Source organism: Streptomyces sp. NPDC059787 (genome assembly GCF_042732315.1).
Classification (GTDB): Bacteria; Actinomycetota; Actinomycetes; order Streptomycetales; family Streptomycetaceae; genus Streptomyces; species Streptomyces atrovirens.
The window spans coordinates 1-55749 of the sequence record NZ_JBHWHX010000043.1; the positions used below are offsets into that span (position 1 = coordinate 1).

Annotated in this window: 53 protein-coding genes and 6 pseudogenes (1 of these 59 only partly in view); 33 read left to right on the forward strand and 26 right to left on the reverse strand. The window is 71.2% G+C overall.

Going from position 1 to position 55749, the window contains the following annotated elements; all coding sequences use genetic code 11:
* Positions 1-107 (forward strand): hypothetical protein (locus ACFV5H_RS30160; protein WP_385198167.1); only part of this gene is annotated, 107 nt, incomplete at its 5' end.
* Between the two features lie 381 nt (positions 108-488).
* Here the strand turns inward: ACFV5H_RS30160 and ACFV5H_RS30165 are convergent.
* Both ACFV5H_RS30165 and ACFV5H_RS30170 read right to left on the reverse strand, forming a co-directional pair.
* Positions 489-1400, reverse strand: a complete 912-nt coding sequence (locus tag ACFV5H_RS30165; protein WP_385198119.1) for a hypothetical protein — start codon at positions 1398-1400, stop codon at positions 489-491.
* Complete coding sequence (locus tag ACFV5H_RS30170; protein WP_385058940.1) at positions 1397-2434, reverse strand: SPFH domain-containing protein; 1038 nt, start codon at positions 2432-2434, stop codon at positions 1397-1399. The genes ACFV5H_RS30165 and ACFV5H_RS30170 overlap by 4 nt, the downstream gene beginning before the upstream one ends.
* Before the next feature lie 250 nt (positions 2435-2684).
* On the opposite strand from ACFV5H_RS30170, the pseudogene ACFV5H_RS30175 reads away from it, so the two are divergent.
* Positions 2685-2789: pseudogene (locus ACFV5H_RS30175) on the forward strand (IS5/IS1182 family transposase); the annotation flags it as partial.
* A 106-nt stretch (positions 2790-2895) separates the two neighbouring features.
* The gene (locus ACFV5H_RS30180; RefSeq protein WP_385198170.1) at positions 2896-3411 is read left to right on the forward strand and encodes a hypothetical protein; all 516 of its coding nucleotides are present in this window, start codon (positions 2896-2898) and stop codon (positions 3409-3411) included.
* Positions 3412-3627: 216 nt separating this feature from the next.
* On the opposite strand, the gene ACFV5H_RS30185 is transcribed toward ACFV5H_RS30180, so the two are convergent.
* Both ACFV5H_RS30185 and ACFV5H_RS30190 read right to left on the reverse strand, forming a co-directional pair.
* A complete protein-coding gene (locus ACFV5H_RS30185) occupies positions 3628-5796 on the reverse strand; it encodes an MMPL family transporter (RefSeq protein WP_385198120.1) in 2169 nt (722 codons plus the stop codon).
* Between the two features lie 25 nt (positions 5797-5821).
* Positions 5822-6370 carry a TetR/AcrR family transcriptional regulator gene (locus tag ACFV5H_RS30190; RefSeq protein WP_385198122.1) on the reverse strand — a complete coding sequence of 183 codons (549 nt, stop codon included), beginning with the start codon at positions 6368-6370 and terminating at the stop codon, positions 5822-5824.
* A 631-nt stretch (positions 6371-7001) separates the two neighbouring features.
* Between ACFV5H_RS30190 and ACFV5H_RS30195 the strand changes: the two genes are divergently transcribed.
* Positions 7002-9173, forward strand: a complete 2172-nt coding sequence (locus tag ACFV5H_RS30195) for a TerD family protein (RefSeq protein ID WP_385198123.1) — start codon at positions 7002-7004, stop codon at positions 9171-9173.
* 353 nt (positions 9174-9526) lie between these two features.
* On the opposite strand, the gene ACFV5H_RS30200 is transcribed toward ACFV5H_RS30195, so the two are convergent.
* Both ACFV5H_RS30200 and ACFV5H_RS30205 read right to left on the reverse strand, forming a co-directional pair.
* Complete coding sequence (locus ACFV5H_RS30200) at positions 9527-10201, reverse strand: peptidoglycan DD-metalloendopeptidase family protein (RefSeq protein WP_385198124.1); 675 nt, start codon at positions 10199-10201, stop codon at positions 9527-9529.
* 27 nt (positions 10202-10228) lie between these two features.
* Positions 10229-10567 carry a transglycosylase SLT domain-containing protein gene (locus ACFV5H_RS30205; RefSeq protein WP_385198126.1) on the reverse strand — a complete coding sequence of 113 codons (339 nt, stop codon included), beginning with the start codon at positions 10565-10567 and terminating at the stop codon, positions 10229-10231.
* A 583-nt stretch (positions 10568-11150) separates the two neighbouring features.
* On the opposite strand from ACFV5H_RS30205, the pseudogene ACFV5H_RS30210 reads away from it, so the two are divergent.
* A pseudogene (locus ACFV5H_RS30210) lies at positions 11151-11627 on the forward strand (transposase); the annotation flags it as partial.
* A gap of 181 nt (positions 11628-11808) precedes the next feature.
* On the opposite strand, the gene ACFV5H_RS30215 reads toward ACFV5H_RS30210, so the two are convergent.
* Positions 11809-12300, reverse strand: a complete 492-nt coding sequence (locus tag ACFV5H_RS30215) for a hypothetical protein (protein WP_385198128.1) — start codon at positions 12298-12300, stop codon at positions 11809-11811.
* A 1155-nt stretch (positions 12301-13455) separates the two neighbouring features.
* On the opposite strand from ACFV5H_RS30215, the gene ACFV5H_RS30220 reads away from it, so the two are divergent.
* A complete protein-coding gene (locus tag ACFV5H_RS30220) occupies positions 13456-14193 on the forward strand; it encodes a flavodoxin family protein (RefSeq protein ID WP_385198130.1) in 738 nt (245 codons plus the stop codon).
* A gap of 109 nt (positions 14194-14302) precedes the next feature.
* On the forward strand, positions 14303-14863 hold the full coding sequence (locus ACFV5H_RS30225) for a DM13 domain-containing protein (RefSeq protein ID WP_385059741.1): 561 nt from the start codon (positions 14303-14305) through the stop codon (positions 14861-14863).
* Between the two features lie 435 nt (positions 14864-15298).
* Here ACFV5H_RS30225 and ACFV5H_RS30230 read toward each other — a convergent pair whose 3' ends face one another.
* Positions 15299-15673 (reverse strand): STAS domain-containing protein, encoded by a 375-nt coding sequence (locus tag ACFV5H_RS30230; RefSeq protein ID WP_385059578.1) that lies wholly within the window; start codon positions 15671-15673, stop codon positions 15299-15301.
* 177 nt (positions 15674-15850) lie between these two features.
* Here ACFV5H_RS30230 and ACFV5H_RS30235 point away from each other — a divergent pair, with 177 nt between their 5' ends.
* The gene (locus tag ACFV5H_RS30235; protein ID WP_385059582.1) at positions 15851-16330 is read left to right on the forward strand and encodes an ATP-binding protein; all 480 of its coding nucleotides are present in this window, start codon (positions 15851-15853) and stop codon (positions 16328-16330) included.
* Between the two features lie 343 nt (positions 16331-16673).
* A complete protein-coding gene (locus ACFV5H_RS30240) occupies positions 16674-17033 on the forward strand; it encodes a hypothetical protein (RefSeq protein ID WP_385059585.1) in 360 nt (119 codons plus the stop codon).
* A gap of 417 nt (positions 17034-17450) precedes the next feature.
* Here the strand turns inward: ACFV5H_RS30240 and ACFV5H_RS30245 are convergent.
* Positions 17451-17594: pseudogene (locus ACFV5H_RS30245) on the reverse strand (XRE family transcriptional regulator); the annotation flags it as partial.
* 60 nt (positions 17595-17654) lie between these two features.
* On the opposite strand from ACFV5H_RS30245, the gene ACFV5H_RS30250 reads away from it, so the two are divergent.
* Both ACFV5H_RS30250 and ACFV5H_RS30255 read left to right on the forward strand, forming a co-directional pair.
* Positions 17655-17852, forward strand: coding sequence for a hypothetical protein (locus ACFV5H_RS30250; protein WP_385198131.1), 198 nt, complete (start codon positions 17655-17657; stop codon positions 17850-17852).
* Between the two features lie 404 nt (positions 17853-18256).
* Entirely contained in the window at positions 18257-19516 is a 1260-nt protein-coding gene (locus ACFV5H_RS30255; protein ID WP_385198132.1) for an esterase/lipase family protein, read from the forward strand.
* Between the two features lie 338 nt (positions 19517-19854).
* Here the strand turns inward: ACFV5H_RS30255 and ACFV5H_RS30260 are convergent, their stop codons facing one another.
* The 4 genes and pseudogenes from ACFV5H_RS30260 to ACFV5H_RS30275 all read right to left on the reverse strand — a co-directional run bounded on the left by ACFV5H_RS30260 (position 19855) and on the right by ACFV5H_RS30275 (position 24335).
* A complete protein-coding gene (locus ACFV5H_RS30260) occupies positions 19855-20964 on the reverse strand; it encodes an SUMF1/EgtB/PvdO family nonheme iron enzyme (RefSeq protein WP_385059241.1) in 1110 nt (369 codons plus the stop codon).
* 118 nt (positions 20965-21082) lie between these two features.
* Positions 21083-22144 (reverse strand): ABC transporter permease, encoded by a 1062-nt coding sequence (locus ACFV5H_RS30265; RefSeq protein ID WP_385059244.1) that lies wholly within the window; start codon positions 22142-22144, stop codon positions 21083-21085.
* A 290-nt stretch (positions 22145-22434) separates the two neighbouring features.
* Positions 22435-22906, reverse strand: a pseudogene (locus ACFV5H_RS30270) (hypothetical protein).
* Between the two features lie 76 nt (positions 22907-22982).
* A complete protein-coding gene (locus ACFV5H_RS30275; protein ID WP_385059246.1) occupies positions 22983-24335 on the reverse strand; it encodes an FAD-dependent oxidoreductase in 1353 nt (450 codons plus the stop codon).
* A gap of 188 nt (positions 24336-24523) precedes the next feature.
* On the opposite strand from ACFV5H_RS30275, the gene ACFV5H_RS30280 reads away from it, so the two are divergent.
* The 7 genes from ACFV5H_RS30280 to ACFV5H_RS30310 all read left to right on the forward strand — a co-directional run bounded on the left by ACFV5H_RS30280 (position 24524) and on the right by ACFV5H_RS30310 (position 30257).
* The gene (locus ACFV5H_RS30280; protein ID WP_385198168.1) at positions 24524-24991 is read left to right on the forward strand and encodes a heme-binding protein; all 468 of its coding nucleotides are present in this window, start codon (positions 24524-24526) and stop codon (positions 24989-24991) included.
* A gap of 688 nt (positions 24992-25679) precedes the next feature.
* Positions 25680-25982, forward strand: a complete 303-nt coding sequence (locus ACFV5H_RS30285) for an urease subunit gamma (RefSeq protein ID WP_385059630.1) — start codon at positions 25680-25682, stop codon at positions 25980-25982.
* 16 nt (positions 25983-25998) lie between these two features.
* Entirely contained in the window at positions 25999-26310 is a 312-nt protein-coding gene (locus tag ACFV5H_RS30290) for an urease subunit beta (protein ID WP_385059633.1), read from the forward strand.
* Positions 26303-28024, forward strand: coding sequence for an urease subunit alpha (locus tag ACFV5H_RS30295; RefSeq protein WP_385198134.1), 1722 nt, complete (start codon positions 26303-26305; stop codon positions 28022-28024). Before ACFV5H_RS30290 ends, ACFV5H_RS30295 begins: the two co-directional genes overlap by 8 nt.
* A complete protein-coding gene (locus tag ACFV5H_RS30300) occupies positions 28024-28698 on the forward strand; it encodes an urease accessory protein UreF (protein ID WP_385198136.1) in 675 nt (224 codons plus the stop codon). Before ACFV5H_RS30295 ends, ACFV5H_RS30300 begins: the two co-directional genes overlap by 1 nt.
* Positions 28699-28806: 108 nt before the next feature.
* Entirely contained in the window at positions 28807-29490 is a 684-nt protein-coding gene (gene ureG, locus ACFV5H_RS30305; RefSeq protein ID WP_385198138.1) for an urease accessory protein UreG, read from the forward strand.
* A complete protein-coding gene (locus ACFV5H_RS30310; protein ID WP_385198140.1) occupies positions 29478-30257 on the forward strand; it encodes an urease accessory protein UreD in 780 nt (259 codons plus the stop codon). The genes ureG and ACFV5H_RS30310 overlap by 13 nt, the downstream gene beginning before the upstream one ends.
* A gap of 498 nt (positions 30258-30755) precedes the next feature.
* Here the strand turns inward: ACFV5H_RS30310 and ACFV5H_RS30315 are convergent, their stop codons facing one another.
* Entirely contained in the window at positions 30756-32378 is a 1623-nt protein-coding gene (locus ACFV5H_RS30315; protein ID WP_385198141.1) for a glycosyltransferase, read from the reverse strand.
* A gap of 784 nt (positions 32379-33162) precedes the next feature.
* Here ACFV5H_RS30315 and ACFV5H_RS30320 point away from each other — a divergent pair.
* From ACFV5H_RS30320 to ACFV5H_RS30330, 3 genes and pseudogenes are all read left to right on the forward strand, one after another.
* On the forward strand, positions 33163-34023 hold the full coding sequence (locus ACFV5H_RS30320; protein WP_385198143.1) for a family 16 glycosylhydrolase: 861 nt from the start codon (positions 33163-33165) through the stop codon (positions 34021-34023).
* 319 nt (positions 34024-34342) lie between these two features.
* The gene (locus ACFV5H_RS30325; RefSeq protein ID WP_385198144.1) at positions 34343-34858 is read left to right on the forward strand and encodes a GNAT family N-acetyltransferase; all 516 of its coding nucleotides are present in this window, start codon (positions 34343-34345) and stop codon (positions 34856-34858) included.
* A 53-nt stretch (positions 34859-34911) separates the two neighbouring features.
* A pseudogene (locus ACFV5H_RS30330) lies at positions 34912-35141 on the forward strand (IS30 family transposase); the annotation flags it as partial.
* Positions 35142-35424: 283 nt separating this feature from the next.
* Here ACFV5H_RS30330 and ACFV5H_RS30335 read toward each other — a convergent pair.
* Positions 35425-36816, reverse strand: coding sequence for a Mucin-2 (locus ACFV5H_RS30335; RefSeq protein ID WP_385198145.1), 1392 nt, complete (start codon positions 36814-36816; stop codon positions 35425-35427).
* 502 nt (positions 36817-37318) lie between these two features.
* Between ACFV5H_RS30335 and ACFV5H_RS30340 the strand changes: the two are divergent.
* From ACFV5H_RS30340 to ACFV5H_RS30350, 3 genes and pseudogenes are all read left to right on the forward strand, one after another.
* A pseudogene (locus tag ACFV5H_RS30340) lies at positions 37319-37910 on the forward strand (hypothetical protein); the annotation flags it as partial.
* 22 nt (positions 37911-37932) lie between these two features.
* Entirely contained in the window at positions 37933-38337 is a 405-nt protein-coding gene (locus tag ACFV5H_RS30345; protein WP_385198171.1) for a hypothetical protein, read from the forward strand.
* A 138-nt stretch (positions 38338-38475) separates the two neighbouring features.
* Entirely contained in the window at positions 38476-39345 is an 870-nt protein-coding gene (locus tag ACFV5H_RS30350; protein WP_385059303.1) for an SDR family oxidoreductase, read from the forward strand.
* 199 nt (positions 39346-39544) lie between these two features.
* On the opposite strand, the gene ACFV5H_RS30355 is transcribed toward ACFV5H_RS30350, so the two are convergent.
* Together ACFV5H_RS30355 and ACFV5H_RS30360 are read right to left on the reverse strand one after the other, a co-directional pair.
* Positions 39545-39760: a hypothetical protein gene (locus ACFV5H_RS30355; protein WP_385198146.1), complete on the reverse strand. Its 216-nt coding sequence runs from the start codon at positions 39758-39760 to the stop codon at positions 39545-39547.
* 130 nt (positions 39761-39890) lie between these two features.
* The gene (locus tag ACFV5H_RS30360; RefSeq protein WP_385198147.1) at positions 39891-40700 is read right to left on the reverse strand and encodes a hypothetical protein; all 810 of its coding nucleotides are present in this window, start codon (positions 40698-40700) and stop codon (positions 39891-39893) included.
* A 114-nt stretch (positions 40701-40814) separates the two neighbouring features.
* Between ACFV5H_RS30360 and ACFV5H_RS30365 the strand changes: the two genes are divergently transcribed.
* The gene (locus ACFV5H_RS30365) at positions 40815-40958 is read left to right on the forward strand and encodes a hypothetical protein (RefSeq protein ID WP_385198148.1); all 144 of its coding nucleotides are present in this window, start codon (positions 40815-40817) and stop codon (positions 40956-40958) included.
* 206 nt (positions 40959-41164) lie between these two features.
* Here the strand turns inward: ACFV5H_RS30365 and ACFV5H_RS30370 are convergent, their stop codons facing one another.
* Positions 41165-41719 carry an NIPSNAP family protein gene (locus ACFV5H_RS30370; RefSeq protein WP_385059292.1) on the reverse strand — a complete coding sequence of 185 codons (555 nt, stop codon included), beginning with the start codon at positions 41717-41719 and terminating at the stop codon, positions 41165-41167.
* On the reverse strand, positions 41716-42183 hold the full coding sequence (locus tag ACFV5H_RS30375) for a hypothetical protein (RefSeq protein ID WP_385059290.1): 468 nt from the start codon (positions 42181-42183) through the stop codon (positions 41716-41718). The genes ACFV5H_RS30370 and ACFV5H_RS30375 overlap by 4 nt, the downstream gene beginning before the upstream one ends.
* A 56-nt stretch (positions 42184-42239) precedes the next feature.
* Here ACFV5H_RS30375 and ACFV5H_RS30380 point away from each other — a divergent pair, with 56 nt between their 5' ends.
* Positions 42240-43244, forward strand: coding sequence for a helix-turn-helix transcriptional regulator (locus ACFV5H_RS30380; protein ID WP_385198150.1), 1005 nt, complete (start codon positions 42240-42242; stop codon positions 43242-43244).
* A 570-nt stretch (positions 43245-43814) separates the two neighbouring features.
* Here the strand turns inward: ACFV5H_RS30380 and ACFV5H_RS30385 are convergent.
* Positions 43815-44561, reverse strand: a complete 747-nt coding sequence (locus ACFV5H_RS30385; RefSeq protein WP_385059653.1) for a hypothetical protein — start codon at positions 44559-44561, stop codon at positions 43815-43817.
* 472 nt (positions 44562-45033) lie between these two features.
* Here ACFV5H_RS30385 and ACFV5H_RS30390 point away from each other — a divergent pair, with 472 nt between their 5' ends.
* Genes ACFV5H_RS30390 through ACFV5H_RS30400 form a run of 3 tightly spaced genes read left to right on the forward strand, consistent with a single transcriptional unit; the run spans position 45034 to position 46143 of the window.
* Positions 45034-45495, forward strand: a complete 462-nt coding sequence (locus tag ACFV5H_RS30390; RefSeq protein WP_385198151.1) for a hypothetical protein — start codon at positions 45034-45036, stop codon at positions 45493-45495.
* Positions 45407-45784 (forward strand): winged helix-turn-helix domain-containing protein, encoded by a 378-nt coding sequence (locus ACFV5H_RS30395; protein ID WP_385059399.1) that lies wholly within the window; start codon positions 45407-45409, stop codon positions 45782-45784. Before ACFV5H_RS30390 ends, ACFV5H_RS30395 begins: the two co-directional genes overlap by 89 nt.
* Complete coding sequence (locus tag ACFV5H_RS30400) at positions 45781-46143, forward strand: hypothetical protein (protein WP_385059402.1); 363 nt, start codon at positions 45781-45783, stop codon at positions 46141-46143. Before ACFV5H_RS30395 ends, ACFV5H_RS30400 begins: the two co-directional genes overlap by 4 nt.
* Positions 46144-46187: 44 nt before the next feature.
* Here ACFV5H_RS30400 and ACFV5H_RS30405 read toward each other — a convergent pair whose 3' ends face one another.
* The 3 genes from ACFV5H_RS30405 to ACFV5H_RS30415 are packed head-to-tail and all read right to left on the reverse strand — an operon-like array spanning position 46188 to position 48261.
* Complete coding sequence (locus ACFV5H_RS30405; RefSeq protein WP_385059404.1) at positions 46188-46364, reverse strand: hypothetical protein; 177 nt, start codon at positions 46362-46364, stop codon at positions 46188-46190.
* A 29-nt stretch (positions 46365-46393) separates the two neighbouring features.
* Positions 46394-47059 carry a response regulator gene (locus ACFV5H_RS30410; protein WP_385198152.1) on the reverse strand — a complete coding sequence of 222 codons (666 nt, stop codon included), beginning with the start codon at positions 47057-47059 and terminating at the stop codon, positions 46394-46396.
* Positions 47056-48261 carry a sensor histidine kinase gene (locus ACFV5H_RS30415; RefSeq protein ID WP_385198154.1) on the reverse strand — a complete coding sequence of 402 codons (1206 nt, stop codon included), beginning with the start codon at positions 48259-48261 and terminating at the stop codon, positions 47056-47058. The genes ACFV5H_RS30410 and ACFV5H_RS30415 overlap by 4 nt, the downstream gene beginning before the upstream one ends.
* Positions 48262-48394: 133 nt before the next feature.
* Between ACFV5H_RS30415 and ACFV5H_RS30420 the strand changes: the two genes are divergently transcribed.
* The 3 genes from ACFV5H_RS30420 (at position 48395) to ACFV5H_RS30430 (ending at position 53516) form a co-directional block, all read left to right on the forward strand.
* Positions 48395-49306 carry an ATP-binding cassette domain-containing protein gene (locus tag ACFV5H_RS30420; RefSeq protein ID WP_385198156.1) on the forward strand — a complete coding sequence of 304 codons (912 nt, stop codon included), beginning with the start codon at positions 48395-48397 and terminating at the stop codon, positions 49304-49306.
* Positions 49303-50175: an ABC transporter permease gene (locus ACFV5H_RS30425; protein WP_385198157.1), complete on the forward strand. Its 873-nt coding sequence runs from the start codon at positions 49303-49305 to the stop codon at positions 50173-50175. The genes ACFV5H_RS30420 and ACFV5H_RS30425 overlap by 4 nt, the downstream gene beginning before the upstream one ends.
* A gap of 575 nt (positions 50176-50750) precedes the next feature.
* Complete coding sequence (locus tag ACFV5H_RS30430) at positions 50751-53516, forward strand: SpoIIE family protein phosphatase (RefSeq protein ID WP_385198159.1); 2766 nt, start codon at positions 50751-50753, stop codon at positions 53514-53516.
* Between the two features lie 51 nt (positions 53517-53567).
* On the opposite strand, the gene ACFV5H_RS30435 is transcribed toward ACFV5H_RS30430, so the two are convergent.
* Positions 53568-54446 carry an ABC transporter substrate-binding protein gene (locus ACFV5H_RS30435; RefSeq protein WP_385059545.1) on the reverse strand — a complete coding sequence of 293 codons (879 nt, stop codon included), beginning with the start codon at positions 54444-54446 and terminating at the stop codon, positions 53568-53570.
* A gap of 207 nt (positions 54447-54653) precedes the next feature.
* Here ACFV5H_RS30435 and ACFV5H_RS30440 point away from each other — a divergent pair, with 207 nt between their 5' ends.
* On the forward strand, positions 54654-55232 hold the full coding sequence (locus tag ACFV5H_RS30440; protein WP_385059542.1) for a Dps family protein: 579 nt from the start codon (positions 54654-54656) through the stop codon (positions 55230-55232).
* Between the two features lie 43 nt (positions 55233-55275).
* On the opposite strand, the gene ACFV5H_RS30445 is transcribed toward ACFV5H_RS30440, so the two are convergent.
* Both ACFV5H_RS30445 and ACFV5H_RS30450 read right to left on the reverse strand, forming a co-directional pair.
* The gene (locus ACFV5H_RS30445) at positions 55276-55533 is read right to left on the reverse strand and encodes an HU family DNA-binding protein (protein WP_385198160.1); all 258 of its coding nucleotides are present in this window, start codon (positions 55531-55533) and stop codon (positions 55276-55278) included.
* 137 nt (positions 55534-55670) lie between these two features.
* A protein-coding gene (locus ACFV5H_RS30450) for a PP2C family protein-serine/threonine phosphatase (RefSeq protein WP_385198162.1) crosses the window boundary here: on the reverse strand, positions 55671-55749 show its 3' portion. 974 nt of this gene lie beyond the right edge of the window; the window shows 79 of its 1053 coding nt (coding positions 975-1053); the start codon falls outside the window, past its right edge; the stop codon is at positions 55671-55673.

Here is a 55749-nt window from a genome sequence, read left to right on the forward strand (position 1 = left end):
GGGCCCTCGGCTTCACCGGCGCGTTCGTCGGCCTGTGGGCCTGGGACCTCACCGGGGGCGGCCTGCCCGCCGACTTCGACGAGGCGACCTGGCGCACACTTCGTTAGCACCCCGAAGCGCCGTCATCGCCTCCAGGGGGGAGCGGCCGTCGGGGGAGCGGCCGTCCGGGCCCTCCCCTCGGGGCCGGTCCTGCCCGCGGTCACGGCGTCGACCGGGTGTCTGCGTGGCCGCGGCGGCATGGACCGTGGCGTGCCGGCTGAAGTCCTCGGGAACGGTGCCGCCCTCCCGGTGCCGCGCCTCGAACGCGGCGCCACCCGGCCCGCGTCCACGGAGAGCAGGGTCCTGAACCCGTCCCACCCGCACGCGACGATGCCGAACGGCCTCTCGAGTCCGACCACGGTTCCGTCGGGCAGGCCGTGGTCCGGCCGGTGGCGCTCGGCCCCCTCGGGGCGGTTCCTCTCGCGTACCCGGCGTTCCGCCTCGTCGGGTCACCGCTGCCCCGGAACGTGCGCCACCAGCCGCAGCCGCTGCTCGCACCTGCCCACCCGTACCGTCTGCCCCCATGTCAGCTCCAGGGCGTCGCCCTCCACGCCGTCCCCGAAGGCGACGAGACGTTCGGACTCGACGGTGAGGCGCAGCCGGCCGGTGGCGGCGAGTTCGCCGGCCACCAGGGACGTCCCGGTGGCCGGCGACGGCCAGGCCTCGCGGACGAACCAGAGCAGGCGGTCCTCCGTGGGGTGTGGCAGGCGCAGGGCGCTGCCCCGCTCCTGCCACACCGACCGGAGCCAGCCGGTCGCGCCGGTGCCCGTGCCCACCAGCACTCCGGAGGAAGCCTGGGCCTCGACGACACCCCCGTCGCCCTCCAGGCCCAGGCGGTACCTGGCCGTCTGGTGTCCGACGGCGCCGAGGTAGATCTCGTTGAGCGCGACCAGTCGCTGGGTGTCGTCGGCGACGGCCTCGACCATGGTGAGTTCGTCCGCTCGGGCCGTGGACGCGCCGCGCAGCAGCGCCGCCGCGTCGGCCGCCCGGTGCCGCACCAGTACGCCGGGATTGCGCCCCGGTTCGGGATCGACACCGATCACCGGCTGCCCGGCGAGGTACTTGGCCACGTTGGCCACCAGTCCGTCCTGTCCCACCACGACCACGATGTCCTCGGGGGCGAACAGGAAACGGTCCAGATCGTTCCGCTCCACCCGGGCCTGTCGCCAGGTCAGCGGGACCGCGGCCGCCACCTCGGCCAGCGCCCGGTGCGCGCGGCGGTGGCGTTCGGCGACTTCCCCGAGGTCCCGGCCCCGGGAGGAGAGGAAGAAGGCGGCCTGTCCGTGGGTACCGTGCCGGGCCACCAGTTCCTCGTACTCCGTGGTGCGGTGGACCAGGACGGCCCGCGGGGCGAGACTCATCCCCGGGCCCCGCCGCCGAGCCGGGCCAGCAGCCCGGTCAGCACGTCCGGTGAGACGGTCACGCTGTCGATGTGCGGCAGGTTCTCCGCCAGCCGCGTCCCGGTGAGCGCGTGCAGCGTCGCCACGTCGACATCGCCGTGGACGCGCAGCCAGGCCGCCTGGGCCTCGGCCCGGGCCTCGCCGACCTCGCGAGCGGCCTCGGCCTCCGCGCGGGCGAGCGCCACCGAACGGGCGGCCTCGGCCTCGGCGAGCTTGACCGTGCGCGCCGCCTCGGCCTGTGCGCGCACCTGGTCCGCCGCCGCGCCCTCCTCCGCCTCGCGGCGCGCGTTCGCCCCGCGCTGTTCCACCAACCGTTCCTCACGGCGGGCGAGTTCGATCTGGCTGGCCAGTTCGTTCTCGGCGATGGCGCGCTCGCGCTCGACGGCGACGGCCCGCCGCTCGTACGTCGCCCGGTCGGCCTCCTGCTGGATCAGCTCCCGGGCGGGCGTACGCAGCGCGCGCTCCACCTCCGCCTCGGGACGCACCGCCATGACCCGTACGGCCACCACCTCGATCCCGGTGGCCGGCAGCCGCGGCTCGGCGCCGAGGCCCGACGCGATCCGGTCGCGTACCGCGGCCACCCCGTCGACCAGCGCCGCGGACAGCGGGGTGCGGGCCAGCACGTCCAGCGCGTGCTGCTGGGCCGTCTCGGTGAGCAGTGTGCCCAGTTGCTCCAGCGGGGCCCCGCGCCAGGCTCCGGTGTCGGGGTCGACGGAGAAGTCCAGGCGGGCCGCGGCGAGTGCCGGGTCGCCGATCCGGTAGGTGACGGTCGCCTGTACCGACACGTCCTGGAAGTCGGCGGTACGGGCGCGGAAGGTCATGGCCAGCTCCCGGTCCTCGACCGGCACCTCGGAGAGCGCTGCGGCCAACGGGCGGAACCAGAAGCCGAGTCCTGGCCCGTCGTGCACCAGCTTGCCGCCGCGGTGGTGACGGATGTGGGCCGTGGGCGTGGAACGCAGGTGGCGCCAGCCCAGACGCCGGGTGATGTCGGCCATGGGATCCCCTTCTTTCTCGTCCCATTGACGATAATGGGTGACTTTCTTATCGTCAAGAGGACGAGAAAGAAGGGTGAGTGTGGTGTAGCTGTCGTGCCTGCAGGCAGAGGGGAGCCGGCGGCGGGAGGCCGGCACCCGGTGGCGACGGCCGGGCAGCAGACCCTGGCCCACCCGCGGTACGGCGACACCTGTGCGCGGCCTGCCACCGGGCTCGGTGTCGCGGCCGTCCGTCGCTCCGCGCGCAAGGCGGCACGGGACGAACGTCCAAGTCCGCACGGGCCTGTTCGGGCGCCTGCCGTGGGCCTCACCCGCGCTGCCCGGCGCCACGCACGACCCGGCCGCAGCCCGCGCACATCCGCGGCTGCCTGCGGACCACCCGACGCACTCCATACGACGCGCTGCCGGATCCAGGCTGCGTTACCCTACGGCCAATCAGGATCACACCGTGTTGGGGGGCGGGCATGGCGGTGCGGGGCGAGGCGATCCTGGCCGAACTCGGCTCTCTTCCGGCTCACGTGCGCGCGGACTACATCCATGTCCTCGAGACGGTCGTACGGATCGCTCCCCGGATGTGGACCCGTCGAAGGGGCGTCCAGCTGCAATGGATCACGCTTCGTGACGGCGACGACGCCGTCGTGGCGCAGGTGGACTCCGGCGAACTGGACAAGCACGTCGACCGGGACGGTCCACGGTCCGCCCGCTCCTTCGCCGGTGCCCTACGGGAAAAGCTGGGAACGAACCGGTGCGCCGCTCTGGTCTACGGGAACGCGGTCGACTCGCGCACATGGGGTTGGGTCCTCCCGCTCCTGCTCGGGCAGCCACCCAGGCTGGACACAGCGGTGATGGTCGATGTCGGACACCGCACCGGAGCCCGATCCACCTTCTCGTTCCCGATCGGGTACCGGCGCCTGCCCGTCCGGCGCCTGCGGTTCGAGGAGGACGTGCACGCGATCCTGCGGTGCGCCAGGAACACGTGACCCGTGTTCCACACCCCCACCGATGACGTCCCTTTCCGCGGTGCGGGCGATCAGCCGTCCGGCGCGGCGTTCGATCTCCCGGTCCGGCCACTCATCCGGGATCACGGAGACGACGCGTTCCCCGGAGAGGTCGGAAAGGGTGAGGAAAGCGGGGGAGCGAGGAAGGACGGGGACCGCCGTGCGGGCCCCGTCCTCCGAGTCGCGGTCCGGCGCGGGTCAGACCGGGACGGGGGTTTCGTCGCGTGTCTCCGCGTCCAGCCGCCGGTTCAGCTTCTCACCCTCGATGTCGAGGTCGGGCAGGGCCTTGTCGACGGGCCCCGGCAGCCACCAGGCGGCACGGCCGAGCAGTGACATCACCGCCGGGACCAGCGCCATACGGACGACGAAGGCGTCGACGACCACGCCGACGGCGAGGGCGAACCCGATGGATTTGATGATCGGGTCGTCCAGCAGGACGAAGCCTCCGAACACGGACGTCATGATGAGCGCGGCGGCCGTGACGACGCGGGCGTTGTGGCCCATGCCGCTGACCATGGCCGCCTGCGGGTCGGCGCCGTGGACGAAGTCCTCGCGCATACGGGAGACGAGGAAGACCTCGTAGTCCATGGCGAGGCCGAACAGGATGCCGATGAGCAGGATCGGCAGGAAGCTCACCAGCGGGCCGGGGGTGTCGACGCCCACCAGGCCGGCGAGGTGGCCCTCCTGGAAGATGGCGACGGTGATGCCGAAGGTCGCGCCCACGGTGAGCAGGAAGCCCAGGGCCGCCTTCAGCGGTACCAGGACCGACCGGAAGACCAGCATGAGCAGCAGGAAGGACAGGCCCACCACCAGGAGCAGATACACCGGCAGGGCGTCGGCGAGCTTCTCCGAGACGTCGATGCCCAGGGCGGTCGCGCCGGTGAGGGCGATGTCGGCGCCCTCGATGTCCGCGACCCGGTCGCGGATGTCGTGGACGGCGTCCTCGGTGGCGACGGCGGTCGGGCCGGCCTCGGGGATGACGGCCAGCAGGGCGGTGGTGCCCTGTTCGTTCAGCTGCGGCGGGGCCACGGCCAGGATGCCGTCGGTGTCCTTGATGAGTGCGGTGGCCTTCTCGGCGGCAGCCCCGGTGGACTGCGCGTCCTCACCGTTGACGACGGCGATGAGACGGCCGTTGAAGCCCTCGCCGAAGCCCTCGGACGTCAGGTCGTACGCCTCTCGCGCGGGGGAGCCCTCGGCGGCGGTGCCCGCGTCCGGGAGGGCCATGCGCATGTCCTGGGCCGGGAGGGTGAGCGCGCCCAGGCCGAGGATGCCGACGACCAGGAGCGGTACGCGCAGCCTGGTGACGAGCCGGCCCCAGGTGAAGCCGAAGCCCTCGGTGACGGTGCCCTCCCCGGCGGGCTTTTGGCCCGTGTGGCGCTGCTTGCGGGGCAGGATCCTGTCGCCGGCGAAGGAGAGGAAGGCCGGCAGCAGGGTGAGGGCGACCAGCACGGCGACGGCGACGGTGCCCGCCGCGGCCAGGCCCATCACGCTCAGGAAGGGAATGCCGACGACGGAGAGGCCCGCCAGGGCGATGACGACGGTGGCACCGGCGAAGACGACGGCGGAGCCGGCGGTGCCGGTCGCGCGGCCGGCGGCCTCCTCGGGCCGGAGGCCCTCGGCGAGGTACTGGCGGTAGCGGGAGGTGATGAAGAGCGAGTAGTCGATGCCGACGGCCAGGCCCAGCATCAGCGCCAGGATGGGGGCGGTGGAGGTCAGTTCGATGACACCGGTCAGGGAGAAGAGGCCGGCCATGCCGACCGCGACGCCGATCAGCGCGTTCAGCAGGGTCATGCCGGCGGCGACCAGCGAGCCGAAGGTGACGACCAGGACCACCGCGGCGACCAGGACGCCGAGCGCCTCGGTGGAGCCGACCTCCACCTCACCGCCCATGACCTCGCCGCCGTGCTCGATCCGCAGGCCCTCGGTGTCGGCGCCGACGGCCTCGTAGGCCGACTTCTGCTCGTCGGTGACCTCGTCGGCGGCCTCGTCGAACTGCACCTGGATCAGCGCGTAGCGACCGTCCCGGGAGACGGAGCCGGCCTGGAAGGGGTCCATGGCGGCGGTGACGCCGTCGATCCCGGAGGCTTCCTTCACCAGGGGTGCCACCGCGGCGGGGGACAGCTTCCCACCCTCGGGCGCGGCGACGACGATGGTGCCGGTCGCCCCGCCGGCCTGAGGGAACTGCCGGTCGAGGTCGTCCAGCGCCCGCTGGGACTCGGTGCCCGGCATGGAGAACTTGTCGCTGGTCGGGCCCATCAGGGTGGCGGCTCCGACACCCAGCAGGATCAGCAGGAGCAGCCAGACCGCGGCTATTCGGCCTCTTCTGCGGAAGGAGAACCGCCCGAGCCGGTACAGCAAGGTCGCCATGGAAGAGGGGTCTTTCCGTTAGGGGTCAACTGGGGGTGTGGTCAAGCGTCCGCAGCGCACTGCGGATCATTTCGGCACGCAGCACCTCGTCCGGCGCCACCTCGTCGTCGGTGGCGCCGGTGATGAAGACGCCGCCCAGCACCATCCACGCCGCCACCCGGGCCGGCGGGTGCTGCGAGCGGCCGGCCAGCGCGTCCAGCAACCGGTCCGCCAACTCGATGACGTTGAGGTCCTGGTGGCAGGACATCTCGGCGATGTCCTCGAAGAGGAGCCGGATCTCGCGGCGGAACCGCAGCGTCAGGCCGACGTATCCGACGACGGTCTCCTCCACCAGCCGGCCGCCCTCCAGCCCGGCCACGCGGTCGAGCAGCGCGGCGAGGGCGTCCTGAGCCGGGGTCAGCAGTTCGGTGAAGATCTTCTCCTTGCCGGCGAAGTGGTAGAGGAGTGACGCCTTCGAGCAGCCCACGTCAGAGGCGATGTCCTGCAACGAGGTGCCGCGGAAGCCGTGCACGGCGAACAGTCGCAGTGCCGACTCCAGGATCTGACCGCGCATGGCGGAGGCGGAGCGTGCCATGGCCCAACCATAACTGTCCGATCGGTCAGAACTGACCGATCGGACAGTGTGTCGCTATGGCCTGCGTCACTCTTCCTGTCCGGGGCTCGTACGGGGCGCACACGGCCGACTTCGCCGACTCACACACGGAAAGGCGCCGGCCCTCGAAGAACGCGACGCCGCAGGGCGGCTCGCCGTGTCTCCGGCACCCTGCCGGGCCGGCGGTGCTCGCCACGGGTCGGACGGGGCTGCGGACAAGGACCTTGGCGAGCGGACCGGGCCGGACGAACAGCGGGGCACCTTGGCCGAGGGTGCCGACCGGCGCCACCGGGGCGCCGCGCGGCAGCGGCTCCGCACCGTCCTGGACGCTGAGGACGGTGCCCCCGGAAGCACGACCTCGATCAACGGGACGCGCAGCAGCACGCCGCCGAGGACCCGCCGGCCGATGGTGCGGCACGCGGCCGGAACGGCGACGCCGGCGCAGGAAGTGACCGGCTCCGTACCGGGCGGTGCGAACGAACCTGCTCGACAGGCAGCGGATCTCGCTCGCGCTCAACCGGATCAGGACCCGGGGAACGGGTGGGATCATGACGTCGGAGCACACACGGAAACTCCTGTGCACCGCCTCGCACACCTCTGCGATCATCCCCGAATGGCGCACAGTCCCGAATCGCTGGTCATCCGGCACACCCACCGCCTTCCCTCCCCCCAGGGCTCCGCGGGCGAAGGAGCCACCGCCGCGCGGCAGTTCGACGCGGCGTTGGCATCCGTGGGCTTCAAACTCTCGGCGAAGCTGCTGGAGCGGCTGTCCGGGCTGTCCGGGGCCGCGGTCGTGCACACCGCCAGGCGGACGCTGCGCACCGTGAGCGAGATGGTGGGCGACCACGTCCGGCACAACGCGTACTTCATCGACTTTCCGGCGAACGTACCGGACACCGAAGAGTTCTGGATGCGATGTGTGACGCAGGCGCTCGTCGACGACACGTCGCGGGAGAACGTGCTGACGCAGCTGGCACGCGGGGTGCTGGACCTGCTCAGCCTCCCCACATACGGCCGCTACCAGCACACCTACGAGGAGATGCTCGCGGCGCAGGACGAGCTGATCGCCTCGGCGGGCGACCGGGTGACCGTCCTGCACCTCGGGCGGGACCTGGACGACGAACTCACGGACCTGTACCTGGCCTTGGCGGGCAGCACGACGCCACTGGGCGAGGACCACCTGCGCGACCTCGGGATCCTCGCCGAACGGTGCGCGCTCGGCCCCCAGCCGGAGTCGATCCCGGTCAGGGAGAACCGGGCGGTCGTCAACAAGGCCCGTCTCGCCGTCGGCGCGGACCTCCTGCTGGACACCGTCACCGATGTGCTGCGGCTGGCCTGCGCGCTGTCGGGCGGCGACGTGACGCTGCAGGAGCCGACCCGGTTCCGGGCTCTCCCGCGGCCGGCCCGCCGTGCGCTGCTCGCGGGCCTCGACGCCGTGGTCGCGGCGAACCCCGCCAAACTGGCCGATGTGCACGCGCACCGCGAGCCCTTCAAGCGGCTCGGTGAGCGACTGCACCCGCACGAGTACCCGCGCTGGCCGCACGCCGCCGATGTGTTCGCCGTGGCGCGGGGCGAGAAGGAGGCACGGTCCTTCGACAGCCGTGTCGAGGAGCTGCTCGACGAGTTCGACGTCCTCGGCGCGGTACGACTGCTGAAGTCCGCGCCCGGCAAACTGTTCCGCGCCCTGGACCTCCTGCTGCGTGTCGCCGCCGACCAGGAGCAGCGGGACGCGGTGGTGGCCGCCGCGGCGCGGGTCGCTCCGGAGGTCTCCGGCCGGGTCGTGCTCTCGATCCGCGAGCACTTCCAGAACCGGGAGCGGGAGACCGGCGAACCCCGGATCTTCGTCAACCGCCGGGGCCGCGGCTGGGTCGCCCCCGACGCCCGGCGGCCGGTCCCCGCCGCCGACCGCGATCGTCTGATCGCCGCCCTCGACGCCGAGATGCGCCGCAGGCTCCCGGCACCGGGCCGGCTGCTGCTCGGCCCCGACATCCTCGACGTGGCTCTCCCGCTCAGCGGCAGGGCGACCGCGACCGGGCTCGGCGTACTGCCGCGAGGCTCGCTCTCGGCGGTCGACGGCGAACGACTGCGCTTCTTCGTGTACTGGAAGGAGACCGGGCACCGGACCGACTACGACCTCTCGGCGCTGCTTTTCCACACCGATTACAGCACCGACTCCTGGCTCTCCTACACGTCCCTCAAGGCCGTCGGGGGCACACACTCGGGCGATGTCACCGAAGCACCCGACGGGGCCTCGGAATTCATCGACCTGTCCCTGGACCGGGTACGCGGCACATTCATCGTTCCGCAGGTCAACATCTACGCAGGCGAGGGCTTCGAGGAGGTCGAGGAGTCGTTCTTCGGTTTCATGCTGCGCGACGGTGAGCAGAGGGGCCGGCCGTTCGAACCGCGCACGGTACGCATGAAGTCGGAGCTTCGCGGGGTGGGCCGAGTGGCGCTGCCCCTGGTGTTCCGGCGCGAGGACGACGGCCGGTGGCGCGCGAAGTGGCTGCACCTGTACCTGAAGGGCGTCTCGTCGGCCAACCGGGTCGAGGAGAACCAGGTGTCGGTGTCCAAGGTGGTGCGTGCCGTCGTGGAACGCGAGCATCTGACGGTGCGGTACCTGATCGACCTGATGTCCCGCGACACCACGTCCGTGGAACTGTGGGACGGCGGGCCGGTCCCGGACGAACCCGTGACGTACATCGGCCTCGAACGTCCCGAAGGACTGCACCCGGACTCCCGGGTCATCACCCCTGAGAATCTGCGCGACTTGATCCCGGGCTGAGTGCTAGCCTTACCCACGGCGAGGCCATGAAGGGGCTTCCTTCTCAACTCCTTTCTGAAACAAGCTCTTTCGCTTTCCTCGCCCTCGATGTCGCTTGGAGCGGCGCCCGCGGGCGCCGCTCGAGCCGTTTTCACGGTTTGTTCCGCGTGGTCATGGTCGAAGAGCACGGTGTGCACCAGCAGCGGGACGAACTGCCGCAGTCCGACGCGGTCCGCTCAACCGTTGGCGGTGTGCGCGTTGTGCGCCAGGGCGCGGACACAGACGAGTGTGTCGAGTCCGCCCTCGCGCCACAGAGCCGGCAGGTTTCGCGCGGGGAAGAGGCGGATCACCGTTGGCCGTTTCCCGTGGGCTGCTCACCATGACGGCTTGCGGCACTGGGCGTAGACGAACGGGCCCGCCGGGTGGTCCTCGAAGTGGAGGTGCGGGCCGGTGACGTTGCCGGTCCTGCCGACTTTGCCGATCCTCTGGCCCGCCTTGACCGACTGGCCCGGCCGGACGCCTTGCTGCGACAGGTGGCAGTAGACGTAGACCCGGCCGTTGTCGCCTTGAAGGCCGATCCAGTGGCCGTACGCGCCCCCGTTGGCGTTCGACCACCGGACCGTGCCGTTGCGGACGGCGACCACCGGGGCCCCCTCCGGCGCGGCGTAGTCGTTCCCGGTGTGGTAACCGGCCTTGTAGCGTGGGTTCTTGACCCCGAAGGCGTAGGTGACGTGGTGCTCGGGCACCGGGGAGGCCACCCGGCCGCCCGAAGTGCCCGGGGGCTGGTGGCCGTCGAGGCTGACCTTGAAACCGAAGCGGTCGCCGAGCTTCTTGAGCGACACCTCTCCCGGGATTCCGTCCGCCTGCGCGCCCGAGAAGCCGAGGTGGCGCTGCCATTTGGCGTACGCGTCCTGGGTGAGTCGGCCGAAGACTCCGGGGCCCGAGCTGAAGTCGAGTCCCACGGCCGTTGCCAAGGCCTTCTGGACGACCAGGACGCTGTCGTTGTGCGCGCCGGGTTTGACCTGGGACAGGAGTACGGACTTGGACATGAGGAACATTCCTTCGTCGGCTGGTGATCAGTAACCGCCGGGTCGACGGGTGGGGTCGAACTGGCGGACGCGGCCTGCGAGGTTCGATCCGTCCCGGTAGACGCCGTACCGGACCATCACGTAATGCATGGCGGCGCAGATGTTGGCGACGCCGTCGTAGATCGCGTTCGAGGTGCCGGGGTGGTGGTACGCGGCGAACGTCGGCGGGATGACCTGGAGGACGCCGCGCGAGCAGTTGAGTGGATGGCCGTCGCCCTGCCTGGGACCGACGGCGTTGCTGTCCCAGGCGTTGACCGCGTTGAAGTTGTAGGAAGACTCGCGCCTGGCGGCAACCAGGATGCCCGGCACCCAGTGGGTCTGCGGCACGCCGAGGATCCGGCATGCCTCCTTGGCCGCGGCCGCGGTGCTGCCGTCCGTTTTCCGAACCGCGTCCGGTTGTTGTAGCCGGTCCCGGGAGGATTCGTCTCATGGACACCCTCGGGGACACTCTGGATGTGATCAACGAGTTTTCGCCACTGAGGTACTGCCATCCTCGTCCCACCTTCCGAAATCAGCAGCCGGCATCGGCGGTGTTCGGCGGTTCCAAGGGGTTCGAGAGGCTCTGGGTACTCATTGGTTCTTGATCCAGTACAGCACCCGAGACCCTTGATCACCACTTGGGGCATGGCCTGGCCGTGTGTGTGCTGCAGGGCGTCCTGGCGTTTTCCGGGGCCCCGATGGTGCTCCGCTCGCGTTCCGGCGAGCGCCTGCGCCTGACCTCGCGCCTTCATGGAGCGGGTTGTCCGGCAGGCGGGCAGGAAAACAGAAAACGTCTCCGACCAGCAAGAACGAGGGTTGTCGAGGTCCTTGTTCCTGCCGCTGCCGGAGGCACTTCCCAGGTGAGGCACCTTATCGGGTCCTGTTCCCATGTCCGTGTCCAGGACGACAGCCGCCAGGTCGTCTTCCGGGGCGGGCCGTTCGGTCCGCACGCCCCGAAGTCCGTACTCGGCTCCGGTCGTTGGCCGGCGAGAACGCCCCGGACACCGACGTCCAGGTCGTCGTCGATCTCGACGGTGTCCTCGTGATCGCCCACTCCGACGAGGAGGACGCGGCCGCGGCCTGGAAGAAGACCTACGGCCATCACCCGCTGACGGCCTTCCTCGACCACGGACCGGGCGGAACCGGTGAACCCGCCGCCGCCCTCCTGCGGCCAGGGAACGCGGGCTTCGGCACGGCAGCCGACCACACCACCACCGCCCAGCTGCCGAGGAAGTACGGGCGAGGGCGGCAGACGCTGATCCGCACGGACTTCGCCGGCGGCACCCACGACTTCGTGTCCTGGCTCGCCAGGCGAGGACGATGGCTCTCCTGCTCGGTCGGAGTGGTGATCGCCGAAGCGATCCACGAACACGTGCTGAAGGTCCCCGCCTCGGCCTGGACCCCGGCCGATCACCGGACTCGAGCTCCGTCGCCGACTGCGGGCCCGGGCAGTGGAACCCGGCTCCCAGCCGACGCGACAGCAGGGCCGCCGGCCTGCCCACCACCAGCCCCGCAAGGCAGAAGGGCCCACCGACTCGGTCGGCGGACCCTGGCGAAAGATCGAGGCCGGCAAACCCCCGGCGGTATGTTCACACCACATCCCAGACGTCTTCGCCGAGCCAACCTCGCGGATCCCTGAGTTCGTCGGGAACATCGAGCGTCGGTGTCACGATGGAATCATTACCGGACCGCGCCATGACGGCGTAGAGCTTGAATGTGTGCAAAGCGAAGGTGTCTAGTTTTGCTTTTAGGTTCGGCCCGACAGATGCGACGAACGAATCATTGCTCTCGCCCCCCGGGTGAGTCCACTCGATAATCCACAAGTAGGTTCGCTTTTCGGTGCTTCCCTTGACGAACAAATGCCGATCCGCGTGCAATCCCGCCCTGCGGTCCGTGAAGGTTCGCGCAAGAGGGAGAAGCTCTTCGGTGACGAATTCATTGAATTCGTCCTCTTCCGCCTCGGGGCGTAGTTCGATGTAATGAACGCAAACCGCCATATCTGAACCTTTCCGAGGATTCGCCTGTAGGGCGCGGTGGATGGCATTCAGTGGACGACCGCGGGTCCGCCTGGTCTCGCCCATCCGGAGGGAAGTGCCGCTCGCTGACGGAGTTGCCGCTGTGTCCGGTGAGAGTTGGCGATCATCGGCGAGGGTGCTGTCACACGGTATGTCGGCATCGGCGCAACATTCTTTGGTACTTCCCGTCCGTGTCTTGCATGCTGCAGGAAGAAAGGTTGATATGGCCGTGTTGTGATGACCTTACGCCTGCGTGATCCCACTCGTCAGAATCATCGCAGCCGCTTGCGGGGTTTGCCACCGCGGCCTGCGACCGCTGAGCCGGATGGCGTACCCAGACCCCTCTCGTGCGACGAACAATTCCGTCCGGTGGGATTCTTTGAGCTGCTGAACCTGAACTCATGATGTCGCTCGACAGCTTGCTGTGTCGCGGTGACAACTGATCCGCGCGCCGGTACTCCCCAGCCGGGAGACCACGACAACCACCGTCACGGCTGCGGGGCCCGGAGTCGGTGACACAGGCGCCGAGGGGGTTCCTCCCGGAACCATGCGGGTCTTGCTGAGTTCGAAATGGCCGATCCGGCCATCACTCACACCGGTCCCGGTGAACAGAGCGCAGTGCAGATCGCCGTCGTAGTCCCAGGCCGCCAAGAGGGTGTCTCGCGTGGCAGGTTTCGCGAGCTTCTTGTGGCAGGTCAGGCCGGCGGCCAGGCCGGGGAAGGTGAGCAGTACGGCTGTGCCGGGGTCGTTGCGCGAGACGTACCTCCGCCGCCTCGGCGTCGATGTGCCGACCGGGGGAATCCGCTGGACGGGTGATTTCGGCGCCCACGCCGAAGCCGCCCTCGTCCGCCTCCCGGGTCGGCCCCGCGGTGCGGATGCCCTGGGTCCACTCGGTGTCACGGCGCCGGTCCATGGCGCGACGGGCCGTCTGCTCGGACGGGAGCGGGATCACGCGCTCCGCCCGCACGTCGATCGTCATCGTGCTGCCTTGCCTTGCCCTGCCTCGCCAGGCCGGGGACGGGGGAGGTGAGTCCTTGGCGCTGCGACCAGGATCCTCGACGGGGATGGTGGGCGCACGGCGAGTGGCCCGACGCCAGGTACGGGTGCTGTGCGGCCGTGCACCGAAACAGGACAATTCGCTTTTTCCGCGAGACGCTGCCGTCGGGGCGGCGCGCAGTGCCGCCTCCCGAATCTGTCCGCCTTCCTTCCCGGGAGTCCGCCATGGCAGTACCGCCCGCCCCGTCCACCGAGGACGGCTACCGCTACGACGACCTGCACGCGCTCTTCATCAACTGCACGCTCAAGCCGTCCCCCCGGCTCAGCCACACCCAGGGGCTCATCGACAGGAGTCGGGCGATCATGGAAGCGCGGGGGGTGACCACGGAGCTCGTCCGCGCGGTCGACCAGGACATCGCACCAGGCGTCTACCCGGACATGACCGAGCACGGCTTCGCCACCGACGCCTGGCCCACGCTGTACGAGAAGGTGATGGCCGCGGACATCCTGGTCCTGGCCGGGCCCATCTGGCTCGGCGACAACAGCTCCGTCACCAAGCAGGTCATCGAGCGCCTGTACAGCTGCTCGAGCTTGCTCAACGACCAGGGACAGTACGCCTATTACGGGCGGGTCGGAGGGTGTCTGATCACCGGTAACGAGGACGGCGTCAAACACTGTGCCATGAACGTCCTCTACAGCCTGCAGCACCTGGGCTACACGATCCCTCCGCAGGCGGACGCGGGCTGGATCGGCGCGGCCGGGCCTGGTCCCTCGTACCTGGACCCCGGTTCGGGCGGGCCAGGCAATGACTTCACCAACCGCAACACCTCCTTCATGACCTGGAACCTGATGCACCTGGCAGCCCTGCTCAAACGCGCGGGAGGTATCCCGGCGTACGGAAACCAGCGGTCGGAATGGGACGCCGGCTGCCGGCCGGAGGCGGACAACCCCGAACACCGCTGAGTGGGACGGTGCGCCGTAAGGATTTCGTCATCACCTGCGGGGTGTGGGACCGCCGCCAGCTTCCGTTGAATGGGGCAGGACGGACGAACCCCCAGGAGGCGAAGCAGAGATGGGACGCGTACGGAAGGTGCCGGCACGGTCGTTGGTCATCACGGTGCTGGTGGCCGCGGTCGTCGGAGGCGGCTTCGGGCTGTACTGGTTCCAACCATGGAAGCTGTGGCAGGACGAGACCGTCGAGGAGGCGCTGCCCCCGTCGGCGGCAGCCTCCGCTCCTCCCGCGGCGGTGTCCTCCCCGACGTCCACCACGTCGGCCGGGCCGCGGACACTGGCGAGCGGTGAGCTGATCAGCCACGAGCACGCGACATCGGGCACGGTGAAGCTCGTACGGCTTGCCGACGGCTCCCGCATCGTCCGGCTGGAGAACCTCGACACCAGCAACGGCCCCGATCTGCGCGTGTGGCTCACCGACGCACCGGTGAAGGAAGGGAAGGCCGGCTGGCACGTCTTCGACGACGGGCAATATGTCAGCCTCGGCAGGCTCAAGGGCAACAAGGGCAGCCAGAACTACGCCCTGCCCGAAGACGTCGACCCGACTCGGTACACCAGCGTCAGCATCTGGTGCGACCGTTTCGACGTCTCCTTCGGCGCCGCCGAACTCGCCCGCCTCTGACTCCGGTCCCGGCACGGTGCCCTCGGCCGGTCGCGCGATGGCCGCGGAAGCCATGGCCCGTCTATGCCGCGTGGCCGTCGTGGTGCCCTGGGCGGCCGATTCGGCGCAGGTGGCGCAGTCGGCGTTGACGAAGGCCCATGGGTGGGACCGCCATGCCGACCGTTCCGTCGGCCCGGCCGACAAGCACCTTGCCCGGGTCCGCTCGGTTGACGATGCCCGTCCTGGTGCCGGGGAGCCGCTGCCGGGCAGGAGGTCACGCTCGGGGTACCAGTCGCGCGGGTGCCGTTCAACGATCGGTTCTGTCGCACATTCGGTGGTGACGGTAGGTCATGACGGCGGCAGAGGGGTCATCGGTCGCGAAACCGCGACCCGGTGCCTCGCAACAGGCATTCCCGGGTCCGGGTCGGCCGGTGGCCCGGCGTGTGAAGGCTTCGGTCAGCCGTTGAGGGCGCCTTGCAGGGTGGGGTGGCAGTCGATGATCTCGTCGATGCCGACGATCTGCAGGGTGCGCAGTACGGCGGGGGTGGGCGCGGCCAGTCGTAGCCAGCCGCCTGCCGCGGTGGCGGTGTGGTGGGCGGTGAGGAGGATGTTGATGCCGCTGGAGTCCATGAAGGTGACCTGCCGCAGGTCGGCCACGACGCGGGGCCGGCCGGTGAGGGAGGGGGCCAGTGCCTGGCGGAGCGTTTCGCCGGTGTCGTGGTCGATTTCGCCGGCCAGCGTCAGGACGCGTGCGTCGTGGGCGGTGGTGGCGGTGACCGAGAGCCCGCTGCCAGGATGCGGCGCCTGCTCGGTGGGTTGTGCGTCTGTCATATGTTCCTCGGCCATATGGGTGATACTGGCACATCGGACCGTGCCTGCGGTGCCGCCCTGCACGGGGCGGGCAAGGGCCTTGACGGTGCGGGCAGTCGGGGGAGGGGCACGGGGTGTATGCCGCGCACGGGCGGGTATGCGCGCTGGGTGGTGAACGGGGCAGTGGAGGCGGCGGGGATGGCAGCAGTGCCCGTGGGCGGGGACGGCGCTACGCCGGAGGAGAAGGTCATACAGGCCACGCTCGTGTTGGACGGGGACGGGGCGGGTATCGCTCAGGCCCGTCACCTGGCCGTCGGCTTTCTTGTCCGGGTGCAGGCCGAGTACGGCCTGCCGGTCTCCCCGCGTGCGATGGATGTGACGCAGTTGGTGGTCAGTGAGCTGGTCACCAACGCCCGTAAGTACGCTCCCGGTCCGGCGCTGATGGACCTGCGCATCGCCGGTGACACGGTGGAGGTGTCGGTGTGGGACTCCGATCCGGTGCTGCCGATCGCCCGGGCCGCGGACGCCGGCCGGGTCGGCCAGCACGGCCTGGAGATCGTCATGGCCGTCGCCCAGGGTTTCGAGGCCCGGCGTGAGCCGGTGGGCAAACGCATCACCGCCCGCCTCGCCCTGGCCGACGACCCCGGCGGCGGCCTCACCGGACACCCGCCCCTGTAGAGGATCCGGCCCCCGGCGTGACACTCTCGCCGCCCGCTCGAGTTCGCCGGCCTGTGCCGCGGCCTTTTCCGGCGCCGACGCACGGGCCTCGCCTGCCCGCGCCCCGGCGTCGTCCCTCCGGCTCCGCCACGCAACATTTCCCCGACGGGGAGTCGCGGTCACGCGCGGCAGTGTGCGACGGTGGACGGACAACGAGACCGGCCGACACCCTCCAGTGCCGGCCTTCGGGGAGCCGGGCGTTGCCCCCATCCCGGGCACCCGGCCCCTGCCATCGTCGTTCACCCCTCTCCCCGGGGTGCTTCGTCTTTGGGCTCATCAACCCCCGGAAGGGGGCGCGCCCGCCGTGAACATCACCACCGTCATCGACGGTACGTCCGCACGCATCACCCCGTACGGGGACATCGACTTCGACGCCCTGCCCCCGCTGCGCGCCGCCGCCGACGCCCTGCCGGCACACGTGACCGACCTCATGTGGGACCTGAACCACACGGCCTTCATGGACACCGCCGGCCTCCACCTCCTCTTCACCCCCCGCCCGTCCGACGTCCCGGACCGCCGCACGACCGCGACGGGACTGCGCCGCCAGCCGCTGCGCCTGCTGCTCCTGGCCGCCGACCTGCACCCCGCCACCTTCGACCTCACCCGCCTGCTCCCCGACACGCCGCCCACCGCCCCCCAGCAGACGGCACCCGGAGGGCCGTGAGGGAGCACCCGGACACCAACCCGGGAGGGAAGGCCGCAACGGGAGGACCCGGAACCGAATCGATCAGCCAGTGGGTACGTCATGCGATCGTGTGGCGCCGCTGATGATCCCCGGGCGACAGCCCCGGCCAGGGATCAGGGGACGCACTTCGGCGAACGTACGGGACTGCTGCGTCCACGACGGCCGGGCGAGCCTCGCACCGCATGTCCCGCGCGTCGTCACGCTGCCCGAGGAACCGGCTCGAGAGGGCGTTCCTGTTCGCGGTGCACCAGGAGAAGCGCAGACAGGCTGTCGGCGGCTCCCGCCGGCTCGGCTCTCGGGCCCGGACCGCGAAACGACGGAACAGCGCAAGGGCAACCGCGGCACACTCTTCACCGAGCACGGCGTTGAGCCTCGCACTGCCTGGTGACGTCCTGATCAGGCCGCCGTGCCAGGACCGGGCGGAATGTGAACGGTCATGATCAGGTGGCATGTCCCGGTGCCCGAGCCGCGGTAGGTGTGGGGGGCGTCGCCGTCGAACGTCGCGGTCTGCCCGGCGTTGACCGGATGCTCGCCGCCGTCGCCGTCGGCCTCCTCGCCCTCAGCTGAGCACCCTGAGCTCCTCACGGAAGGACCCCCGCGATGTTCATCCAGCCCTGGGACGCCACCCTGGACGACGCCGAATGGCGGACCTGGATCGCCGACGGCCACGACTTCGGCATCCCCGACGACCCGGAGCAAGCCCGGGCCCGTGTCGAGCACCTGCGCCGGCTCCTGCCCGACACGGTGACGGTGGGCATCAGCGGAGACGCGGCCGCAGCCCGGGGCCTGAACGCCTGATGCGACGCCTGGACGGGCTCCTGCGGCCGGGGTTCCGCTTGCGGCAGGGGTTCATCCGTCCGGCGCAACGGTTCGCGCTCCGGGGCGCGCGATGGGCACGCTGTGAGCGCGCGTGTATGCGGACGCTGTGGAACGTGCGCCGTGTACCACCCGGCGTTGTGGTGAGATCCGGTGCGTACAGGTGTGCGCGTCGTCGGGCCACGGGACTTCTCTGATAGCTGCTGGTGCCGGTGCGGCGAACGGGAAGGCTGACGAGAGGCCGGATCGCTGCCACCGCCATGGCAGTGGTCCGTTGAACCCGCGCGACCACTACCCTCTGCGACGGTTTCGCTTCACGGGGTGCAGTGCGCGGTGCGGTCAGCCGTTCAGCGAACCCGCACACCCCTCCAAGGAGTCAACTGATCATGAGCGCCCCTGTCGTCGACCTCTGGGGCCCCGCGGCCCCTGGGGCTCGCACCTCGTTTCCCCCCGCGCCGGAACCCCACGACGAATGGTCCCTTCCCGGCGGGACGGCCTGGGTCTACTACAGCCCGCTGAACCGCAGACAGCTCATCCGGCCGGTCATCCTCTCCGACGGGTTCTCGGGCGGGTCGAGCAACCTGGACCAGCTCTGGCACGGCCTGGAGGAGAACGGCGACCACCGTTTCGTCTCCGAGCTCCACGCGACCGGCCGGGACGTGATCATCCTCGGCTACGACGACCGCACGGCGTCGATCACGGAGAACGCCGACACCGTCATCGACTGCGTCCGCCGGGCCGTCAGCGAGCGGGTGGGCCGGTCGAAGCTGGTCGTGGGCGGATTCAGCATGGGCGGACTGATCACCCGCTACGCGCTGGCCAGGATGGAGCGGGACCCCGCCCTTCCCGACCACGAGACGTCCCTGTACATCTCGTACGACACCCCGCACCAGGGCGCGTGGCTGCCCGTCTCCCTTCAGGCGTTCACCCACTTCGCGGCGGACCACTGGGGAGAGGCTCCCGTCGTGGGGGAGAAACTGCGCCAGTTCTCCGGACTGCTCAACAGCCCCGCCGCCCGGCAGATGGCACGCTGGCACCTCGAGAAGGTCGGCGGCACCGTGAAGGAGGCACCGGAGCGGGCGGAGTTCCTCCGGGCCCTCGAAGAGCTCGGCGGCTGGCCGCGGGCCGTCCGCAGGATCGGCGTCGCCAATGGCGTGGACACCGGCACGGGCAACGGCCTCAAGCCCGACGTGACAGCGGTACGGGCCAACGGCGAGACGCTCGTCGACACATGGCTCAAGACCCAGGCGCAGGGCGACCAGGAGGTCGCCCGCCTGCAGAAGAAGGGCGGCGAAACGATCCCGGTCACCACGGGAGGGCTGCCCGACATCGACGGCGCTCCCGGCGGCCTGTTCGCCGCGCCGTCACCCCAGGGCGACCCCGGAAGCTTCGGCCTGGTCGCCCTCCTCGCGCGCCTCCTCGGCAACGAGGTGGACCCGGACGTCATCACGACGTCCTGCTTCATCCCGGCCATCAGCGCCCTCGCCGCCGGTGACATCAGCGACCCGAAGGCGCTCTACCAGCCGATCACGCCCGACAACAGCGAGCTCGACGCCTTCGTCGCCGCCGGCCGCAACGAGGGACACACCACCATGACCGAAGAGCTCGGCGCGTGGATCGTGAACGAGATCGTCGCCGGCGGATGACTCCCTCCCCGGGGCAGGCGGGCCGAACCCGCGCGAGCCCGCCCGCTCCGGGGCCCTGTCGACGGGGGCTCGAGCCCAGTACCGCACGCGAGCCCGAGACGTAGTGTCCCAGAGCCACCGGTCGCTCATGGCTCCACCCTCACGGTGAACGCCCTGCGCGGAACCCACCGCGTGCGATGTCGTTCGGCCGGCAGACTTGCTCCTTGCCGTGGGGCTTCGGACGGGGGCGTGGTGAGCAGGCGCACGAAGGGGTGACTGGTCGGCGGTTGGCTCGTGCTGGTTGTCACCGGCTGGTCATTCACGGAGTCGATCGACGACGGGATCGAACCGACGTCGGGTCACTGGCCGGAGCCGTCGTCATCGAGTTCCTCTTCGGGATGCCCGACGCCGACGCCGTCGGCCGACCGGGAGCACAGCCGTACTGCCTGCACCGGCCATCCCGTCTTGGCTCCCACAGCCCCTCCCCAGAGCGTTACGCCTGATGGTGGGCGCGCCCTGGCCGCGCACACCGGCAAGGCGACTCGACCTACCTGCCGACCGGGCGTCCCCGGGCTGTCCCAGGACGCCCGGCGGTGGCCGATGACGACCGATGACGACCACCAGGCGCACGAGCCCACTGCCCTTGACCAGCGAAGTCCCAGCTCACCAAGATGCCCGGCCGGACCCGGGGCAAGAAGAAGTGAGCCCGCACCCACAGGCCCCCTGTCCGCGGTTCTTCCGCCGGTAGGGGGCCTGCCGCTGTGCCGGAGCCCCCGGAGCGCGCGTCCTGTCCACGTGTTGCCTCCGTGCTCGGCATGTTCCTGACCGGTCGGCACGGGTGCGACCGGGCGGATCGCGGTGAAGTCCGGGAACACGTCGCGGGTGGCGGAGAGCAACAGCAGCCATTCGTCGCGGCCCTGCCACGGAGAGAGGTCGCCGCCGCCTCCGCGCACCACCCGCGGGCCGTCCCCGGTGCGAGGGCGTACGGCCGCCGGTGCGTTCGTGAAGTGCGGGATCCCCCCGTCGGCGCAGATCTCGTTCGCCGGCCCCGTCGCGGCCGGCCCGAAGACGTTCCCGGCCGCGGCGGTGCGCTCCTCGTCGGAGAAGTCGTCGAGCACCTGGTCCTCGTCCGGCCTCCCGTTCCCGCGGAAGGTCAGGGTGGCCGTGCCCGCCCGGGCCGCGTACTCCCACTCCGCCTCACCGGGCAGCCGGAACGGCAATACTTCGAGCAGGTCGTCCTCGAGCCGGGCCGTTCTCGAATCCGATTCGGCGAAGCTGTCCTCGTACTCGGGCAGCCAGCGCCGTACTTGCGCCGCTTTGAGCGGATGCCGGGCGATCAGGAACGGCTCGACCCGTACTTCTCGCACCGGCCGGGCCCGGGCGGCACCGGCGAGGAACGCTTCGAGGTCGTCATCGGTGTCGTTCATCCGCTCGACGGCGCGAACGGCGACCAGTTCCTCGTCGGGCATGCCCATCCGGAACGTCCCACCGGGACCGGCTCGGCGTGGACCTGGTTGACTCCGGCCGCAGTTCGCCCTCCGGACGGCCCGCCGCGCGGCGCAGCCGACGGCAGGGGGACCGGGGCCGTTACGACTCGACGTGCGCCGGACGGCGCTCGCGACCGCCGGGATGCCGGTGCCGCCAGATCCAGAAGACCGCACACGACAGCATGGCCCATCCGCCCAGCACCAGGAACGGGAACGCGTGCTGGTGCCCCTGGAAGTACACCGCCGTGTGCTGAGCGTTGACCGAGGCACCGGGCGGCAGCCACTTGCCGATCTCGCCCAGCGGTGACGGCAGCAGCGGCCAGGACACCGCGCCGCCGGACGAGGGGTTGCCCAGCAGGATCATCAGCCCCCACGTCGGCAGCATCGCCCAACGCCCGAACAGGGTGTTGAACATGGTGAAGACCATGCCGCTGGCGAACAGGGTGAGCGCCAGGATCAGCCACGACTCCACGAACGGCAGGTCGAGCGCGCCGAGCAGCCAGTCCACAGTCGCGGCGATGGCGAATCCGCCGAGCAGCGCGTAGGCGAGGGTGAACAGGATGCGCTCGAAAGGCGTCAGGGACCGTGCGTGCACGCTGAGCTGGATCGCCCCGACGAAGCCGATGATGACGGCGGCCAGCGAGATGTAGAAGATCGCCAGTCCGCGCGGGTCGCCCTCCTGCAGCGGATTGAGGTCCTGGACGGTGACCTCGACGCCGGTTTCCTCCCCCACGGTCGGCGCCGTGTCGGCCAGCACCTCCGCGACCGAGGCCCCGGAGGCACCCGACAGGTCAAGGACCGCGGTCCTCCCGTCGTCGCGGATATCGAAGATCGCGAAGACCTCTTGGTCGTCCATGGCCTGACGAGCCTCGGCGGCACTGTCGTACGTGTGCACTTTCACGGACGCGTTCAACGCCTTCTCCAGGGCGTCCAGAAAGGCCTGCCCGCGGGCCTGTTCGTACGAGCCGACCACGGCCGTGGGGATCGAGCGCGGCGTCGGATCGGCCATGGAATAGGTGTACGAGCCGGCGAAGAGACCGGCCGCAGCCGCCAGGATGAGCACCAGCACGATGGCCGGCCACAACGGTGACTGCCGGAACTCGGACCACCGCTGTCCGCGCGTCGGCGGCTGGGCGTGGGCACCATGAGACATCTCTGCCATGACCGGGACGTTTCCATAAACAAGGTGAAAGAGCATCAATAGCGCCGTCACCCGTGGGAGCACTCAGAAGGAGTGTGCACCGCCCCCGCGGGCGTTTTGGTACGGAGGGAAGGCGGGCACCGCCCCACGGCGAACCTGTGCGGCCGGACCCTTCAGGACGAGGCCGGCCGCACCCGCACCGCCCACCCACCACCGCCTGGACGGCCTGGGCCCACCGTCTGCATGTACACCGGCGTCAGCCGCGACACCCTCCCGAGCAGCGCACTTCGGCTTCGGCCCCGCCCACCTGGTCACCGGGTACGTCCGGGGACCTGGCGCCGCGCGCTAAGGGCCGGCCAGGGCGTGAGGTTGGAGTCCAGGATCGGCTCCTTGTAGGTCTCGTCCCCGGGCAGCGGCACGATGAGCCACCGGCCGGGCGGGAACAGCCGCCCCTTGGTGGTGGCGAGCCCGCCGTGGACGGACTTGAGGAACCGGGGGGACGGAGTCCCGTGGTACGTCGTGGAACTCCACCCACTCGACGGTGATCCTGGCATCGTCCTCGGGGGACAGCCGGACGCTCACGGCGGGCGACCCCGCCGGCTCCACGAACGCCTCGTGCGGCAGCGAGCCGGCGGGACCGAACACGGTGAACAGCTCGGCCGACGTGCACCGCGAGGCCTGGTCCGCGCCGGTGTCGTCCGTGACGGACATGCTCGCCCCGAACTCCACCGCGATCTCACGAATCGCCTGGACAGCGGCCTCGGCGGTCGACGGACGCGCCATCTCCGTGCTCCGATCACGCCGGAGAACCCAGGAGAGGTCCAGACCGGTGTCGTTCACCTGTCCGGACCCCACCCGCTCAGACCCCGGGTCCCTCCGGTACCGCAGGAGGCTCGGCCGGCGTCGGCGCCGGCCGGGCGAAGAGGACGGCGCGGACCACCGGCGGAGCGAACAGCGCGGAGACGGGCCGGGCGAGCGTCAGTACGGCACGGAAGGCACCACCCACGACCGGGTCGCCGGGTGCCCTCTCCTGGACCCGGCGCAGGTACCAGTCCGCGACCCGGTCCGCGGGGCCGCCGTCGAGGGCGTTGCCAAGGGCACCCGGCATCTTGCGGTCCGCCCCGGCGGAGATGTCCCACGCCTGCCGGGACGCCGCGAGCAACGCCCGCTGCACGCGCCGGGTCGTAGGCGTACGGCGCGGATCAGCGAGCGCGTCACGCAGGGCGACCGCGCTCATCGCGGCGACGGCCATGCCCTGGCCGTAGATCGGGTTGAAGGTGCACAGCGCGTCGCCGGTGGCGAGGAATCCCGCCGGCGGGCCAGGCAGGTCGTAGCGGCGGCGGACGTTGGCGGTGCGCCGGTAGCCGAATGGCGGGGAGAGCGGTTCGGCCTCGTCCATCCAGCGGTCCAGGAGCGGATGGCCCAGCCGCTTGGCGTACGTCACGAACTCGCCGTCGTCCGTGGGCGGTTCGTCGCCGCGCAGTCCGGAGACGATCACCAGGTGGGTGCCGTCCTCCAGGGGCAGCGCACCGCCGCCGTGCAGCTGGGAGGGGCCGGGATAGACGTAGTACCCGACGGTCGCACCGTCGAGAACCCCCTTCGGGCCGCGGTAGACACGGGAGGCGTAGGCGAGCCCCGTGTCGAGGGTCTCCTCGTGCGGGGCCGCGGCGCCGATCGCGGCAAGCCACTGCGGGGCCTTCGTACCGGCGCCGGAGGCATCGACGACCAGGTCGGCCTCCAACGCCCGGGGCTCCGCGCGCGTGTCCCCGGACCGCTCCCGCAGCAGCACGCCCCGCACCCGCGAGGCGTCACCGAGGAGCCCCACGACATCGGCGCCCTCCACGGTGCCGATCAGCGGGTCGGCGAGAACCCGCCGCCGTACCAGCTCCTCCAGTTGCGCGCGGGACCCGGTGCAGATGTGCGTGGAGGCGGACACCCGGCGGAACCAGCGCCCGGCCTGCCAGAGCACCAGGTCCGACGGCATGCCCACCCACGGCGCGCCCGCCTCCCGCAACTCCGCGAGGAAGCCCGGCAGCAGCGCTTCCACAGCCACCTGTCCACCCTGCAACAGCACATGGGGATGGCGCCCCTGCGGCACCCCGGACCGCGGCTCGGCACCGCCCGGGAACCGGTCCCGCTCGACGACGGTCACCCGGTCGGCATGCCCGGCCAGCACACGCGCCGCGAGCAGCCCCGCGAGGCTCCCGCCCACGACCACCACATGCCGCCCACCCCAACGTCCCGCCCCTACGGCAGAGTTCACCGGCCCACTCCCTGGTCGTCCCGACACCGAGTCGACACGAGTATCCCGCCGCCGAGGCCGGGTTGACCGAGTTTCGGCCCTTCTGCTCACCCGTTCGAGGACGCAGCACAAACCGAGAGGCCCATCCGCGCCGCGCGCTGCAGGCACCGACCGGTCACGGGCGGGAGTTCCCCGGCGCGGTGAAGGGGAAGGCCACGACCACCAGCACCCATCTGACGGTCGCCGCCGCCACCGACGCCGCTGAGGCGGCGCTGAAGGCCGCGCAGAAGGAGGGGCAGCGGCTGAGCGTCGCGGTGGTGGACCGCAACGGCAACACGATCGTCACCCCGCGTGGCAACGGTGCCGGGCCGCAGGCCTACGACTCCGCGATCAAGAAGGCCTGCACCGCCGTTTCCTGGAACGCGCCCACCTCCCAGCTGGTCAAGCGCCTGGAGTCGGCGCCCACCCTGAAGGACATCCCGGACACGCTGTTCCTGGCGGGCGGCGCCCCGGTCGCATACTCCAATGCGCCCATCGCGGGTATCGGCGTGGCGGGCGCGCCCTCCGGCGCTCTGGACGAGAAGTTCGCCCGGGCCGGCGCCGCGGCCGTCCCCAACGGCCGCTGATCCCGGCCCGGCACTGATCCCGGCGCTGGTCCCGCCGGGCTGAGCGGCGGTCCCGCCTCCGGGGCCGCCCGGCGCGCGGGGCGGGGAGGCCCTCCGTCCCGCGCGCCGCCCCGCTCTTGTCCGCACCGCTCTCACGCCACCGCGGGCCCGCCCTGCCGTCCGTTGTCACCGCCGCCCCGTGAAGGAGTTCCGCCGTGGCCGGGAAGTCGTTCCCCCCCTGCCGACCGAGCCCTGCCGGATGCCGCCCGGTACGGTGACGTTCCCACCGTCCGCGCGGCCCTGACAGCGGGCGCGAACCCGGAGGCACGCGACGAGGAGGGCTGTGCGCCGCCGCTGAGGGCGGTCCTCGCCGACGAGGTGGCGGCGGCTGAGGTACTGGTCGGCGCGGGCGCGGGCGCGGACGTCGACGCCGATGCCACGGCGTGGGCGATGATCGCGCTCGTGCAGGGCTGCGCGGCCCGGACGGCCCTCTTCGGCGGGCTCTCCGAACAGAGACCGGGTGACGGGCTGCGGGCGCTGACGGCCGTGCAGCCCGCCACTTCGAGCACCCGGCGCCGACTCACCGCACGGTTAACGTCCCCGAAACGCCGCCCGACTAGCCTCCGGGACCACGCCACCGGGCGACACGCCCTGGTGGCCTCGGCCACCGGGCCCCGCACGGCCCGGAGCGAGGACTGAGGTGGGAGCCGTGCAACTGACTCCGCACGAGCAGGAGAGGCTGCTGATCCATGTCGCGGCCGATGTGGCGGACAAACGCCGTGCCCGAGGGCTGCGGCTGAACCACCCCGAGGCGGTCGCCCTCATCACCTCGCACGTCCTCGAGGGCGCCCGGGACGGCCGCACCGTCGCCGAACTCATGGCGTCCGGGCGGCACCTGCTCACCCGGGACGACGTCATGGAGGGCGTCGCGGAGATGATCCACGACGTTCAGGTGGAGGCCACCTTCCCGGACGGCACCAAGCTCGTCACCGTCCACGACCCGATCGTCTGAGCGGGGAGCGGCCGCCGTGATTCCCGGAGAGATCCTGTTCGCCGAGGACCCGATCGTCTGCAACGAGGGTCACGAGGTCACCCGGCTGACCGTCCTCAACGCCGCCGACCGGCCCGTCCAGGTCGGCTCCCACTACCACTTCGCCGAGACCAACCCCGGCCTGGAGTTCGACCGCCCGGCCGCCCACGGCAAGCGGCTGAACATCCCCGCCGGCACCGCCGTACGGTTCGAGCCCGGCATCCCCGCCGAGGTGGAACTCGTACCGCTGGCCGGAGCCCGTGTCGTGCCCGGGCTGCGCGGACGGACCGGGGGAGCCCTCGATGCCTGAGCTCTCCCGTGCCGCCCACGCCGACCTGTTCGGCCCCACGACCGGTGACCGTGTCCGGCTGGCCGACACCGATCTGCTGATCGAGATCGAGGAGGACCGCTCCGGCGGCCCCGGACTCGCCGGGAACGAGGCCGTGTTCGGCGGCGGCAAGGTCATCCGCGAGTCCATGGGGCAGGCCACCGCCACCCGTGCGGCCGGAACCCCGGACACGGTCGTCACCGGTGCCGTCGTCGTCGACCACTGGGGCGTGGTCAAGGCCGACATCGGCATCCGTGACGGCCGCATCACCGGCATCGGCAAGGCGGGCAACCCCGACACCATGGACGGCGTCCACCCGGACCTGGTCATCGGCCCCGAGACCGAGATCATCGCCGGCAACGGGCGGATCCTGACCGCCGGTGCCGTCGACGCGCACGTCCACTTCATCTGCCCGCAGATCGCCGACGAGGCGCTGGCCTCCGGCGTCACCACCCTGGTCGGCGGCGGCACCGGGCCGGCCGAGGGCTCCAAGGCGACCACCGTCACGCCAGGCCCCTGGCACCTGGCGCGGATGCTGGAGGCGATGGAGGCGTACCCGCTCAACATCGGGCTGCTCGGCAAGGGCAACACCGTCTCCCGGGAGGCGATGCTCTCGCAGATCAGGGGCGGCGCGGTCGGACTGAAGCTGCACGAGGACTGGGGATCCACCCCGGCCGTCATCGACGCCGCGCTCACCGTCGCCGAGCGGACCGGCGTCCAGGTGGCCATCCACACGGACACGCTCAACGAGGCCGGATTCGTGGGCGACACACTCGCCGCGATCGCCGGGCGAGGCATCCACGCCTACCACACGGAGGGCGCCGGCGGCGGGCACGCCCCGGACATCATGACCGTGGTCTCCGAACCGCACGTCCTGCCCAGCTCCACCAACCCGACCCGGCCGTTCACCGTCAACACCGTCGAGGAGCACCTCGACATGCTGATGGTGTGCCACCACCTGAACCCCGCGGTGCCGGAGGACCTCGCCTTCGCCGAGTCCCGCATCCGGCCGTCCACCATCGGCGCCGAGGACGTGCTGCACGACCTGGGCGCCATCTCCATCATCTCCTCCGACTCCCAGGCGATGGGACGGGCCGGTGAGGTGATCATGCGGACCTGGCAGACGGCCCACGTGATGAAGCGGAGGCGCGGCGCCCTCCCGGGCGACGGACGCGCCGACAACCACCGCGTACGTCGCTATGTCGCCAAGTACACGATCAATCCCGCACTCGCCCAGGGCCTGGCCGGCGAGATCGGCTCCGTGGAGAGCGGCAAACTGGCCGATCTGGTGCTGTGGGAACCGGCGTTCTTCGGGGTGAAGCCCCACCTCGTCATCAAGGGCGGACAGATCGCCTACGCGCAGATGGGCGACGCCAACGCCTCCATCCCGACCCCGCAGCCGGTCCTGCCGCGCCCGATGTACGGGGCGGTCGGTCGGGCGCCCGCCGCCAACTCGGTCAACTTCGTGGCGGAGGCGGCGATCGAGGCCGGACTGCCCGCGCGGCTGGGGCTGGGGAAACGGTTCGCGACCATCGACTCCACCCGCGGGGTGACCAAGGCGGACATGAGGGAGAACGACGCCATGCCGGACGTGCGCATCGACCCGGACAGCTTCGCCGTGCACATCGACGGGGAACTGGTCGAGGCGGCCCCGGCGGCGGAACTGCCCATGGCCCAGCGGTACTTCCTCTTCTGATGTCCCGGGGAGCGCTCCTCGTCCTGGCCGACGGACGGTTCCCCGCCGGAGGGCACGCGCACTCCGGCGGGGCGGAGGCGGCCGTCCGGGCGGGACGGGTCACGGGTGCCGCGAGCCTGGAGGACTTCTGCCGGGGACGGCTGCACACGACGGGACTGGTGACGGCGGCGGTCGCGGCGGCCGCGGCGCTGGGCGTCGATCCGGCGGAGCTGGACGCGGCGGCCGACGCGCGCACGCCCTCGCCCGCGCTGCGGACGGCCGCGCGAAGGCTGGGACGGCAGCTTCTGAGGGCGGCGCGCGTGGCCTGGCCGTCGGGCGAACTCGACGCGCTCGCCGGGCGGTTCCCCAAGGGCGCGCATCAGCCGGTGGTCCTGGGAGTCACGGCGCGGGCGGCCGGGCTGGGGCCCGCGGACGCGGCGTACTGCGCGGCGTACGAGAGCGTCAGTGGTCCGGCTTCGGCGACGGTGCGGTTGCTGGGGCTCGACCCGTTCGACGCGACGGGGGTGCTGGCGCGGTCGGCGCCGGAGGTGGACGCGGTGGTGTCGCGGGCGGTCGGGGCGGCGCGGAGGGCCGCCGACGAGGGGGTCGACGCGTTGCCCGCGGCGTCCGCGCCGTTGCTGGAGGCCGGCGCGGAGGCGCATGCGGGGTGGGCCGTGCGGTTGTTCGCCACGTGAGTGCCGGGTGCGCCCCGCCGCCCTTTCCCGTCCGTCCCCGGTCCCCGGGACTCTCATCGGCCTGCCCCGTCCGCACACGCCGGACGGGCTGACTACTGGAGGCGTCGCATGCATCTCGGTCATTCTCTCTCCCACGGCGGGCCGGACGTCGTCAGTGCCGACGCCCGTCGGCCCGACGGGATGCGGCGGGCCCTGCGGATCGGGCTCGGCGGGCCCGTGGGGTCCGGGAAGACCGCGACCGTCGCCGCCCTCTGCCGGGCCCTGCGGGACGAGGTGTCCCTGGCCGTCGTCACCAACGACATCTACACCCGGGAGGACGCCGAGTTCCTGCTCCGCGAGGCGGTCCTGCCGCCCGAGCGGATCACCGCCGTGGAGACCGGGGCCTGTCCGCACACCGCGATCCGGGACGACATCTCCGCGAACCTGGAAGCGGTGGAGGACCTCGAGGACGAGGTCGGTCCGCTGGACCTGATCCTCGTCGAGTCCGGCGGGGACAATCTCACCGCCACCTTCTCCAAAGGGCTCGTCGACGCCCAGATCTTCGTGATCGACGTGGCCGGCGGAGACGACATCCCGCGCAAGGGCGGGCCCGGCGTGACCTCTGCCGATCTCCTGGTCGTCAACAAGACCGACCTCGCCCCCCACGTCGGTTCCGACCTCGCCCGCATGGCCGCCGACGCCAGGGCCCAGCGGGCCCACCTTCCGGTGGTGTTCCAGTCGCTGCGGGGCGGGGACGGGGCGCAGGACGTCACCGCCTGGGTGCGGGAGCGGCTCGCCGCGTGGACGGCGTGAACACCGCCGGTGTGCAGGCGGCCGCCCGCGTCCGCGCCTGCGCCGACGGCCGGGGCGGGACCTGCCTCCCGCTGCTCGAGGGCGACGGGCCGCTGGCTCTCCGGCGGACGCGGGGGAGCGGCACCGAGGCGCACGTCCTGCTCGTCGGTGCCATGAGCGGGCCCCTCGGCGGGGACCGTCTCTCGGTGCGGGCGGACGTCCGGCCGGGAGCCCGTCTCCGGGTCGGGTCGGCCGCCGCGACCCTGGCCCTGCCCGGCCAGCACGAGGCCGAGGCGCGCTACGACGTACGTCTGACCGTCGCCGATGGAGGCGAACTCCACTGGCTGCCCGAGCAGTTGATCTCCGTCAGGGGAAGCGAGCTGCAGATCACCACGCATGCCGACCTCGACCACGGGGCCCGGCTCGTGCTCCGCGAGGAGCAGGTGCTGGGGAGGGCCGGGGAGGAACCCGGACGGCTCACGACACGTCTGACCGTACGGATCGCGGGGCGGACCGTCCTCGATCAGCAACTGGCCTGCGGTCCCGGGGCGCCCGGTGGCTGGGACGGCCCGGCCGTGCTGGGCGGACTGCGAGCGGTCGGTCAGCTCGTGGTCGTACGGCCCGAGTTCGAGGAGAGGCCGGTCACCGCGAGGGAACTGGGAGAGGGTGCCGCCGTTCTGCCCCTTCCGGGTCCCGCCGCACTGGTGACCGCCGTGGCACCGGATGCGCTGCGGCTGCGTCGCCTCCTCGACGGGGCGTCGGCCCTCCTCGCCCCGGCGTCCGGTTGACGGAACCTTCTCATCCGGTTATCGGATCGATGAAGAGGGGGGACCGCCCCCTGCGTACCTCCCCTCCCACTGGGGAAACCCCGGCGCAACGGGTCGCCGTCGTCGGACCGGCCGGCGGCCGAGCCTCCTGCGGCCGGCTGCGGAAGAGTGGGCGGATCCGGAGCGGCTGCGGGCCGAGGCCAGGGAGAAGGACAGACGCATCCGCGAGCCGGAGATGGCGCGTGATGTGTGCAAGCGATTCGTGGCCCTGTGGGTGAAGCAGCTGAGACCGACCCGGCCGTGGCGGCCGGGGTGATCAGCAGCTGCATGGCCGAGTGGAAGATTCCGTACCGCGTAGCCTGCCGGGCCCTGGGGTGTCGGAGTCGTGGTATGACAAGTGGCGCGACCGGCCGCCGGCCGGGCGGGAGACGCGCCGGCAGCACCTGGCGGAGGAGATCGAGGAGATCTTCCACCAACGTGACAACGCCGCCGACAGTCCGCCGGCACCCTTCCTGTGCCTCACCGGCGCACCCCGCGCAGGGCCTTCGCGAGCGGTCCCCGCACAGGTGCCGGGACGCGGATCAGCTCCCGCGGCCCCGCCCACCGTGGAACCGCGTCCAGACGGTGGTAGAACTCGCCGACGTCGAGCGCCAGCTGACGGCCGGCGGTCCAGTACGGGATGACCGCGAGTGAGGGCGTCCCGAGCCGGGCGGCCTGCCCGCCCAGGGGCCGGCTTCCCACGTCCCCCCGCAGCGCGACGCTGCGGCCGACACCGAGGACCTGGAAGTACGCGGACACGTCGTGGACGCCACGGTCCAGGGGACCGCCGCCGGCCGCGGTGAGCGGATCGATCCGCATCGTCCCGGCCACCACGGGCCGCCTTCGGCCGCCCCTGCCGTTCTCGAGCCGCACGGTGAGGTCCGATGCGGGGAACCAGCCGATGTGCTGTCCGCGGTGGGAGAGCCGGATCTCCCCGTAGGCGGCGGCCAGGTGATCGCCGACCGCCCACTCCCCGACCCCGGCGATCCCCTCGACCAGCGCCGGATCGAGCACCAGGCGCCCCCCGCGCTCCAGGAGGCTCACCGCCCTGCCGTCCTGATGGGCCAGGTGCATCCGCACCGGGGCGGTGAGCGCGCCGTCCTTCCAGCGGGGCCTGCCGAGTTCCGCGAGGGGCCTCACCTGGCGGATGCGGCGGGCCAGCAGTGACAGGGCGTCGAGGCGGCCCTCCTCCAGCAGGTGGGCCCGCAGCCGCGTCACCGCCGGAAACCCTTCCCGGACGGACGGCGGGAACTCCTCGAGCACCAGCCGCCGTACCGCCTCGAACCGCTCCCGGACCTGACCGTGACCGCTCAGCACGTAGGGCTCGCTCATGTGGCGGAGGATCTCCACCCGGTAGGTCCGGCGGAGCATCGCCTCCTGCACCGGGCCGGGCGGAGTGTGCGCCTTGACGGTCTGCACGACCTTGCGCAGCCAGCCGAAGTACTCGTCGACGACGAGCTGCCTGCTGCTGGTGTTCCCGCCGTCCTCCCGGCGCATCCAGTAGTAGCAGGGGTAGTCGCCCAGGACCGAGACGCACCGCGCCACCGCGTACGCGTGCGCCATGAACACCTGGTCCTCGAGCCGGCACCGGCCCTCCGGGAACCTGATGCCGTGGTCCAGGAGGAAAGCGCGGTGGAACATCTTGTGGGGCGTCAGGCTCTCGAACAGCGGGTGGTCGTCCACGGTGCAGCGGTCGACCGTGCGGGCGAAGACATTGCTGGGCCGTGCCATGGTGCCCGCCGGTTTGCCGAGGACGATGTCCGAACCGTTGCGTCTGCCCAGGTCGTAGAGCCGTTCCAGCGCCTCGTGGCCCAGTTCGTCGTCCTGGTCGACGAACTGGACGTACTCGCCCCGGCTCAGTTGCACCCCGACGTTCCTCGGCTTCCCCGGCCAGCCGGAGTTCTCCTGGCGGTGCACCCGCACGTGGGGGTGCAGGGCCGCGAGCCGGTCCAGGCGTTCGGCCGAGTCGTCGGTCGAGCCGTCGTCGACGTACACGACCTCGTAGGCATCGCGGCCGATGCTCTGCCCGAGCAGGCTCTGCGCGCACTTGTCGATGTAGGGGCCCGCGTTGTGGACGGGGACGACGACGCTGACTTTGAGCACGGGATCCACCCTCGTGTCCGGCTGGGGGGCGCGGTGGCCTCGGTGTCCGACGGCGGCGGAACGGCGGTTCCGGCACCGCCGGCCGTTCCCGGAACGGCCACGGGTGAGAACCACCTGAGCCCACGGGCGAGGAACGTAACACCGGAGACGGAGCCGCACCGCGAACGAGCGCCACATGTACCCGAATGGCGCACCGCACCGGGCGGGGGCACGGGACAGCCCTGACGCCGGCGAAAGCCGCCCCACCGCGAGCCGTGGACGCCTTGAAACCCTCCAGGAACTGCTGCTCCACCGCCGTCGCCCGGTCGTAGGCGGCCGGGCGACGCAGGCCGAGCGTCCTGCCGCGCGACAGAAGCGACGGCTGAGCGCGGGGGTGTGTCTCCGCCCGTCCCCCCGTGCCCGTCGCGGTCCGCGTGCCGCGCCGTCTGGCCAATGGCCTGCGAGGCGTGGACACAACGGTCTGTTAGAACTGCCGCGTGCCGCCCCGGGACAGAGCATGACCACCTGCACCCGTGACCGGTTGCTCACAGCCCACCGGCACCATGCGGCCGAGAAGGAGGGGGAGGGACAGATACCGGACGCCGGTCTGTCGAAGCATCCCGTGCAGAGGCGTACCCGGACACGGGGCGACCGTGTCGCAGGAGCCGGTCCACCGGCGGACGCCGTGAGCGGAACCGGGCGGTCACGGCCGCGTCATGGCCCCGCCCGGTCAGCCGTACGAAGCCCTTTATAGGGTCCGTGCCATGTGCACTTTTCCGGTGAGGTCTCATTCAGGAGCAGCGCGGTGAACCGATGGACCGGCCTGGCACTCGTACTGGCCCTGGGAGGCCTGCTGGGCGCCTGCGGCACGGCGCCGACGGAGACGCACCGCCCGGTGCCGGCCGGGGACAGGCCCTTCTGGCAGGCCGAGTTCGACGGAGCGGCGGGAACCCGCCCGTCGGAGAGGTCCTGGAACACCGAGACCGGGAACCGGGAGGCCGAGGGGTGGGGCAACAACGAGTTGCAGTACTACACGGATCGCGCGGCCAACTCCGCCCTCGACGGCGCGGGTCACCTTGAGATCTCGGCGCGCCCGGCTCCACCAGGAGCCGAACTCCCTTGCTTCACCGAGGAGTCCTGCCCCTGGACGTCGGCCCGCCTGACCACGGAGGGAAAGGTCGCACTGACCCGTGGACGGGCGGAGATCCGCGCGAAGATGCCCACGGGCACGGGGCTGCTGCCCGCGATCTGGATGCTGGGCGACAACGGAGTCGAATGGCCCGGACAGGGTGAGATAGACATCTGCGAAGTGGTCGGCGGAGAACCGCGGACGGTGTACGGCACCGCCCATGGACCGACCTACTACAACGAGAACGGGATCGGCGAAGCCACCCCCCTGACCGCCGACGCCTCGGCGGCCTTCCACACCTACGCCGTCGACAAGCAGCCGCACCGCATCACCTGGTCCGTCGACGGAAAGCCGTACTTCACCCTGACCCCGTCGAAGCTCCCCTCACCGCGCGACTGGGTCTTCGAACAGGACATGCACCTGCTGCTCAACGTCGCCGTCGGAGGCGACTGGCCGGGTCCGCCGGATGCCTCGACGCCGTCCCCTGCGACGATGACCGTCGACTACGTCCGCTTCTACGGCGAGGGCCACGCCTGAAAGCCCGGGGCCCCGCCGTGCCGGACGGCGGGGAGCGCACGGGTCCGCGCACCACCCCTTTGCCGAGCATGCCCGGAACAACGGCCCGCCCCTCGGGGGTGTACGACCTTCAGCTAGCGAGGACCCCGGTCGACGGCCCAGAAACGAGTTGTCCCGGCCGGGGAGGAGCCGCTACCGTCACGCCGGCGCGACAGACGCGTGTTCTCGGGATGGGGAGGTTGATGAATATGGCCGCCGTAGGCCCTCATCGGCATGCCTTCATCCGGCCCGCGTGACAGCAGAGCGCGGCCCGGTCGCTCCTAACGACCAGGAGAGACACATGTCTTCCTCTTCTCCATCCGCCCACGCCGACGTGGTCACCAAGCGTCTCGTCCTCCGGCCCTGGACCATGAACGAGGCCACGGCGGTCCTCGACGGCACCCGGTGCTCGCACTGGGCGGACGACTTTCCCGCCGACGGCGATCACGTGGTCGCGGGCCTCTTCGGCCAGCACCCGGAGTGGCTCGGCGTCTACGGCCACCGTCTGATCATCGAGCGCGACAGCGGCTTGGTGGTGGGCTCCATCGGCCTGTTCTGGCCACCCAGCGAAGGCGTCCTCGAGATCGGGTACGGCATCGTGGCCTCCCGCCGCGGCCGGGGCTATGCCCCCGAAGCCACCCGGGCCCTGGCCGGTTTCGCCCTCACCGCGCCTGATGTCCACACCGTGTCAGCCAGCGTGGAACTGTCGAACCCGTCCTCGGTTCGAGTGCTGGACAAGGCCGGCTTCCACCGGTGGGCCACCGAGGGGAACGTGGCCAGGTTCAGGATCACGAGTCCGCACCACGACCGGCGCTGACCCCGGGGTTCTGGAGGCGATGTCCTTCAGGACCCCAGCGCGATGGCTGCCTCGATGATGAGTCCGTGCGGATCAGCCATGAGGCGGTCTGCCGGGCCCTGTTCGTCGAAGGCCGTGGAGCGCTCAAGCGTGAGCTCGTCGCCTGCCTGCGTACCGGCAGAGCCCTGCGGGTGCCTCGTGCCCGGTCCAGGCGAAGGCGTGGGCTCACGTCACGCCCGAGGTGTCGATCAGCGAACGGCCGGCGGAAGCCGACGACCGCGCCGTACCGGAACACCGGGAGGGCATCGCTGAGTTGCTGTGACGCGGCCCGCCACCGCGCCCCGTACCCATGACGCTCCCCGCCTGAGGCTGAGCACCGAAGTCGTCCACCCGGGCCATCTACGGTGCGCAGTCACACCACGGTCGCCGCACCCACCGTGCGGCGACCGGTTGTTCCGTCACCATTTCCGCGACGGTCGGGAGGCTCGTGCGAGCACCCCTGTTTCCCGGTCCCGCCGTCGTCCAGGACGAGCGCGCTGCCGAAGCCGAACTCCGGGACCCGGAGCTGGAGCAGATCTGCTCGGTGGTCAGGCAGAAACGCCGGCCCTGTCCAGGACGGCGGCCATCTCGTCCTCGGGCAGCGCCGGGTTGGCACCCGCGCTGGAGGCCAGTTCGGGGACATGGAGCGCCTCGCGGAGCCGGTGGAGCGGCAGGCGCGGGTCGCCGGCGGCCGCCTGGCGGGTCCAGACCGCGGGGTCACGGCTGAGCCGTTCGATCAACGCGGGTGTGGCGGCCGGGTCCCGGACGGCCAGCCGGCGGTAGTCGCCGTCCGGGTGGTCCGCGTAGCGGGCGGCGAGGCCCTCGCGGGGGAAGCGGGGGTGCGTCTCCGCCATCCAGGCGGAGAACGTCCCACCGAGACGCGCGTACACACGCATCAGGACCTCCTGCGGAGTGTCGGGGTGGTGCACACTCAAGAGGTCCTCCACCAAGGGGTCCTCGGTGCGCGCGAGCAGGCTCACGAGGTCGGGCGGCAGGTGGGGGCTCTGGGCGGCGGCGCGCCGGAGCAGCGGGTGGGCGGAGGCCGCGGCCCGTCGCAGCACCTCGGGGTCGGCGACCCCGTCCCGTACCCACTCCACGTCCCCCCTGTCGAAGGCCCCCACCGTGAAGTCGATCGCCATGCGCCGCGTCTCATCCAGCTCGGGCCTGAGGGAGACCGCGAGCCGTACGGCCCCGTCGGGGTCGACGGCGAGCCGCTTCACGAGGTCGGCGGGCAACGAAGGATTCTCAGCGAGGGCATCCAGGTGCATCCGCTCGGCGACACACCGCTCGGCGTCGGCGCGGTGCAGGAGGCCGCGGCGCAGGGCCTCGGCCGCGGACTTCGGATCGCGGAGGAGTCCGGCGGTGACGTGTGCGTCCCGTCGGCACTCCCACAGCGCGGCGGCCCGCCGCACCTCCGGGTCGGGGTCGGCCGGCAGAGCCGACCGCTCGCCCGGCGCCAGGATCTCCCATGCACGCACCGCGCCCCTGCGCGCCGCCGGATCATGGTGCGTGGCCAGCGAGGCCATGAACGACGGCGCGAGGTGGGGTGAGTCCAGCAGGGCCGTCCGTACGGAAGGGTCGGGGTCGTCGAGCAGGCGGTCGCACACGTCGTCCGGCAGCGGCGTGACCGTCGTACGTGGGATGCGCCACTCGGGTCCGTACGCGAGAGCGGCCCGCACCTTGGGGGAGGGGTCGTCCACAAGTCGGGCCCGCTGCACGGGTTCGGCCCTGGCGCTCACCGCGAACTCGATCCGGGCGCCCGGGTTCGGGTGAGCCAGGATGACCGCGACGGCCTGCTCGGGAAGTCCAGCCCGCTGCAGGGCGTGACGGGGCGGTCCGTCACCGCCGCCGTCGAAGGCGAGCAGGCGCAGCAGCAACGGTGTCGGCAGCGCCGGGTTGCGGGCGACTCCATCCAGCGCGGACGCGTGGAACGCGACCATGATCCCCCCGTTTGTCTCCGTCGGTCCGTCGACCTTCACACCTGACCCAGGCACTGCCGCCGCCGACGTCCCCGTCCAGGAAAGTCCAGCTCACAGGCAGAGACCCCGGCGTCCCGTACGTAAAAGCCAGTGCTCCCGCACTACCCCCGGTCCTCTCGGTCCAACATCGAAGACAGGAACGTAGTGGTTGTCCGACTTCCCTGGCAATCGATCAATGTTCAGTGTCGGAGGACACCGACAGAGAGTGAGCGTGACACCCGTGTCACGCCTCCCCGGAGAAGTGTCACGCCGCCGCGAGTACGTGCCTTCTTCATCCGTTTCTTGGAACCTGTAGGGGCCTCCGGGCTGGATTTCGAGCGGGCGAGCGTGACAACCGGGATCTGACCTCACGCGCGCTCGGGAGCAGTACGTGGCTCTGTTCATGAGAACGGACAGCAGATGTCCACCACTTCGGGAGGCACCACAACACACCGAGGATTCGAACGCTGCGTGAGGTGTGGCCCGGAGGTGGGAGGAGACCGATCCGGACGAGCTGGCCGCGCGCGGCGTCTACGCGCCGGTCCACGTCCTGTCCGACGGCCCGCCGGGCGCGATCGTCATCGCGCCCGGAGATGTCCGCGGCACCGTGCTGATCCCGGAGAAGTGCGGTGGCTACTGCTGCGGCCTCGACGGAGCTGACGGCCCCAACTCGGCCTGCGAGACGTGCGGTCTGCCCGTGGCGAGCAGGATCGACGACTGCTCGCTCTGGCAGGCGGTGTGGCTCGCCCCTGACGCCGTGCGCCGCCGCCGAGTCGACGGTACCGACACCGCACCGCTTTCCTGGGCGGAGCTGGCGGCGCGGGGAAAGGGCACGCCTCCGTTCGAGCCGATCACCGCCTGGGACGGACCACGGCTGGGGTCGAACCACTGGTGGTCCTGGAGCCCGCGGTGGGAGGCGGCGGCCGGCCGGGCGCTCGCCCATCTGCTGACGGCGTCGGAGGGCCGGTCGGTGACCGTCCCGGACGGCCTGGCCGAAGAGGTGTTCCAACGTGTCCTCGCCAGCCTCTGCACGCCTGCATCGACAACGCCGTCAACTCCGCGGCCGGTCCCCGCCTGCGCGAGGACCGCCACACCGTCATGTCCCTGCGGGGCCGTCCGGAGCGACCGGCACCGCCAAGGTCACCCGCGGCTACCACCTGCCCGCCCGGCACGTGCCGCATCGGCCCCGTCGTCGACGGGCCGTCGCGGCCGGCGCACGAGCGGCTCCTGGCCGCCTGCGACCGCGACCGCGGCACGATCATCGACCTCACGGCTCTGCCCGCCTGCCCGTACTGCGGCGGCGTCTTCCTTCACGCCCGCGTCGGACCGGGGTTCATCGACGACGCGCTCATGCCCACAGGACACCGCCTGACGCGCCGGCTGAGCGCCCTGTCCGCCGACGCCCGCCTGCTGGTGGTGGAGATCGGCACCGACTTCGACATCCCGGCGTCATCCGCTTCCCCTCCGAGCGTGTCACCCACCACCGTCCCCACACCCGTCTGATACGGATCAACGACGGGCACCCGGACGTCCTAGGCCACCTCGCCGACCGCGCCCTGCCCGTCGCCCACCCCGCAGACCGGGTGATCACCGCGCTCGCCCGCACGTGACAGCACCACCGGCACCCGAGAAGGAGGAGCCATGGCTCCCAGCGAGGCCACCTACGCCGTCACCGGCGCCTCCGGCCGCCTAGGCGGACGCATCGCCCGCCGCCTGGCCGCCGCCGGCATCCCGCAGACCCTCCTGGCCCGCACCCCGGCCCGCGCACCCCAATTGCCCGGCGCCACCGCCGTGCCCGGTGACTACGGCGACCGCGACGCCCTTCTCCGCGCTCTGCGCGGCACCGACCGCGTCCTGATGGTCTCCGCCCCGGAGTCCCCCGACCGCCTCCAGAAGCACCGCACCTTCATCGACGCCGCCGCCGAAGCCGGTGTCGCACACCTGGTGTACATCTCCTTCCACGGCGCCGCGCCGGAGGCGACCTTCACCCTGGCCCGGGACCACTGGCACACCGAACAGCACATCCGCGCCGGCGGCCTGCCCTTCACCTTCCTGCGGGACAACCTCTACGCCGACTTCATGCCCGCCCTCGTCGGCGACGACGGCGTCATCCGCGGCCCCGCCGGCGACGGCCGGGCCGCCGTCGTAGCCCAGGACGACATCGCCGACGCCGCCGTCGCGGTGCTCCGTGATCCGGGCCCGCACACCGGCCGCACCTACGAACTGACCGGCCCCCAGGCACTCACCCTCACCGATGTGGCGGCCACGATCACCGCCGCCACCGGACGTCCCGTCTCCTACGTGCCGGAGACGACCGAGGAGGCCTACGCCTCCCGCGCGGGCCACGGCGCTCCCGACTGGCAGCTCGACGCCTGGGTCTCCACCTACACCGCGATCGCCGACGGATCCCTCGCCCAGGTGACCACCGCCGTCAACGAGCTGACCGGCCACCCCGCCACCCCGCTCCAGCAGGTACTGCGACCCACTCCCGACCCGGCAGCCCGACCCTGACCGCCCACCGTCAGGCCGCGCCGACGCACTCCGCCGCCAAGGCGGTGCCACCCCTGGCCAGGCCCTCCCCGCCCCGGCTCTCCCCGGTCAACGACCCGGCCGCCCTCCGGTGACCCTGGTGTGCGCATCTTCAGGAAGCAGATCCGGCCGCACCGTCCGTCGCCGATGGGGCGGTTTCCGCCTCGGGCGCGGGGTTGTTTCAGCGGGTGGTCAGGCATGTCCAGAGCAGGTCGAGGGCCGCTTCCAGGGCGGCGATCAGCTCGCGGAACGGCTCGCGGCCGCCGGCCCGCGCGGGCAGCACCCCGCAGCCGATCAGCGAGGCCCGTCCGGCCGGCTGCGCGCCGCGCATCCCGGTGGACACCGTGCCGGCGGTGACGCCGATGCCCGTGGAGGCGGGGTGTTCCGGTCCCGCCACTGCGCTGAGGGCGACCGTGTCAGTGCTCTGGAGGCCCGGTCCACCCGTACCACCGTGTATCGGCGGCATCGCGCCGGGAGTGGCGGGGCCAGACCGTACGGGTACGGGGCGCGTGTTCCGTGCGGGGGCGTCAGTACGCTCCGAATGACCAGAAGACGCCTGCTTCTTCGTCGTTGACCGCGACCACGCCCAGGTCCTCGAACATGTCGAGGCCGGCGATGTACTCGCGGGTGTGGAAGCAGTGGGACGCGGTGCCCTGGAGGCCGGACGCGAGGAAGTCGGGTGCCGGATCGGAGGCGGCGGCCGTCGCGTTGGTCCAGTAGCGGGCGCCGGGCCCGTACCGGTCGAGCAGCAACCGGGCGTCCACCAGTAGGGCGTCCCGGTCGGGGCGGGAGCGGACGGGGGCCGGCTCCCCTTGCCATTCCTCCGCCATGACGGCCAGCGCGGCGACTGCCGCCTCTGCCTCCAGGGGGTACAGACGGGCGGACAACTCCGCCGGGTCCGGCGGGTCGAAGGGGTAGGCGGGCACCGTCCGACGGGCGGGGTTGGCGCGGTCCCGGTCCAGCCGGACCCAGCCGCGGGGATCGGCGACCCTCCGGTGCAGCACGGCATGGACGTCGTGCGCCCACTCCTCGTGCCGTCGGGGACCGGTGGCCACGAAGGTGTACGTGTCGTCCAGCAGCCGCAGCGCCGCCGCGTTCCAGGGGCTGCGGCGGGAGCGGAACTCCGCCAGCAAACTGCCGACTTCCCGGCCGAAGGCGCCCTTCGGCTCACGCGGGACGCTCCGGAGCCGGTCGAGGGCCCAACGGACGAGCTCGTCCCCTTCTTCCGCCGTGAGACCGGACGGCTCCGCCGGGAGCGCGGCGTCCGACGCGTCCCACAGCGCCTCCAAATGGGCGTCCAGCAGGTCCAGGGCCGCCCGGTCGGCAGGTGCAGGCATCTCGCCACTTTAGGCCCTTGAGGTCAGGCGGCACCGCCTCCGGGGGCGAGCGGTGGGAGGCTCGCCGCGCCGGTTTGTCACCTCGGTACGCCGCCCGGCCCGCTCACCATCGACATGGTCGAGCAGGCCGCCGTGGTCCCCTACCGCGACCGCGACCTGGACCACTCCTGGTCACAGATCGGGCAGTCCTTGGGCATCTCCAAGCAGGCAGCCTGGGAGCGATACGGAAAGTCCCGCCCGGAACAGGCATCACGGTAGCGGGCACCACCAGCGGCGCGGCCGGGGCGGTGGCCCGGTCCGGGGTATCAGCTCAGTGCGTTCAGCAGGCGCTGCTGACTCGCCTCGAAGAGCTCCTCCGACCGGACCGGGGACAGGGACCTGGAAGATCCCCATTCTTGCTGGTCAGAGGCGCTTTCTGTTTTTCTGGCCACCCCTTGGACAGCTGACCCCGTGAAAGCCCGAGGCTACGGTGTCACGGGTTCCAGCCGCAGCCGCAGCCGCCGGGCCGGCCAGGGGGGTGGCTCGGCCAGGCCGAACCAGACCCGGGCATCCTCCCCGGTGCGGACGGGCAGACGAGGGAAATCGTTCTCGGCGTGCTCGGTGCGGTGCAGCGCATGGCCCGGATTCAGGTGCCGGGCGGCGTACGCGTCGAAGGCGGCCGCGTCGGCGGGGTGGCAGACGGTCGCGAACACTTCACCGGCGCCGGGCGGAGGCGTGAAGCCCGGGCCGCGCAGCAGCAGGACATCGTCGCTGTCGACCATGGTGGCGTTGGCCGCATCGCGGTGCTCCCGCCAGACCGGGCCGGTGTAGAACGCCTGCAGCGCGCGTCGGCGGTGCGCCATGTCGGGGAATGCGCGCAGCCAGACGAAGCGGTCCGGGTCGTCCAGGTCGCGGAAACGGCCTCCGACGGTGATGCCGACCGCCTGCTGACCGGTCACGAACTCGCGCTCGAACAGCTCGATCAGCGTCTCCCGGGCTCCAGGATGCAGGGTGTACTGCCGGAGTTCGACGATGCTCATCCGCCGGCCTGCCCCGTGCGGGTGAACTCCATGACCCAGTTGAGCTCCCAGGATCGGCCGTCGTCGGCGGAGAACTCCTGCTCCCAGCGGGCAGCAGCCGGGCCGAGGCGGTACCAGGCGAAGTGGACCCGGATCGGCCGGCCGTTGTGGGTGTCCTCTCCGTGGAAATCACCGCGGTCACCGGTGAAGCCGCCGATCACCGGCGGATCCAGCCGGCCCGTCCGGCTGTCGGACCAGTGGAGAGACCACCGCTCCGTCTCCCGGTCGAACAGCCGCAGGGTCACGCCCTGACGGTCAAGGGTGGGAAAGGTGATCTCGTCAATGTTGCCGGCGCCCCCGAAAAGCGGCCGGACCACCGCGTGACCGGGGAACTCCACCCAGGTGCCGGGGCCCGAGCCGAGTGGTGTGGTGAGACGGCGGTTGGCCACGTCCCAGGAGCCGTGCAGGAAGTCGAAGTCGTCCATGCGCCGCAGGTTAGGGCCGGTCCACTGACATCCCCTGTCAGTGGATACTGGGCGGCATGCGTGCGAGTCGGCTGGTCACCCTGCTTCTGCTGCTCCAGAACCGGGGCCGGATGACGGCCCGGCAGCTGGCCGAGGAATTGGAGGTCTCCGTACGGACCGTCTACCGAGACGTCGAGGCGCTCGGCGCCGCCGGTATCCCGCTGTACGGTGACGCCGGACACGCGGGCGGCTACCGGCTGGTCGACGGCTACCGGACCCGGCTCACCGGACTGACCGCGGACGAGGCGCAGGCCGCGTTCCTCGCGGCACTCCCCGGCGCCGCCGCCGAGCTCGGCCTCGGCGAGGCGCTCGCCACCGCCCGGCTCAAGCTGCGGGCCGCCCTTCCGGCGGAGCTGCGCGAGCACGCCGAGCGGATCCAGGAGCGCTTCCTGCTCGACGCCCCCGGCTGGTACGGCGACGTCGACCGTACGCCTCACCTGACCGCGGCCGCCGCCGCGGTGTGGGCACGGCGGGCGGTGGTACTGCGATACCGGCGCTGGCGGGCGCCGGAGGAGATCGAGCGGCGGGTGGAGCCGTACGGGCTCGTGCTCAAGGCCGGTCGCTGGTACCTGGTCGCCGACGGACCATCCGGGATCCGCACCTACCGGATCGACCAGGTCCTCGAACTCCGGCAACTGGAAGACGAGTTCGCCATACAGGACGGGTTCGACCTGGCCAGGCACTGGAACAGCTATCTGGCCGACTTCCGAGCGAGACTCCACACGGGGGAGGCCCTGCTACGGCTCACCCCGGAGGGCGCCCGCCGCCTCGGCGTCACACCCACCGGTGACGGATGGACGGAGGCCAGGGTGCCCATCGAGTCGATCGACCACGCCCACGGAGAGTTCCTGCGGCTGGGCGCCGACGTCGAGGTCATGGCACCGGCTGAACTCCGCGACCGCATCGCCGAGACGGTACGGACCCTGGCCACCCGCTACGAAGGGCGGCCCTGGGCAAAGGGTTCTCCCGACCGGGACACCGGCCACCCGCACCCTCCCCCCTGCACCCGCACATGCGCGTAGGACCTCGTACGCGTCTTCACTTGAGCAGTGCGGCTTTCTCGACGACGACAAGACTGTAGGCCCGCCCCCGTCACCCCCGGGCGCCAGACGCACCCATAAGGGCTGACGAGAAGACTCCACACCGCGTGTCACCACGCGCACCACCTCCACCGCACACAGGAGGGGTGTGAACGTGCTGTGGACACGGTGGGCGGGCAGCGGTTGAGGGCGCGCCCACCCGTCACCGACGTACGCGGCCGGCCGATACCGTGCACGGGCCCGGATGCGACGGCACCGCACCGCGGGACGGCGTCCCGCGTATGGCAGCACAGACCCGAACAAGCCGGCTCACCTGAACGTCGCCACCCGTCCGATTCGGGAAAGGCCGGGGCAATGGGGCTCTTCGCAGTCGAGGGGGTAGATCTGGGCTGGCCGATGAGTGCCGTGCGGACGACAGCCACCCGCGTCTGGGACGTCGGGCCAACGGCACGTCGTTCAGGGCCGCGTCCGGTCTCGGGCGCACCGCAGTGTCCGCGGGGGTCCGGGTGCGCACCTCCGGACCAGTGAAGAGGGGGTGATCGCCGCGCTGGTTCACCCCACCGCCGGTGGATCGTCGTTCTGGCGGGGCGGGGACAGCTCCCTGAGGCCGGGGGGTACCCCGGTGTCCTCCAGGGGGTGCCAAGTGTTGCCCGCTTGGGCGGTGAGGACGATCAGGGCCGCCACGAAGATGAGGAAGGCCAGCACGAACGAGCCCTTCGCGGTGTCCGGGTCGCCGGGTGCGGAACCGCTCAGCAAGAGGTAAACGTGCACGGCTGGCGCCGCCGCGCCGAGGCCGTAGGCCCAAAGGGCCGCCTGCACGGTCGTGGTGGCCGGATGACGGCGGGTGGTGGGGGCGTGGACGAAGAGCTCCTTGAGGTGCGCGCGGACGGCGGCCTGGAAGTCGGGGTCGCGGCCCACGTCTCCGGTGCGCATCTCACTGGGGATGATCCAGGACCGGTCGATGTAACGGAATGCGGCCGCGGTGACCGGGTGGGTCGGTTCGGCCGCGTCCCGGACCACTTTGATGGTGGAGTCGTCGATCAGGCCGTCCTGCCGCAGCAGGCGGACGGCCACCTTGGCCGCGCGACAGGAGTTGCGTTCCAGGTCGTGGGGTTGGTAGTCGGTGGAGCACAACCGTTCGCCGGCGCTCAGCAGCTCCGCGTGGTAGATGTCGAGCCCCGGCCAGGCCCGCACCTGCAGGACCGCTCGGGCCTCGACCGAGCGCCGCCACAACCGGATCAGCCACATCGCGACGTTCACGGCCGTCAGCGAGACCAGGCAGGTCGTCAGTATCCCCATGGGACGACGATCGGGGAGGGCACCCACCGCCCGCAAGACCCGTGGTCGCTCGCGGATTCGCCCGGAACGGCCGGCGGCGCCTTCACGGGCCGGGCGGCCGCGGCTGGGCAGGTTCTCGCGCAACACGCAACGGTCGACGGCGCCCTCGGCCGACGCCCACCACCGCGGACGGTTGCCCTTCTCCGCGGCCCGCCGAACATCCGGGCACAGGGACCGGTCCGCGACAAGCGCTGATGAGGTGCGCCTTGATGGCTTGGCCTTTTGCCTGACCGGTCGGCGGCTGGAGGAGACCGGACGATCAGGCGCATACAGGCGATGGGCAACTCCCGTCGCGAAGCGCACGATGTCCGGCGGCAGGAGCCAAGAGCTCGTAACACGATCAAGTCACCCGATCCCAGTAGTCGTGTGTGGTGGAGCGTGGGAGCGTGGCCCTCAGTCGCGGGCGACGACCTGTGTGGGGAAGAGGGGCTGGATGAGTGTGGTGTGGGCGGCGACGTCGCCGGAGTCGGGACTGTTCCATGAGGTCGAGAGATGTTCAGAGGTGAAAGATCTGTCGGACCGCTTCAACGACCTGCGTGCCCGCGGGCAGGGGTACGTCGAGGTTCGGTGGCCGGACAGGGAGTTCCCGGTGCTGACCCTGGCCTTCCGGGATGGTCACGCGGTCGTCCATCTGATGAGTGACACGGAGCGGATGTCCCTGCTCGTAGGAGACGGCACTGTGCCTTCGGAGGCCGGGGTTGAAGTCCCGATCATGGACAACCTTGCTGTTTTCACGGGCGACTTTGTTCTTGATGTCGATCGGGCGTGGGATGTGGTGCACGACTTCGCCCGGACGCGGGCGGCCGGTGGAGCGGTGGCGTCGCCAGTGGCGCGAGCGGGGCGAGGCTGGAGTTCTGCCGAAGGTCTCCTCAGCCGGGCGGCCGAGGCTCAGTGAGAAGCAGGTCGCCAAGCCGGAGCGGGAGTTGGAGCGCGGCCCACTGGTCCAAGGCCGGGTCGACCAGCGGTGGAGCCTGGCCCGGGTGAAGACGCTGATCGGCCGGCTGTTCCATGTGAGCTACCCGGTCGAGGGGGCATGGCGGCTGCTGAAACGGCACGGCTGGTCGTGGCAGCAACCTGCCCGCCGCGCGATCGAGCGTGACGACGCCGAGGTGGACCTGTGGAAGGGCGATGGGGCCTGCATGGCCGGAGTCCGAAGGTGCTGGACAGATACGGTGGCGGGATGAACGAGAGCCTGCCTGCCGATGTGGCCGACGTGCTTGCGGCAGTCCTGAACGGGGACACCCCGGTTCATATCGCGCTCCAAAGGCAGGTTCCGCGCCTCGGCGTGCGAGCGCGCTGCACATGTGGGTGTGGCACCGCCTGCTTCGAGCTCGACACCAGCAAGGTGGAACCTGCGCCCACCGGCCCCGGCACGGTAGTGGTGGCCGAAGCGCAGCTCGTCACCGAAGCCGGCGAGTGTCCCGGTGAGGTCCTGGTCTTCGCCCAGGGCGGCTATCTGTCGTGGCTGGAAGTCTGTTCATGGAGCGACGACATCGAAGTGACACTGGCCGCCGCGCGTCACTGGTTGCAGACACGCTCTTGATCCCGAACGACCAGCGCCCAGTGGGCTCCACGACACAGCCGACATCAGGAGTTCGAGTTCAGTGGCAGCCCGATCAGCGCGAGGCCCGCATCGCCCGGCTGCGTGATCTCGACCAGCGGCTCACCGGAAAACTCGCCCGCACTCACGCGGAGTTCAACTACCTCGAGGAGCGTCACCGACTCCTCCTGTCCGTCCTGGCCGCCAAGGACGACGAGCTCCAACGTCTCCGGCACTCGTCCTGGTTGGAGCCCTATCCCCGCGTCGTCGGCGTCACCAGCCCCAGCTCGTACGCCAAGATGACCAACTGCACCCGGTCTCGCGCGTCCAGCTTTGTCAGCAGCCTGCCCACATGGGCCTTGGCCGTGGCCATGCTGATGTGCAGCCGTGTGGCGATCTCCGCGTTGGACAGTCCGCGACCGACGAGGGTGAGCACTTCCCGTTCGCGGGCGGTGATGCCCTCCACCGGTCGCGGGGGCGGCGGTGTGGCATCGGGGCGGGCCGCGAACTCCGCGATCAGGCGGCGTGTCACGCTCGGTGCGATGAGGGCGTCGCCCGCGGCGACGACCTCGATCGCGGTGAGGATCTGGTCCATGTCCATGTCCTTGACGAGGAAGCCGCTCGCCCCCGCACGCAGCGCGCCGTAGACGTACTCGTCGTCGTCGAACGTGGTGAGGATGAGAACCTTCGGTGGTGCGCTGGAGCCTGCGGTGATCTGCCGGGTGGCTTCGATGCCGTCCATGCCGGGCATCCGGATGTCCATCACCACCACATCCGGCGCCAGCTGGTCCACGAGCCGCACCGCCTCCTCCCCGTTCGCCGCCTCGCCCGCCACCTTCAGCCCGGGGCGGTCGGCGATCAGCACCCGCAACCCGTGCCGGACCAGCGGCTGGTCATCGGTGAGCAGCACCCGGATCATGTGACTGCCACCGGCAGCGGGAGCCGTGCCGCAACACGGAAGCCGCCTTCGGGGCGCGGTCCGGCCGTGAACTCACCGTGCAGCAACGCCGCCCTTTCCCGCATGCCCGTCAGCCCGTAGCCGGCTGCGCCGGGCAGACCGGACGGGCCGCGGCCCTTGTCGGTGATCTCGATGAACAGATCGTCCTCCCCGCAGTCGATGGTCACCCGGCAGGCGGGGGCACCTGAGTGGCGGACCACGTTGGTGATCGCTTCCTGGATGATGCGGTACCCGGACAGCTCGATCTCCGCCGGCAGTGGCCGCCGCTCCCGGCGCCACTCGATGTCCACCCGCAGCCCCGCGTCCTGGGCCCGCGCCACCAGCCCGTCGAGATCAGCGAGCCCCGGCGCCGGGCTGAGCGGTGCGCCGTCCCCGGGGACCGCCTGCCGCAGCGCGCCGAGCATCCGGCGCAGGCCCGCCAAGGTGTCCCGGCTGGTGTCCTCGATGGCGGCAAGGGCGTTACGGGCCTCCGACGGCTGAGTGTCGATGACGCGCCGACCCACCCCGGCCTGGATGGCGATGACGCCGATGCTGTGCGCCACCATGTCATGCAGCTCCCGGGCGATCCGCAGCCGCTCCGCGACGACGGCCCGCTCAGCTGCCCGGGCCCGCAGGTCGGCCGTGTGCTGGCGGCGTTCGCGGACCGAGTAGCCGACCGTCCAGGCGGTGACCATCATCAGAGCCAGGAAGACCGAGGCGGCGAGGAACGGCGACGAGCCCTCCCTGTAGTAGCCGGCGCCCCCGATCTGTACGCCGAGCGCCACCAGCGCGGCTGCGACCGCGATCCGCCTCGACCGGGTGGCGGCGATCCATCCGACGGTGAGGTCGGTGAGGACCGCCTGCAGAAACGCGATCTGCCACGCCTGCGTCTGCGCGGGCGGCACGATGCCCATCACGCGCTGGCCCGCGGCCATGGCCGAGTCCGCCCGCACGGTCGCCGCGAAGGAGGCGGTGAGCAGCAGCGCCAGGGCGGGCAGCGGCCGACGCAGCACCAGGGGCAGCAGCAGAACGGCGAGCAGTGCGGCCGGCAGCAGGCGCGTGCCGGTCAGTTCCCGGCCGGTGTTCAGCACGACGACGTAGAGGAGGACGACGTATGCGATACCTGAGCACCAGGCCAAGTTCTCGACAAGGAGCGACCGCGGAGTGTCCTGCGGGGCTTTCATGCGCCGATCATAGGCAGACAGCTCGCACCGCGGCATTGGCCCACAGACCTACTCCCAGGGGCCAACGGGAACGCACCGATTGCGGCCGGTGGTCCGATGCCCGAGCCGTATCCGCCCCGGCAGCGTGAACACTGTGATCGAAGCGACCGAACTCACCAAGCGCTACGGCGAGACCACCGCCGTCGACCGGCTGTCCTTCACCGTACGCCCGGGCGTGGTCACCGGGTTTCTGGGCCCGAACGGTGCAGGGAAGACCACCACGTTGCGGATGGTCCTCGGGTTGAACAAGCCCACTGGCGGCACCGTCACCGTCGACGGGCAACCGTTCGGCGACCGCCCCCGCGGCCTGCGACACGTCGGCGCCCTGCTCGCCGCCCACGACGTACACGGCGGCCGCACGGCCCGTGCCCATCTGGCGGCGCTTGCGGTCAGCAACGGCCTGCCGCGCAGGCGGGTCGCGGAGGTACTGGCGGAGGTAGGCATGGCAGACGCGGCCGGCCGCAGGATCGACGGATTCTCCCTGGGGATGAAACAACGGCTCGGTATTGCCGCCGCCCTGCTCGGCGATCCGCCCGTACTCGTCTTCGATGAACCGCTCAACGGCCTCGACCCCGAAGGGCTGCGCTGGGTGCGCAGCCTCTTCGAGCAGCTGGCGGACGAGGGCCGCACCGTGCTCATCTCCAGCCATCTGATGCGGGAGATGGAGCAGACCGCCGAGGAGCTGATCGTCATCGGCCGCGGCAGGCTGATCGCGGCACAGAGCCTGCACGACTTCGCGACCCGCAACACACAACTGCGGGTGAGCGTCCGTACACCCGACACGGAAGTCCTCCCCGGACTGCTGGCAGGCGAGGGCGCGACGGTCCGCGCGGAGCCCGACGGGTCGTACGCGGTGACCGGTCTGCCCGCGGACCGCATCGGAGAACTCGCCTTCACACACGGGGTGCGGCTGCACGAGCTCAGCCCGCACTCGGCCTCCCTTGAAGAGGCGTTCATGGAACTCACCCGGGAGAGCGTCGAATACTCCGCAGGAGCCGCCCGATGACCGCCGTACTCGACAAGGCCCCCGCCCGCCTCCCGGCCGGGGCAGCTGCACGGTTCCGCCATCTCCTCGCCGCCGAGTGGATCAAACTCTGGTCACTGCGCTCCACCTGCTGGGTGCTCGGTGCCGGCGCGCTGACCGTGATCGGCATCAATGTGAACTCCGCCGCGTCGAACGCGAACCGGCTGGCGCGTCAGCAACTGCCGTCGGAGCCGCCGCCAGGGGTTCCGGCCCGCCCTGAGCTGTTGTTCGATCCGCTGCACACGGCGTTCGTCGATCCCGCCTGGCAGCTGCTCATGGTCATCACCGCAACGGTGGGAGGGATCGTGGTCTTCGGCGAGTACACCAGTGGGATGATCCGTACGACCTTCATCGCCGTGCCTGACCGGCAGGCGGTGATCGCCGCCAAAGCAACCGTGGTGTCGGCGGTCATGCTGACGCTCGGCACGCTCGTCTCCGGCACCTCCTTCGGTGTCACCCAAATGCTGCTGAGGGAGTACGGCGGCCTGTCGCTGGGCGACCCAGGCACACTGCGCGCCGTCACCGCAGCCGCTCTGCTGGCACCTCTGTGTGCGCTGGTCGGTATGGCGGTGGGTGCGGTCGTCCGGCACGCCGCGGGCTCCATCGTCGCCGTCATCGCCTTGCTGTTGCTGGTACCGGCGCTGTTCCGGGGCGAGCGCTACCGCTGGGGCAAGGAGATCGGCAACGCCATGCCGCTCAGCGCCTGGGAGCGGCTGGTGGTGAACCCGGAGCGGGCGCGCGACCCGGGCAAGTATCCGCTGACAATCACCGAGGCGTGGATCGTCTACGGCGCGTGGGCCACCGCGGCGGTGGCCATCGCGGTGTTCGTGGTGCGCCGCCGGGATGTATGACCGAAGAGCCTGCCGCCTCAGGTCTGCCCGTTACTTGCCGGCACCCCGAGTCGGTGCCCCCCTGTCACCCCCCACGGATGCGCTTCGGTGGGACGAAACGCTCTCGCCGACCGCGACAAGCCCGCGAGGTCCACCACGCGCTCACCAGGATCCGCTGTCCCGGCGAACAGGCCATGGCCGCCCTGAAGGGCTGGTGCCTTCCGCGGAGGCTCCGCTGCAGCACCAACCGGATCACCGGCATCGTGAAGACCGTTCTCGTCCTTCACCAGTCCCAACCTGAGGTTGGAAAAGGCTCATAGTGACCGGCGCGCCATCGGCCAGGTGACGCGCGCCGCGACGCCGCAGCCGAAGCGGCGGCAACAAGGGCCTGGGTGGTGCAGCCCCGGCGCAGCGCAGGTGGCCCGCCCGATGGACCGGGAGCGCGGTTCTGCCGGAGCAGGCGCCGCGTGCGGGGCCGGGCTGCCGTGCCTCGCCCGCCGACGGGTCCGGACGGGCACTCTCCCTGTTCACTGCGGTACCGCCGGGCAGGCCCGTCCTGAGCCGCGCGCACCGGGTGGGTCACTGATACTGGACAAATGGGCAAGCTTCGGCAGTACGTCCCAGTGGGTCGGCGGGGCAACAGGGTGCCGTCGGAAGCCGGCCCGGAGGGGCAGCGCGGCTCGGCCGGCCGGCGCGTCCTGTCCCTGCTGAATCCGCGCAGCGTCGCCGGTCAGGTCTTCCTGCTGCAACTGGTGGTCGTGCTGTTGCTCATCGTCACGGCCGTGGTGGCGCTCGTGATCCAGGACCGCAACAGCGCCATCCAGGAGGCCGGTGATCGCTCGCTGGTGGCGGCCGAGTCGTTCGCGAAGGCGCCGGGCACGGCGGAGGCGATGCAGAGCGATGACCCGACCGCCGCGCTTCAGCCCCATGCCGAGGCAGTGCGCAAGAAGACCGGTGTCGACTACGTCGTGGCGCTGAGCCCCTACGGCTTCCGCTGGACCCACCCGGACCCGGACCAGATCGGGAAGCACGTCTCCGCCTCCTACGGCGAGGCGCTCGAAGGTGAGCCCCACCAGACCACGTTCGACAGCAGTCTGGGAAAGGCGGTCGACTCGACGGTGGCCGTCTTCGACGAGGAGGGGACCGCGGTCGGCCTCGTCACCGTGGGGGTCACGGTGGACAAGGTGACCAGTGTGGTGCAGCACCAGATCCCGGTGCTCTTCGCGGCCGGCGGTGTCGCGCTGCTCCTTGCCGCGGGCGGGTCGGCGCTGGTCAGCGGGCGATTGCGGCGCCAGACCCGAGGTCTGTTGCCGGTGGAGATGACCCGCATGTACGAGCATCACGACGCGGTGCTGCACGCGGTGCGCGAAGGCGTGATCATCACGGACGGCGACGGGAAGCTGCTGCTGGTCAACGACGAGGCACGCCGACTGCTCGCCCTGCCGCCGAAGGCCGAGGGCAAGCCGGTCACGGCGCTCGGGCTGAGTCCGGCCCTGGCCAGGCTGCTGGAATCGGCCCGGGCGGTCACGGACAAGGTCTTCCTCGCCGGGGACCTCCTGCTCGCCGTCAGCCTGCGGCCGGTGGGCCCGAAGGGGGGTGTCGTCGCCACCCTGCGGGACACCACGGAGCTGCGCGCCCTCGCGGGCCGGGCGGAAGTGGCGGGCGGGCGCCTGCAACTGCTGTACGAGGCCAGCACACGGATCGGGACGACCCTCGACATGAAGCGCACCGCCGAGGAGCTGACCGAGGTGGCGGTCCCGCGCTTCGCCGACTTCGCCACCGTGGAGCTGGTCGAGCCCGTGCTGCTCGGTGACGAGCCGACGGGGGCGCGTACGGAGATGCGCCGGATCGCAGCCGCGGGCATCCGGGAGGAGGCGCCGCTCGACCCGGTCGGGACGTCCCTGCGCTACGTGTCCGACACCCCCGTGTCCGTGGGCATGACCACCGGTCGTCCGGTCCTGGTGCCGCACCTCGCCATGGCCGACGGATGGCGCGCCCAGGACCCGGAGCAGACCCGGAAGGTCATCGAGTACGGGATCCATTCCATGATTTCCGTGCCGCTCCAGGCCCGGGGGCAATTGCTGGGCGTCGTGGAGTTCTGGCGTTCGGAGCAGGACCCCTTCGAGTCGGACGACCTCTTCCCCGCCGAGGAGCTCGCCACGCGGGCGGCCGTGTGCATCGACAACGCGCGCCGCTACACCCGCGAGCACACCACGGCTGTCACCCTCCAGCGCAGCCTGCTGCCCAGGACGTTCCCCGAGCTGTCCGCCCTGGAGGTCGGGCACCGGTATCTCCCCGCCCAGGCGGGCGTGGGCGGGGACTGGTACGACGTCATCCCGCTGCCGGGGGCCCGGGTCGCCCTGGTGGTCGGTGACGTCGTCGGCCACGGACTGCACGCCGCCGCGACGATGGGCCGCCTGAGAACCGCGGTGCACAACTTCGCCTCGCTGGACCTGTCTCCGGACGAGCTTCTCGCGCACCTGGACGATGTGATCACCCGGATCGACCAGGACGCGGCGGCCGAGGGGAACACCGAGGCCGTCACCGGTGCCACCTGCCTCTACGCCGTCTACGATCCGGTCTCCGGGCGGTGTGTCCTGGCCCGGGCCGGCCATCCCGGTCCGGCGCTGGTGTCGGCCGACGGCTCCGTGACCTTCCCCGACATCCCCGTCGCCCCGCCGCTCGGCGTGGGCGGGGGTCTGCCGGTCGAGACGGCCGAACTCCGGCTGGCCGCCGACAGCCGGCTGGTCCTGTACACCGACGGGCTGGTCGAGGCCCGAGGGCGTGACATCGACATCGGGCTCGGCATGCTGAGGGAGGCACTGCTCCGTACGGACGGAGCCACCCCGGACGGCACCTGCCGCGCGGTGCTCGACGCGATGCTGCGCGACGGGGCGAGTGACGACATCGCCCTGCTCGTCGCACGGACCCGGCTGCTGGACCCGGACCGGGTCGCGGAGTGGGAGGTGCCCGACGACCCCGCCGCCGTCTCCCGGATCCGGGCGGAGGCGACCGGCAGGCTGGAGTCCTGGGGGCTCGGCGAGACCGCCTTCACGACCGAGCTGATCCTCAGCGAACTGGTCACGAACGCCATCCGTTACGGAGCGAGCCCCATCAGCCTGCGACTGCTGCGTGACGGCGACAGTCTGATCTGCGAGGTCGGCGACGGCACCAGCACCTCCCCGCACCTGCGCCGCGCGGCCATCACCGACGAAGGGGGCCGTGGTCTGTTCCTCGTGGCGCAGCTGTCGCGCCGCTGGGGCACCCGGTACACCGACAGGGGGAAGATCATCTGGGCTGAGCAGTCGCTGGACGCCGGTGCCGCCAGGAGCCTGGGCGGTCTCCTGATGGCCGACCTGTGAGGGGGGCATGGGACCGGTGCTCCCCTCACGGGTGCGCCCTCCCGGCGGTGTTCAGGAGCCGTCGTCGACGGTGAGGTACGGGATCTTGACCGGGTCCTGGCCGAAGGCTGCCCCGAGATAGACGGCCGACAGTTTGGTGAGCGTCCCGTCGTCGATCAGCTGCTTGATGATGCGGTCCAGCTCCTCCTTGTCGGGTGCCCCCTTCGGGTACAGGGCGCCGTAGCTCTGCCCGGTCCTGTACTGGCCCACGAGGCGCACCCTGTCCTTCTTCTTCTGGGGATACGCCAGCAGGATCGTCGTGTCGTGGACGACCGCGTCGATCCGTCCCTCCTCCAGCGCCGTGACCAGCTCCGGGTCGTTGGCGAACGCGGTCACGGGCTTGGTCGGCTTGAGGCGGTTCGCGACGAACTTCTCGCCCGTGGTGCCCTCGGCCACCCCGATGCGGACGTCGCGGATGTTGTCCTCGTCGATCCGCTCGCCGTCCCTGATGAGCAGTCCCAGGGTCGAGGAGAGGTAGGGCGGGGAGAACACGGCGACCCTGCTCCGTTCCGGGGTGATCGTGATCTGTGCCAGGGCCAGGTCGAAGTCCTTGGTCCGGCCGGACACGACCTCCGGGAAGGGGGCGTTCTTCACCGTCACCCGGTCGAGGCCGGCCCGGTAGGCGATGTTGGCCGCCATGCAGTACTCGTATCCGCTCGTCACGGAGTCCGGCGTGTCGCCGTTCCACCAGCCGGGCGCGGGCAGGGTCGTCTTGACCGTGAGGGCGCCCGCCGTCTCGGGCGACAGGTCGAACTCCCCGTATCGCCCTGAGATCGGGCAGTCACCGTAACGGACGTTCGACGGCTCCGACCCGCCCTGGTCGCACGCCGACGTCACGGCGATGAGCGCCACACTGACAGCCCCGGAGACGATCGCTGCCGCGGCGCGCATCATTGCACCTCCGGTAGGGACATTCTCCTGACGTCACCATAAATCACCACACACGATGCGACCGCCCGAGCCCGAGGACGGCCCGCAGCCCGGCAGGATGCTCCGCTCTGGTGACAGTCGCGGGCTGTCGTGCGCGGCCACACGACGGACCGCCCCGGACCTGCTCTTGTGTTCATCGCCGCATAGGACGAACAGAGGAGTAGCGCCGTGCCCTCTCAGGGTTCCGACCTCTCGTACACCGTGCCGGGTATGAGCACGCAGGACAGCAGCCGGATCGTGACGATGCTGCAGCTGCGCCTGCACGCGCTGAACGATCTGCACCTGACGTTGAAGCACATCCACTGGAACGTGGTCGGTCCGCACTTCATCGCGGTCCACGAGATGCTCGACCCCCAGGTGGACGAGGTGCGGTCCATGACCGACGACCTCGCCGAGCGGATCTCCACCCTCGGCGGTGAGCCCAAGGGAACCCCCGGTGCCCTGGTCGACGAGCGCACCTGGAACGACTACTCGATCGGGCGGGCCGAAGCCATCGAGCACCTCGGCGCCCTGGACCTCGTCTACACGGGTGTGATCAAGGACCACCGTGAGGCCATGCAGGCCACCGAGACGTCCGACCCGGTCACCCAGGACATGCTCATCGAGCAACTGCGGGGTCTGGAGCTGTTCCAGTGGTTCGTACGCGCCCACCTGGAGTCCAGCGGCGGCAGGCTCAGCACCCGCGGCGCCACCACGGAGACCGGCGCCGCAGGACAGGCGGCGGACCAGGCGCGCGAGCAGCCCTGACCGGGACGGGAACGAGCCGCGGCCCGTTCCTTCCCGTGGGTGGTCAGCCGGCGGCGCCGCTGACGTACTCGTTCAGCGCCTGGCCGGGCCGCAACGTGACGCGGTCGTCGTCGAGGTGGAAGGCACCGAACCCGAGCACCGCGACGCTCTCGCCCCTCTTGAGCCCTTCGGCGATCACGCCGGGATGCTCCACGGTGCCGAAGAGCGCGTCGATCACCCGCTCCACCTGCTCCGCCGCCAGGTGCTGATCCGCGTCCGCGGTTCGGCGTGCGACGGCTTCGACCGGGGCGTTCTTGTCCATGGCTTCCCCTTCGGGGGCAGCGTGCGACGGCATTCCCGTCACCGCGTTCCGTCGCTCGGCGCCCCGTCCGAGGGGCAGACGGCGCGGACGGCGACCGCTCCGGTCCCGGCCGGGTCCGACCGCCTGCGGTCGCTGGACTACCGCTCCGGAACACCGCTGTGCCGGTAGCGCACGGCGAGGGCCGCGATGTCGTCGTCGAGCCCTCCGTGCGCGTAG

Coding starts and splice junctions, on each gene's coding strand:
- ACFV5H_RS30190 (WP_385198122.1), bottom strand. CDS start 6,370: ATGGCACGCTCCGCCTCCGCCATGCGCGGTCAGATCCTGGAGTCGGCA.
- ACFV5H_RS30295 (WP_385198134.1), top strand. CDS start 26,303: ATGCCTGAGCTCTCCCGTGCCGCCCACGCCGACCTGTTCGGCCCCACG.
- ACFV5H_RS30195 (WP_385198123.1), top strand. CDS start 7,002: ATGGCGCACAGTCCCGAATCGCTGGTCATCCGGCACACCCACCGCCTT.
- ACFV5H_RS30380 (WP_385198150.1), top strand. CDS start 42,240: ATGCGTGCGAGTCGGCTGGTCACCCTGCTTCTGCTGCTCCAGAACCGG.
- ACFV5H_RS30260 (WP_385059241.1), bottom strand. CDS start 20,964: ATGCCCGACGAGGAACTGGTCGCCGTTCGCGCCGTCGAGCGGATGAAC.
- ACFV5H_RS30335 (WP_385198145.1), bottom strand. CDS start 36,816: ATGGTCGCGTTCCACGCGTCCGCGCTGGATGGAGTCGCCCGCAACCCG.
- ACFV5H_RS30255 (WP_385198132.1), top strand. CDS start 18,257: ATGAGCGCCCCTGTCGTCGACCTCTGGGGCCCCGCGGCCCCTGGGGCT.
- ACFV5H_RS30300 (WP_385198136.1), top strand. CDS start 28,024: ATGTCCCGGGGAGCGCTCCTCGTCCTGGCCGACGGACGGTTCCCCGCC.
- ACFV5H_RS30425 (WP_385198157.1), top strand. CDS start 49,303: ATGACCGCCGTACTCGACAAGGCCCCCGCCCGCCTCCCGGCCGGGGCA.
- ACFV5H_RS30225 (WP_385059741.1), top strand. CDS start 14,303: ATGGGACGCGTACGGAAGGTGCCGGCACGGTCGTTGGTCATCACGGTG.
- ACFV5H_RS30345 (WP_385198171.1), top strand. CDS start 37,933: ATGTCCCTGCGGGGCCGTCCGGAGCGACCGGCACCGCCAAGGTCACCC.
- ACFV5H_RS30360 (WP_385198147.1), bottom strand. CDS start 40,700: ATGCCTGCACCTGCCGACCGGGCGGCCCTGGACCTGCTGGACGCCCAT.
- ACFV5H_RS30185 (WP_385198120.1), bottom strand. CDS start 5,796: ATGGCGACCTTGCTGTACCGGCTCGGGCGGTTCTCCTTCCGCAGAAGA.
- ACFV5H_RS30220 (WP_385198130.1), top strand. CDS start 13,456: ATGGCAGTACCGCCCGCCCCGTCCACCGAGGACGGCTACCGCTACGAC.
- ACFV5H_RS30400 (WP_385059402.1), top strand. CDS start 45,781: ATGAACGAGAGCCTGCCTGCCGATGTGGCCGACGTGCTTGCGGCAGTC.
- ACFV5H_RS30350 (WP_385059303.1), top strand. CDS start 38,476: ATGGCTCCCAGCGAGGCCACCTACGCCGTCACCGGCGCCTCCGGCCGC.
- ACFV5H_RS30325 (WP_385198144.1), top strand. CDS start 34,343: ATGTCTTCCTCTTCTCCATCCGCCCACGCCGACGTGGTCACCAAGCGT.
- ACFV5H_RS30365 (WP_385198148.1), top strand. CDS start 40,815: ATGGTCGAGCAGGCCGCCGTGGTCCCCTACCGCGACCGCGACCTGGAC.
- ACFV5H_RS30435 (WP_385059545.1), bottom strand. CDS start 54,446: ATGCGCGCCGCGGCAGCGATCGTCTCCGGGGCTGTCAGTGTGGCGCTC.
- ACFV5H_RS30265 (WP_385059244.1), bottom strand. CDS start 22,144: ATGGCAGAGATGTCTCATGGTGCCCACGCCCAGCCGCCGACGCGCGGA.
- ACFV5H_RS30390 (WP_385198151.1), top strand. CDS start 45,034: ATGAGTGTGGTGTGGGCGGCGACGTCGCCGGAGTCGGGACTGTTCCAT.
- ACFV5H_RS30250 (WP_385198131.1), top strand. CDS start 17,655: ATGTTCATCCAGCCCTGGGACGCCACCCTGGACGACGCCGAATGGCGG.
- ACFV5H_RS30235 (WP_385059582.1), top strand. CDS start 15,851: ATGGCAGCAGTGCCCGTGGGCGGGGACGGCGCTACGCCGGAGGAGAAG.
- ACFV5H_RS30410 (WP_385198152.1), bottom strand. CDS start 47,059: ATGATCCGGGTGCTGCTCACCGATGACCAGCCGCTGGTCCGGCACGGG.
- ureG (WP_385198138.1), top strand. CDS start 28,807: ATGCATCTCGGTCATTCTCTCTCCCACGGCGGGCCGGACGTCGTCAGT.
- ACFV5H_RS30200 (WP_385198124.1), bottom strand. CDS start 10,201: ATGTCCAAGTCCGTACTCCTGTCCCAGGTCAAACCCGGCGCGCACAAC.
- ACFV5H_RS30180 (WP_385198170.1), top strand. CDS start 2,896: ATGGCGGTGCGGGGCGAGGCGATCCTGGCCGAACTCGGCTCTCTTCCG.
- ACFV5H_RS30415 (WP_385198154.1), bottom strand. CDS start 48,261: ATGAAAGCCCCGCAGGACACTCCGCGGTCGCTCCTTGTCGAGAACTTG.
- ACFV5H_RS30370 (WP_385059292.1), bottom strand. CDS start 41,719: ATGAGCATCGTCGAACTCCGGCAGTACACCCTGCATCCTGGAGCCCGG.
- ACFV5H_RS30430 (WP_385198159.1), top strand. CDS start 50,751: ATGGGCAAGCTTCGGCAGTACGTCCCAGTGGGTCGGCGGGGCAACAGG.
- ACFV5H_RS30445 (WP_385198160.1), bottom strand. CDS start 55,533: ATGGACAAGAACGCCCCGGTCGAAGCCGTCGCACGCCGAACCGCGGAC.
- ACFV5H_RS30375 (WP_385059290.1), bottom strand. CDS start 42,183: ATGGACGACTTCGACTTCCTGCACGGCTCCTGGGACGTGGCCAACCGC.
- ACFV5H_RS30215 (WP_385198128.1), bottom strand. CDS start 12,300: ATGGGCGAGACCAGGCGGACCCGCGGTCGTCCACTGAATGCCATCCAC.
- ACFV5H_RS30165 (WP_385198119.1), bottom strand. CDS start 1,400: ATGAGTCTCGCCCCGCGGGCCGTCCTGGTCCACCGCACCACGGAGTAC.
- ACFV5H_RS30170 (WP_385058940.1), bottom strand. CDS start 2,434: ATGGCCGACATCACCCGGCGTCTGGGCTGGCGCCACCTGCGTTCCACG.
- ACFV5H_RS30230 (WP_385059578.1), bottom strand. CDS start 15,673: ATGACAGACGCACAACCCACCGAGCAGGCGCCGCATCCTGGCAGCGGG.
- ACFV5H_RS30385 (WP_385059653.1), bottom strand. CDS start 44,561: ATGGGGATACTGACGACCTGCCTGGTCTCGCTGACGGCCGTGAACGTC.